This is a genomic window from Xenorhabdus sp. SGI240 (assembly GCF_040081915.1).
In the GTDB taxonomy this organism is placed as follows: Bacteria; Pseudomonadota; Gammaproteobacteria; order Enterobacterales; family Enterobacteriaceae; genus Xenorhabdus; species Xenorhabdus bakwenae.
Genome location: NZ_JBEBMB010000003.1, coordinates 115,343 through 159,978, shown reverse-complemented (window position 1 = coordinate 159,978; position 44,636 = coordinate 115,343). Strand labels below are relative to the sequence as shown.

Genomic DNA, 44,636 nt, shown 5'->3' with positions numbered 1-44,636 from the left:
AGGTTGTCGCTTAGATGTCCGCGTTCAGATGCCGGAAGATTCAGTGTGGAATGTGGGGCAGGAAGATGTAAATGCGACATCTGACATAATTGGTCCGAACAACAGAAGTAATTAGGGGCTATTTGCCCCTTTTAAGATCTTGATGTATCAAGGAGCGGTCAGGTCATCTTGAAAAGAATCTTTTCAAAATAATGTATATCATATGAACCAGCACTTGTTATATAGGTTCGCAATCCACTTAAAAGTAGACTTTTGTCGTTGGTTCTAACGCCATTCCAATGATCAGTTATAACATATTCAGTTGATTCAGGACGTATAATTGCATAAAAGCCTATTTGGAAAACAGGTTGTTGGATGACGTATCTATATTCTCCAGTAACGTTATTATAGGTGAGATCACCTATAGATAAATCTTTGGCTTTGAAAATGCCATTGAATGTTCCTGGTCTGTCATCACTATTGATTATAGTGAGCGAAAAATTCTCATCATGACTCGCATAAGTACCATCTATAGGACCCATAATATTATCCTCTGATTTAATGAAATGTTTTTGTCTCTAACTTGCTAAAAACTCTTTTCGCTAATTCAACAGATAAAATAATTTCTGGATATGTTTTGTGGTGGGGATTTTTTTTCTTACTCTCTCATAAAGTGACAAACGGTAAATTAATAAAGTTTATCTATCGACTGATGAAATTTAGTGTGATGGAAATGAAAAGTGTTGTTTTTTTCTTTGACTTTTCCCTATTTGTACCATCCCCCACACAACCCCAATCAATTCATTCAACTCTCCACACGCGTTTAACTCCTTGATTCCATTAATCTCCGCCCCTGTGCCGGAAATAAGTAAAATCAATGCGTTACGTTAAATAGGATAATTATCCCCTTTTAACCCATTGATTTAATTGAATTCCTGTTCTGTGCAGGAAATAAGCAAAATCAACGAGTTAGCTAAAGGTGGGATTTCTCACCTTTAATTCAGCACGCTTCTGTTTCAAACGGAGGGATGAATTAACTATAGGGGTTCCTTGAGGTTGAGGAGGCTCTGATTTCAGAGGCTCACCTCTTTAAGAGGTTTGGTTTGACCACCGAAAATATCGGTATGCAGTCTGGCGATCATTGGTTCCGACGAAAATCGTCGCTGCAAAATCCAATGTCCCATTATCAGACTTTGAGCGTAAATGATATTTACTCACAGAATTTGCAGGGCAGTAATACTGACTCACAGAATTTGTACACCTCATTAAGGGTTGCACAAACTTTCCGCGTATCATTTAGCGACGCGGTTAATTTGCGACTGACAGTTAGTCAGGTACAAAAAGAAAAGGTATAGAGGAAATCACCATACCTAAAGTGGGATATCACATTTTGAAGATGGTTGGAATTTCAACCATGAATCAGATTTGAGCCATCTACGGCAACTATAGGGATTTCTTCTATAGTTGATTACTATGAAAGTCAAAGGGTAGATTGCTGTGCTATGGTGATAGCGGTTCCCTTTCCATCCTCACCTTGGAACCGCTCTCCCTTTATCCCATTTAATGTTATAAAATCAATTGCTATATGCCGTAGTGAGTACTTTTTTGTTTGTACATATTTGTGTATATACTATATTTATTTTTACGTTTTTTCTTTTTAACAGTTTGTTTATGTTAAATATTTTTTTATATAAATCATTTTATTGAAAGAGACTGTTTGTGTCAGACGATTTTGCGAAAAATGGCATACTAGCCAAAGCCATACCAGGTTTCAAGCCACGCGATGCCCAGCGGGAAATGTCTTCGGCTATTACAGTTGCGATTAAAAAACAGCAACAATTGGTCGTAGAAGCAGGAACGGGAACCGGTAAAACATTTGCTTATTTAGTACCTGCTTTGCGCTCCGGTAAAAAAGTGATTATTTCTACGGGTTCTAAGGCATTACAGGATCAGCTTTACAATCGAGATCTACCCACTATCGTTGAGGCGTTAGGTTTTACCGGCAAGCTGGCGCTATTAAAAGGGCGTTCAAATTATTTATGCCTTGAACGCCTTGAGCAGCAGACGATCGGCAATTCCCAGTTAGACACTGAAATCTTGGCGGAAGTCATCAAATTGAAGCATTGGTCAGGCCATACAAAAGATGGTGATATCAGCACCTGCTACCAAGTGGCGGAAGATAGCACTGTTTGGCCATTGGTCACGAGTACTAATGACAATTGCTTTGGCAGTGATTGCCCATGCTATCAGCAATGTTTCGTTCTGAAAGCCCGTCGAAAAGCAATGGAAGCGGATGTGGTGATTGTTAACCATCATCTGTTTATGGCTGATATGATGGTTAAGGATACCGGTTTTGGTGAATTAATCCCGCAGGCTGATGTGATGATTTTCGATGAGGCGCACCAGATCCCTGATATTGCCAGCCAATATTTTGGCCAGCAATTAAGTAGCCGCCAATTGATGGATTTATCGCGTGATATCATCATGGCTTACCGTACTGAAGTGCGGGATCAGGCACAATTGCAAAAAAGTGCAGATCGTCTCAGCCAAAGTGCACAAGACTTCCGTTTGTCATTGGGGGAAAACAGCTATCGGGGTAATCTTCGTGAAGCCTTGCAACAGCAGCAAGTTCAGCGCGCATTAGTGCGGTTGGATGATGCCCTTGAGCTGTGTTATGACGTGATGAAACTCTCTTTGGGGCGTTCAACCATGCTGGATGCGGCTTTTGAGCGGGCAACGGTGTATCGCAATCGTCTTAAGCGTCTGATTGATGTCAGCATACCTAATTACAGCTATTGGTTCGAAAGTTATGGGCGGCATTTTTTACTGGCTCTGACACCGTTATCTGTTGCCGACAAATTCAGTGAGATGCTCCGTGAACAATCAGGTAGTTGGATTTTTACATCGGCAACATTGTCGGTCAATGAACAGCTAAATCATTTCACTGAACGTTTAGGGCTAAAACAAGCCCAAACATTACTCTTGTCTAGTCCATTTGATTATCAACGTCAAATGTTATTGTGTGTTCCGCGTCATTTGCCATCACCTAACCAAAATGGTGGTGCAAAATGGTTGGCTCGTATGTTGAAACCATTAATTGAAAGCAATAAAGGACGCTGTTTTTTCCTCTGTACTTCTCACCAAATGATGCGCAGTTTAGCGGAAGAGTTCCGTGCCAGTATGACATTGCCAGTATTAGTGCAGGGTGAGACGAGCAAGACGCAACTTCTGGCACAATTTATCTCTGCGGGTAATGCATTGCTGGTGGCGACCGGCAGCTTTTGGGAAGGGGTGGATGTCCGCGGTGATGCATTGTCCTGCGTTATTATTGATAAATTGCCGTTCACTGCGCCGGATGATCCTTTGCTTAAGGCCCGTATTGAGGATTGTCAACTTAAGGGCGGAGATGCTTTTCACGAAGTCCAGCTTCCTGATGCCGTGATTGATTTGAAGCAGGGCGTTGGGCGTCTGATCCGTGATATTGATGATTATGGCGTTGTGGTCATTTGTGATAATCGGCTGGTGATGCGTCCATACGGTGAGGTTTTTCTAAACAGCCTGCCTCCCGCTTCCCGTACCCGTGATTTATCAAAAGCAATTGCGTTTCTGAACTCACGCCCACCGCGGTCTGGGGAATAAAATGTCGGGGCGATGATGTTGGGGCTATGGTAGTATAGCCCCTTATTTTGGATCCTATATCTTGCCGGAGTTAAGGCATGTCCACACGAATTTTAGCTATTGATACTGCAACTGAAGCCTGTTCTGTTGCACTTTGGAATGAAGGTGCTATTGAAGCACAGTTTGAAATTTCCCCACGGGAGCACACGCAACGTATTTTACCGATGGTTCAAGCGGTTTTATCAAAAGGTGGAGTAAACCTGCAACAATTGGATGCGTTAGCGTTTGGTCGTGGACCGGGCAGTTTTACCGGTGTACGGATTGGTGTTGGCATCGCCCAAGGGCTGGCATTGGGCGCTGAATTACCGATGATTGGTGTTTCTTCGCTGAAAACACTGGCGCAAGGGACTTTTCGCTTAACAGGAGCAACAAACGTTTTGGTTGCGATTGATGCGCGGATGGGGGAAGTTTACTGGGGACAATACACTCGTAATTCACAAGGTGAATGGCAGGGCGATGAAACTGAAGCAGTTTTGAAACCTGAGCAAGTGCAAGAAATTATGAATTCCTTATCAGGCGAATGGGGAATTGCGGGAACGGGATGGGAAGCCTATCCTCAATTATTGGACTGCCACTTAATGCTGACAGCAGGCGATGTTACTTTACCCCATGCGGAAGATATGCTGCCACTGGCCATTCAGATGTGGGATGCGGGGGAGGCGACAGCGGTTGAACACGCTGAACCTGTTTACTTACGTAATGAAGTGACATGGAAAAAATTGCCGGGCCGTTAAGGACTTCTGCCTGGCGCAATAAAATTCATGCAACTTGCGGCAGAAAGCAGTGTCCATGAGTATAAAGGGCTAGAGTCTGACTAACCAGACGATGGATGGTTAGTCTAATAAGTTTTTTCTACGTTGGAGGCGTTATGTTCAATGGAATATACTATCGAAGCATACTGCAAACATACTTATCTCACCGTCTATAAAAATCCACTAATCACATTAAAATCAAGTGATGCACGCCATTATATTCTCTCTTTGTCTAAATAGCTGTTCCTAATAGTAGATCCCTGAAAAGATAAAAAAGAAGGGAATTGACTATCAGAGAAGCCGGTGGCGTACAGAACTTCTGGCTAAGCAGTTGAATATGCTATTCCAAAGCACAGTGGCGGCTTCCACAGTCAGGCGCTGGCTACCTAAAATCGGCATTGTCTGGCGCAGAGCGGGTCCTACGCTCAATATTCGTGATCCTCATCGTGATGAAAAAATGGCAAAAATTAATGAAGCTTTAGCCACATGCAGCCGCGATAACCCCGTTTTTTATGAAGATAAGGTGGATATCGATCTCAACCCGAAAATTGGGGCAGACTGGACCTTGAAAGGACAGCAGAAAAAATGGTTACACCCGGAAACAACGGTAAACATTATCTGGCAGGAGCCCTCCACACAAAGACAGGTAACGTGCGTTATGTCTCGGGTTCTCAGAAAAATTCCGATTTGCTCATCGCCATGCTGGAAAAACTGAAACGTCATTACCGGAGAGCGAAAACCATCACAATCATTCTGGACAACTACATGATTCACAAAAGCCGCCGGACACGACTGTGGCTGAAGAATAGCCCTAAATTCAACCTGTTATTCCAGCTTGTTTACTCGCCTTGGGTCAATGTGATTGAGAAACTTTGGCACGCCTTACATGAGACGATAACACGCAACCACAAGTGCAGATATATGTGGCAACTTCGCAGGTGAAGCATTTTATGGGCACGGTATCACCCTATCCCGGAAATGGGCATGGAATGGCAAAGATGTAGCACTATTAGGATCAGTTATTTAGCAACTAATTTTCCACCTGAGTCCGTGTGATACACCATGTTGTATATTTGAAAAATCACTTACACTCTTACTTGTTTAAGTATTTATAAAAATGAATTTTAATTTTTATTATTTTAACCTTGAATTATTTTTACTTATATAGATGTTGTTGTTCTAATTGTGATTGTTTATCGATAAACAATCTAATTTAACTCTGAAATGAAAGAACGTTATTATGATAATGTTAATTAAAATAAAGCTTAGAATGTTATTCTGTCTGTCATGTGTTTTATTTTCGTTGAATGACTGTTTATTTTTTTTATGATCATTTGGTTTTAATATACATGCATTCCATATCAATTGATTAACTTTCTATGAAAAATAAATTTTACTCTATATTGCTCATTATGTTAATGGATTTTCTTTCAATAGGGGATTGAACTAATCAGATATATTTCTTCCTGTCTTGAGTGAAATGGGGGGGTATTACAACATTAGTGAATTCAACGTGAAAAATGCAATGGCTATATTTTTATTTGTTATGGTTTTTTCTCAACTTATTTATGGAGTTGTCATATGGTTAATTTCAACTAATGGAATCGCGATAAATAAAAATCCACTAACTTACATTTACAATTGATGTTTAATTTTAATATAGCGTGGGATAATGCTCTCTGTGGGTATATGAGGTAGATTTAATATTTTATATGACGTCACGAAAGATCTTAAATGGATATCCTCCATCAAAACCTGTCCGGGCACATATTACAATTATTGTGTTAATCAAGCTTAACTTATGATGAAAGTAAGGAAAGAATAATGGCTTATATAGTCGTTGTGGGGGAACGTTTCACTGAATTCAGTGAAAATGACAATGTATTTACATTTGCTCAGGCATTGAAATTTCTTTCTGCTGCTAAATATAAAGATGATTATCAGGTTATCTTTGGTCAGGGACTCTCTAAAGAAAATATTGATGAATTTAAAAATTCATTATGTCATGGTGATAATGATATAACGCTGCTGCTTAATCAGACTCATCTGCTGAGGGAAACAACCCGGAATACACATAAACATAAAGCGGAAAATGTTCTTATTTCCGAAACCATTAAGACAGGGTTGATCTCATATCAATGTCATTTGTTGATTGATGACGGCTGTGCGGAAATGGCCGACCACGTAACCGGGCAGCATATTCAGGGCATGGTTTTACTTGAGGCATGTCGGCAGATGGTTAATTCCGTCTCCGAGCGGTTTCTTATCAAAACAGGTAGTAAGAAATCTTTTGTGCTGCATGCGATGAATTCTGAATTTAAAGAATATCTCTTTCCGGTTGCATCAAGCATGGAAATGACTATCAGGCATTTTCGCCGGGGATTAAGAGGGGATTTTACCGCTGAATGTATTATCACAGTAATGCAGAACAGCACCGAGTGTCTGTGCGTTACCGTTAAATTTAGCGCAATTGATAAAGGATATCTCAGTTTGATTGAGCAACAGATGGCAGCAAAATCGCTCAGTCATCTGCATTGAATTGGTAAATTTGAGGAGTACAAAAATGAGAGAAAAACCGGGACTTATTTGGTATCTGGTGTTGGTTGCGCTACTTGATTTTATCGGTTTGGGAATGGTGGTAGCAATATTCCCACACATGATGATTTCCCACGCGGCTTCACTATTCCCGGACGGCTGGGATCATCAAAAAAAGGTGATTATGTTGGGGGTTTTCCTTGCAATCTATCCTCTTGGCCAATTTTTTGGTGCCTCCATACTGGGCAAAATGTCGGACATTTATGGCCGCAGAAAAATGATGCTAATCACGGTGGCGGGCACCGCAATAGCTTTTGCCGTCAGTGCCTATGCAGTTATTGACGCATCGGCAGGGCTACTGTTGCTTAGCCGTTTGCTGGCCGGGATGATGGCGGGTAACGTGGCGATTGCACAGGCAAGCATGGCTGATATCAGTGAACCGGGCAATAAAACTAAAAATCTCACCATGATCCAAACTGCGCTGGGACTGGCCTGGGTAATAGGACCACCGACCGGGGGCTGGCTAACCAATTTCTCTTTGGGTCCATTCAGCGGATATATGATGCCGTTTGTTATTATGGCTACCATCTTTACTCTGTTATTTATTTACACGCTGGTTGCGTATCCCGATACTCTGGAAAAGCATACTCAGGAAAAAATAAATGTCTTTTCTGGTCTGATACAAATTGTGAAAGCCTACAGCCATACTGAGCTGAGAACAGCATTTTCTATCTGGACGATTTTTGTTGCGGGTTGGTGGCTGTTTGAATCTTTCCTGCCCGCTTATTTGCTGGATATTTACCGTTTCAGTTCGTTTCAGATTGGTACGTTCCTCGCGTCAATGGGTGCAACCTACGCATTATTCCAGTATCTCGTAGTAAGACAGGTTGCCAAATTTGCTAAACCTGAAAATATGGTGCGATATTCACTTGTGATGTCATCACTTGCCGTCATAACAATTCCAATAGTTAGCAATGTTATTTATCTGCATATATTAATTACCCTTTTCGTTACCTCTATGGGATTTGCATTGCCCGGCCTGATAAGCAGTATTTCAAATCTTGCGCCGGAGAATGAGCAGGGCGAAATTATGGGTTCTATCAGTTCCATTCAGGCGCTGGCCACGCTGATGGTCATGTTGGCGGGCGGCTTCCTTGATACCACTAATATCCGGGGCACAGTAGTGGGTGGCGGATTATTGCTGCTAATTAGTTGGCTACTTTTTGTGGTGCGCCTGAGAGTCATTAATCACAAAGCGATTCGCGAGTATGAGGAACCCCAATGAAAAGCCATTATCAGGTATTAATTGTGGGTGCCGGCCCAGTCGGACTGCTGCTGGCGTGCAGGCTGAAGAAAAATGGAATTGATGTGGTAGTGGTTGAAAAAAGATCTTCCCGCTCAACGCACTCAAAAGCACTATCGATGAACGCTGCCTCACTGGCTTTATTACATTCTCTTGGCGTGGTGGAGCGTTTCAAGCAGTCAGGAAAAGAGATAAGTGATATTTCAATTTACTGGGATCAGCAGCGAATTTCACACGTCGACTATCGCCAGTTGAACAGTTGCTATCAGCACATTCTTGCCATTCCACAGCCGGAAACTGAGCGGTTACTGGAAGAGTACTTTGTTGAGCTGGGTGGAGAAATCAGGCGTTCTGCTACGTTAAACGCGATTGATATTGGCTCCAATGGCATTAATGCCAGTCTTGCCGATGGAGGGATATTAACCTGTGACTATCTGGTGGGTTGTGATGGTAGCCACAGCATAGTACGCGATTTTGCTGGTATCACTTTTAGCGGTTTCGATTACGGCATTGATTTTTACCTGTTTGATGCTCAGGTTAGCTGGCAGGGCAAACGTGATGAAGTGCATTATTTTGTCGACGATCAGGGCTTTATTATTGTTATCCCACTGGTGGATGGCAACCATCGTTTTGTACTTCGATGTCCCAGGGAAGATGATTCACTGCCATCGCAGGCTGAGTATCAGTCAGTGTTATCACGTTACATTCCTCAACCCGTTGTCATTGAGCGTGTTGTCTGGGAGTCGAAATCTCAGTTTTACAATCGACTGGCCAGTCAGTACCGGGTGGGCAATATCTTTCTTGCCGGAGACGCCTGCCACCTCTTCAGTCCCATCGGAGGGCTGGGGATGAATACTGGTTTCCAGGATGCCTGGAATCTTGCGTGGAAGTTGACGGCGGTAATCCGCCAGCGGCAACCTGATGATTTACTTGATACTTACAGTGAAGAGCGGCGCAACATGGCGGCGGTGCTGCGTGACAGCACCGATATCAATACCCGTTTTATTGCACGTATCGACCGTGATAACGAAAAAACTCACTACTGGTTGCCTCGTTTCAGCAACAGGCTGCGTGCGAGAACACTGCATCCACAATTGTTCTCAGGGTTGGCACAACGCTACATCGAGCCATCGCTGATTTATGAAGGGAAGCGTCTGACGGGAAAATATTTGCCATACCTAACCCTTATCCAGCAAGAAAACCGCGTTAACAGCTATGACATCGTGGATGGCGAAAATTATCATCTTATTGTGTATGGCGAAAATAATAAGCAGCGACTGAATACCACTCTAATTAATTATTATTTACCAATATATTTTGTCGAAGTTAACGGCTTTGATAAAAAAATCGAATTTCAATCTGGAGAATATCTTCTGGTGCGCCCTGATGGTTTTGTCGCTATTCACGAAAATTGGGAAACTTTGGAAGCTGTTGTTCACTATTTTGAGAAAAATAAAATAAGGAATTCGTTATGAAAGATAAAATACGTCATATCGTTATTCAGTCTATTACAGAACTCAATACGACTTTGCCCGAACCATTACCGATAGAAAATGGTGATGAGTGCTTTATTTATCGGCATGACTCTCACCTTGATTCAATGTCTCTGGTCATGCTGATTGCTGATTTAGAAAGTAAGCTGGAAGATGATTTGGATGTCTCATTAACGCTGGCAAATGAAAAGTCCATGTCGACTAAAAATAGCCCATTTTCATCGGTAGGTCGACTGACTGATTATATTGCTGATTTAATTGGAGAGCATCATCATGCGTAAGCCCGTTACCTTAATTACCGGAACCCGCAAAGGCATTGGCAAGTATCTGGCAGGACACTATGTAGCTCAGGGGCATATTGTCGTGGGATGTAGTCGTTCTGATATAGATTGGCAATTGGCCGACTATCATCATTTTTTGGTCGATGTGATAGACGAACAGGCGGTAAAAACATTATTTAAATATATCCGACAGAAGTTTGGCATTTTGGATAATTTAATCAATAACGCCGGCATTGCCTCAATGAATCATCTGATGCTGACTCCGTTATCTACCGTACACAACATCTTTAATACTAATGTGGCGGGCACCTTTCTGTTTTGTCGAGAAGCCGCGAAAATAATGGTAAAAAATAAATACGGACGCATTGTTAATTTTACTACGGTGGCGGCACCACTAAAGCTTGAAGGTGAAGCGATTTATGCCGCCTCTAAATCGGCGATCTATTCCCTTACTGAGGTACTGGCGCGCGAGCTGGCAGAGTTTAATATCACCGTGAACGCTGTAGGTCCTACGCCGATTGATACCGACCTCATCCGCTCTGTGCCTCAGGGTAAAATGGATCGTCTGATTGCCCGCCAAGCCATCATCCGTAAAGGCGTATTACGGGATGTATCGAATGTCACTGATTTTTTCCTACAGAAAGAAAGCGACTTTATTACAGGTCAGAATCTCTACCTGGGAGGCGTCTAATGGACAGCATTCTGTTATTTGAGCACCTTCACAACAATGGCGGTCGAATTGCTTGCTGGTATCGACAAAAGTCATACAGCTATAAATGGTTATTGTCGCGATGTGATGAGCTGGTCTGTACCTTCAATACGGCCGGGGTGGGTTCAGGCACAATTGTTTCCCTTATCGCAGATTACCAGCCTGACTCCCTGGCTTCACTGCTCGCATTGATCAGACTGAAAGCGATTGTTCAGCCAATGACGCGCCTCAGCGAAGAGGGAATCGTCAGAAACAGTGAAATCTGCAACAGTGAATTTCAGTTGTGGGTTGGCGAAGACGGATTCAAAGATATTCAGCCCACGAAGATGAAGAGTAAACATGCGTTAATTGATAACTTGCGCCATTCCGGGCAGGCAGGCTTGATTATCATGTCTTCCGGAACCTCGGGGCAAAGCAAAGCCATTGTGCATAACCTTGAACAGCTGATTAGCGCGGTGAAGCCCTCTTTGCAACCGAAGATAGTGCTTTCTTTTTTGCTGTTTGACCACATTGGCGGCATCAATACCATGTTGAGTGCGTTCGCTAGTGGTAACTGCCTGGTTATGCCTGAATTACGAACGCCAGAGTGCATTAGTGAAGCCATCTCGCGTTATCAGGTTGATGTACTGATTACCTCACCGTCTTTTCTTAACCTGATGATCTTAAAAAATTGTTTTGAAAATCGTTCACTACAAGCACTAAAACAAATTAACTATGGCAGCGAAGTGATGCCAGATTCAATACTGAATTATCTGACGGAAAAATTACCGACAACCAGAATGACTCAGGCCTATGGACTTTCTGAAGCTGGTGTAATTAAAACTTGCAGCGATGATAACCAGTCAACTTTCATTCGTATCGTTGACGATGGCATCCAACTCAGAGTGAGAGAGAACAAGCTGGAAATCTTATCAAAAACGTCAATGTTAGGTTATATGAATGCACCATCACCCTTTACCGCTGATGGGTGGTTAATAACCGGTGATGTGGTGGAAATGCGCGATGATAGCAGCTTTCGCATCGTTGGCAGAGATACAGAGATGATTAACGTCGGTGGTGAAAAAGTTTACCCTGCTGAAGTGGAGAACATTATTCTTCAACTCCCCAGCGTCGAAGATGTGGTGGTGAATGCGGAGAAAAACGCCATATTGGGGAACATCGTTGTTGCAAGAATAAAAGCCAGTGTCAATATCGATTTTATTCAATTGCGCCGCGAAGTCATTTTATGGTGCAAGAAACATCTTCCCTTATTTAAAGTTCCGCAGAAAATCACCTTTGTTAATGAGGTTGATTATGGCCTGCGATTTAAAAAAAAACGTCAACCAACAATCTGAGGTAAAAAAATGAATAAGACACTGCTACTTGCTGATCTATCTGAACTACTGGAAGTGGAGATCACCTTACTCAACGATGACTATATCCTCAACTCGGAGGGACGATGGGATTCTCTGGCTATAGTTTCGGTAATCGGTGCGATCAATCAGCACTATGCGGTACAGGTTAACGGAGAAGCTCTCGGCCGCTGCCAGAGAGTAGGTGAATTATTTAACCTAGTATTTAATCAAAATATTATGGTTGTGGAATGAACGTCACACTTCGTGGTTTAAAAATAGAGGCGGTTGCCGCTTCTGTTCCGTTAACAAAGCTGACATTGGAGCAACTGGCGCTGCAATTTGGTGAAGCGAAGGTGGCGAGGATTGCGCTCAGCACCGGCATCAACCAGCTGGGCATTGCACAGCCCCAGATACGGGCTTCAGACCTGTGCGTGCATGCAACACGCAAAATTTTTAGTGAACAGACTCATCTCAACGAGATCGACGGTGTAATTTTTGTTTCGCAAACGCCAGACTATCTGATGCCCGCTACTTCCTGCGTACTACAACAGAGACTAGGACTGTGCCAGGATGTGGTTGCCTTTGACATTAACTATGGCTGCTCCGGTTATATTTATGGCCTGTACCAGGCCGCGCTGTTGATAAGTTCGCGCAGCTGCCGCAGGGTTCTGCTCTGTGCGGGTGACACGATGACCCGACATATCGCTGACGACGACCATAAGCTTCGTATGGTGCTGGGAGATGCCGGCAGTGCGACCATCATCGCTGCCGGTGATGATGACTGGGCCTTTGATATTCATACCGATGGTAGTGGCTATGACAAGCTCATCGTCCCACAGGGAGAGGATTTACGCCACGGTTATCTGCAGATGGACGGGGCGGCCGTGATGGAGTTTGCGCTTAAAGTGGTACACAACACCGTGAATAAGACGCTCGAAATGAAGGGATGGGATAAACAGCAGGTGGATCATTTCCTTCTGCACCAGCCCAACCGCTTTATGTTGCAGTACCTCACTAAAAAACTGCGGGTTGCCGCTGAAAAGGTGCCGATTGCGGTGGAAAATTACGGTAACACCGGCCCGGCATCCATCCCTCTGACTCTCTGTCAGCATTTCAGTCACAGCGGACAGCAGCCCGGAACGGCTATTATGTCGGGGTTCGGCGTTGGCTTGTCTTGGGGGACGGTAGGTCTCAGCCTGAAAGATGTCCGTGTATTTCCTCCCTTAACCTGCACCAGCTTGAAGAAGAGGTTGTCATGTCGTACTGTGCATTTTTAGACGTGGATGAAACGCTAATTAATTGTAAAACTTTGCTGGCTACGTTCAGGCATCATTTGAACGCAGTACACGGGGCCTCGGTGGGAGACGCGCGTTTTGCTTGCATAATGGACTCTTTGTCTGATGTGCAGGCTGCAGGTCTCAGTGATCGGGCAAGGTTAAATCAGCTTTACTATCGGCATTTTGCTGGCATTGATGTGGCCAATTTGGCCGCTACCTGTGAATCCTGGTTTAATTCTACCGGGATAAAACGGCTGAAAACCCGGGTATGTGACGAAATTGCCTGCCATCAGCAACGTAATGCACAGATTGTGTTGGTGTCAGGCTCATATCACGCATGTCTGGCCCCCCTGTCGCGCTATCTCAAAGCCAATGCCGTCCTTTGTACCGAATTGGTTAGTGCTCGGGGAGTGTATACGGGGGAATTGCAAGGCTACCCGACCATCGGTGTAGGAAAAGCCCGGCGCATCGCAGATTATATCTCGCAGAAACGGCTCTCTCTGCGTGATTCCGTTGCTTACGGCGATCATCAGAGTGATGTGCCTATGCTGGAAATGGCGGATAAAAAAGTGATCGTCGATAACCACGATCTTTATTCCACCCTCCGCGTTCGCTGGCCTGAACTGGAATGGCTCGATAGCCAGCAGGATGAAGTGGTGTGATGTAAAACAGAGCGGGGTTCTGTTCACTTCACAAACCTGCCATGACTGTATTCGGATCGCAGGGCGTTTGGGCGTGTTGTTATTGAGCCTGAATATTCAGGTGAAAAGTCTCAGCCATTTGAAAACCAGGCATGTGGAACATTACGTTGATACCCGTTTATCTCAGGGTATTACCAAGCGAACGGTGCAAAATGAAATGTCCGCACTGCGTAATATCTTTCGCATGGCAGTCAGGGAGAAACTGGAAACTTCTCCGCGCCTGAGCAATCAGGCATTAAGATTAAGCGGAACCAGCCGTGCCGGAACGAAAACGTTGGTATGAATCTCAGCGAATGATTTTTCCCCCTGCTGTAGGAACTGATCTATGGAGCTATTATGGCAACCCTTATGATCCGTTTTGGCGCGGTTATTCATCATTACAGCCTGTATCAGTTGAAACAATTTTAACTGAATAAACCTCTTGTCAACCAAGGGGGATCTGGTGTGACATGAACTCCTGATAATCATCCTTTAACTGGTATGCCTTACTTATAACTGTTTGGAATAATAGTAAGACTCCAAGCCAAAAATTATTAAATCAGTGTATAATTAGTTAATTATAAATCCAAGTGCTAATAATTTAACTAATTTATTGATAAATAATAAAAAATACTCAGGCGGCAAAAGCTGCCTTATTTTTTTGCAGTCATTGATAGTATTAAATTAGTGATGTGTATCGCCAACCTGAACATTGTTGCTTTGCAAACTGGTACGCTGAGTTAATAATTTGTTAAATATACAAGTCAGGTTTGTTTTATGGTCAGTGGTTACATCGCAATTAGATTTCAGGAGTATTCAACTTGGAAAAAGTTTGGCTAAAACATTATCCGGCAGATGTTCCGGCAGAAATCGATCCCGATCGTTATTCGTCGTTGATTGAAATGTTTGAAAATGCTGTAGCGCGTTATGCCGATCAAGTCGCATTTATCAATATGGGCGAGGTAATGACTTTCCGTAAATTGGAAGAGCGTAGTCGTGCCTTTGCTGCCTACTTACAGGATGGCCTGGGGTTGAAACAAGGGGATCGCGTGGCATTGATGATGCCCAATTTGCTGCAATACCCTGTGGCACTATTTGGTATCCTGCGTGCAGGTATGGTTGTTGTCAATGTGAACCCGCTCTATACCCCGCGTGAATTGGAACACCAGCTTAATGACAGTGGCACATCTGCCATTGTTATCGTTTCTAACTTTGCTCATACCCTAGAAAAGATTGTCTTTAATACGCAAGTCAAGAACGTTATTTTGACGCGTATGGGTGACCAACTTTCACGTCCCAAAGGGACTCTTGTTGATTTCGTCGTTAAATACATTAAGAGGCTCGTGCCTAAATATCACTTACCGGATGCTATTTCGTTCCGTAGTGCGATTCATAAAGGCTATCGCATGCAGTATGTCAAACCAGATATGAAAAACGAAGATCTGGCTTTTCTGCAATATACAGGGGGCACCACAGGGGTTGCGAAAGGTGCAATGCTGACTCATCGTAATATGCTGGCAAACCTTGAACAGGCCAGAGCCTGTTATTCTCCGTTATTGAGGCCTGGGCAAGAGCTAGTGGTAACTGCACTGCCGTTGTACCATATCTTTGCTTTAACGATAAATTGCCTGTTCTTTATTGAATTGGGGGGGCAAAATTTGTTGATTACCAACCCTCGTGATGTAAACGGCACGGTCAAGGAACTGTCGCGTTATCATTTTACTGCATTATCGGGAGTTAACACGTTATTCAATGCCTGGCTGAATAATCAGGAATTCCAGAAGCTAAATTTTTCCTCATTACGTTTATCTGTTGGTGGCGGCATGGCCGTACAACGAGTGGTGGCTGAAAAATGGCAAAACTTAACAGGTTGTCATCTGTTGGAAGGTTATGGATTGACAGAATGTGCACCTCTGGTTTCAGCTAACCCGCATAACTTGACCTACTACAGTGGCAGTATTGGCTTTCCCGTTGCTTCAACAGAAATCAAGCTGGTAGGGAATGATGATAATGAAGTTTCGCCGGGCGAAGCAGGTGAAATGTGGGTGCGGGGACCACAGGTAATGAAAGGTTACTGGGATCGCCCTGATGCGACTGATGAGGTGTTGAAAGATGGCTGGTTGGCAACTGGGGATATTGCCAGCGTAGATGAAAAAGGCTTTTTACACATTGTTGACCGGAAAAAAGACATGATCCTGGTTTCTGGATTTAATGTCTATCCAAATGAAGTAGAAGATGTTGTTTCTTCCCATCCTAAAGTGTTAGAGTCGGCAGCAGTGGGCGTTCCGAGTGAAAACTCAGGAGAAATTGTCAAAATATTTGTGGTACGCAAAGATCCCAGTTTGACTGAGGATGAACTTAAAACGCATTGCCGTCGTTACCTGACGGGATATAAGGTGCCGAAGCTCATTGAATTTCGTGATGAATTACCAAAATCTAATGTCGGTAAAATTCTTCGCAGAGAACTTCGCAATGAAGAATTGGCAAAAGTGGATAATGCTGCTACAAATTGAGCCTATTTATTGCCATATCCCATTGCACATCAACAGCGCCGGTTTTACCGGCGTTGTTGTGCATGTCTTATGAATGGTTAAGAGAATGATGTTTTGAATTATCAGTTGATTACTACCGATGCCCAATTGCAGTCAACTTGTGAGCAGGCAAAAAAACACGCAAGAATTGCACTGGATACTGAATTTGTACGTACACGGACGTATTATCCTCAATTAGGTCTGATACAACTGTTTGATGGTGAACAGCTTTCTCTGATTGATCCCCTCGAAATTTCGAAATGGCAGCCCTTTAAGGAGCTATTGACAGATCCGAACGTATTAAAATTTATCCATGCCGGCAGTGAAGATTTAGAGGTTTTTAGTAATAGTTTCCAGTGCTTGCCAGAACCCATGATTGATACTCAGGTACTGGCTGCATTTATTGGTCACCCCATGTCATGTGGCTTTGCGACATTAGTTGCTGAGTATTTGCATATTGAATTGGATAAGAGCGAATCCCGCACTGATTGGTTGGCTCGACCGTTGAGCGAAAAACAATGTCAATATGCGGCGGCGGATGTCTACTATTTATTACCGTTGGCCGATATTTTGATGGAAAAAACAGGGCAGGCGGGATATTTGGATGCGGCAAAAGATGAAAGCAATCTGATAGCCGAACGCCGTAAAGAAGTATTGACGCCGGAATGTGCTTATAAGGATATGAGTAACGCCTGGCAATTGCGCCCAAGGCAATTGGCCTGTTTGAAAAAATTGGCTGCATGGCGTTTAAATCAGGCTCGTGAACGTGACTTGGCGGTCAATTTCGTGATCCGCGAAGAAAATTTATGGCAGGTTGCCCGTTATATGCCAACTTCTTTGGCAGAATTGGACGCTCTGGGATTGAGTGGGCAAGAAATTCGTTGTCATGGTCGTCGGTTGCTGGCGATGGTTGCGGAGAGCAGGGATATTCCCGCAGAAGCGTGTCCGGCTCAAATTGTGAATTTGGTTGATTATCCTGGTTATCGTAAGGCGTTTAAAGAAATTAAATCTTTGGTCGCTCAGGTGGGGGAATCCCATTATTTCAGTGCCGAACTGCTGGCTTCTCGCCGTCAAATTAATCAATTACTTTGTTGGCATTGGAAATTGAAAGCGCCGGAATATCAACCTGAGTTAATCAGGGGTTGGCGAGGCAAGTTACTGGCTGAACCTATCGCTGAAATATTGGCAAATTATTCGCAGGAATAGCGTTAATTCAATCACAATTATAGTCTTATTTATGAGATGTAGTACATAAGATGTCAATTTGATCCCTGCCTGATATATAGGCAGGGAAAATTATCTTTACTTCCTGATCTATACCAATCCAACTTCAAGATGCGTGTGATATTTCCCCGTGCAGCGGGGAAATATAAGGCTTCGCGTCGTCTTGCGGATTGCAGCTTGAGGTTTATCAAGTATATTATTTAAATAACAAACTGTTTTACAAAAATCACCGACTTAAATTAAATAGCGTCGTTTGATATGGCTATTTTGGCGATTCCTCAACCTCAGGTAATGTTACATTCAGTTCTAGTACAGAGATATCATCATTTTTTTGCTCAAACTGCACAGAAAGCATATCTGGATCGATTTGTACATACTTACAAATTACAGCCAGAATATCCCGTTTCATGTCGGGCAAATAGGCAGGCTCAGAGTCACCACGGCGCCGCTCTGCCACGATGATTTGTAGCCGCTCCTTGGCGATATTGGCTGTCGGTTTTTTTCTCGACAGGAAGAAATCTAACAAAGCCATGCGTTACCCCCCAAACAGGCGTTTTAAAAAGCCCTTTTTTTCTTCTTCGATGAAGCGGAAAGGCCGCTCTTCACCAAGTAAACGTAAAACAGTATCTTCGTATGCTTTACCCGCGTCAGAGTCTTTGTCCAAAATGACCGGTTCCCCTTGGTTGGATGAACGGAGAACAGATTGATCTTCCGGGATAACACCAAGCAAAGGAATACACAAAATTTCCAGTACATCTTCCATACTCAGCATATCGCCACGGTTCACACGTCCCGGATTATAGCGTGTTAGCAGGAGGTGCTCTTTGATAGATTCGTCACCTTTTTCTGCCCGGCGTGATTTGGATGCCAGGATACCTAAAATACGATCAGAGTCACGAACAGAAGATACTTCTGGGTTTGTCGTAATAATTGCTTCATCGGCAAAGTAGAGCGCCATCAATGCGCCGCTTTCAATACCAGCAGGTGAATCACAGATAATGAAATCAAATCCCTGTTGATCCAATTCATTCAGAATTTTCTCAACGCCATCTCGGGTGAGGGCTTCTTTATCGCGGGTCTGGGACGCGGGCAGAATATAGAGATTATCTGTGCGCTTATCTTTGATAATTGCCTGATTCAAGCTGGCGTCACCTTGAATGACGTTCACAAAGTCAAAAACCACACGGCGTTCACAGCCCATAATGAGGTCGAGGTTCCGTAAACCGATATCAAAATCAATAACGACGGTTTTTTTTCCTCTTTGGGCGAGGCCGGTAGCAATGGCCGCGCTTGAAGTGGTTTTGCCAACGCCACCTTTACCAGATGTAACAACAATAATGCGTGCCATGAAGCGATTCCTTGTTATAAGGGCTAGACTAAAGTTTCAATAGTTAATTCATTGTTTACCAGACGTAATTTTGCTGCCTTGCCAACAAAATTTTCAGGGATTTTCTCGCTGAGCCAATATTGACCTGCAATAGAGGTGAGTTCAGCGTTTAAATGGGTGCAGAAAATCTGGCTTTCTTGATCACCAGATGCGCCAGCCAATACTCGTCCACGCAGCACACCATATATATGAATATTTCCATCAGCGATTAATTCTGCACCAGCGCTCACATTATTTGTCACAATAAGATCACTGTTTGGTGCATAAATTCTTTGTCCTGAACGAACAGGTGTATTAATTATACGAGTTTTTTTGAAAATAGGTTCAGCCGGTTTATTTTCTTGAGTAAGAAATTTCTGACTTTTACCTTCTTTCAATAAAGGAAGTTCAGATTTTAGAACGAATTCTCGTTGTTCTTCATTTTGACAACCGCTGATGCCGACGATGCGCAATCCAACTGACTCGATGGCTCGGTGGAGTGTGGGGAGATCTGCATCAACAGGGAGAGCAGATATATTGATAACAACGGGCGCATTTTTCAGGAACTCGGGCGCTTGCTCCATTTTTTCCTGCATAGCTTTATGAATGACTTCCGGTTGGTCATCATATAAATGAACGACCGAAAGCGTAAAATTACTGCCTTTTAGCTCAATTGGCGATTGTGACATCGATATTCTGACTCAGCAAGGTTAAGTTTCCCAAGGTAGTTTATACAAACATTTTCCTAAGCCTCTGGGAGACGATATTCTTAGATATAATAAGCATGTTATAGTTAGTGAATTATTCAAGCAAGTCACAGCGTTAATTTAAAAGAGTTTATAACAATGATTTGTGTAATCTACAGAAGCCCAAAACGTGACCAAACATATCTATATATTGAAAGAAAGGGGAATTTTTCACGCGTTCCTGAAGATCTGTTAAACGCATTTGGTGAACCTCAATATTCAATGATGATTTCATTATCTGAAAGGAAAAAACTGGCTAATGCTGATATTGAAAAAGTAAAACTCGCGTTGAGTGAGCAGGGTTTTTACCTGCAAGTACCACCGCCAGTGGGAAGTTTGCTCAATGAGCACCTGGCACCCAATAAGCCGCCTAAGCAATAAAAATCGCTGGTCACTGCCTGATCCTGAATTATTGATGAGGAGCCGATTTATGAAATTAATCACTGGGCTGACTTTATTGACAGCAACTTTGCTGACAGGGTGCAGTACATTAAGTGGTAAACAAATAAGTGCCAAACAATTGTACTATCCATCCGTGTTGGCTTCACGATCTCAAGCCGAAGTCAGGGCATTGGAGCAGGATTTTCCATTGAATGCCCGTGAGCCATCACAATTTCCTGCTTATGTGGCCTTGCTAAAACAGCAAGCCAGAGAGCAGGGGATCAGTGAAAAAACATTGGATCGGGCATTTGCCAATATCCATTTTATTCCGCGCGTCATTAAAGCCGATCGTAACCAGCCAGAAAAAAAAGTGACTTTGAATGATTACCTGAACCGCATCTTGCCAGCGCGTAAGATTGAACAGGGTGTCAAGGAGTATGAAGATAATCATCTCCAGCTAAAAAGGATCAGCGACAAATACGGTGTACCCAAAGCCTATATTGTTGCATTGTGGGGATTAGAAAGCGGTTTTGGCAAATTTCAGGGAAAAGAAGATGTCATTTCGGCGTTATCCACGCTGGCTTTTGAGGGACGTCGAGAAGTATTTTTTATCAAACAGTTACTGGCAGCGTTAGAAATAATTGAAAATCAATATATTGATAAAGATCAGGCGCTGAAAGGTTCCTGGGCGGGTGCAATGGGCCAAAATCAATTTATGCCAACTTCTTACTTAACGTATGGTGCTGATGGCGATAGTGATGGCCAAATTGATATTTGGAATAATAAAGCAGATGTTTTTGCCTCGACTGCCAATTACTTACATAAGGAAGGGTGGAGACAAGGTTTACCTTGGGGGTATGCTATTTCGTTACCTACAGGCTTTGATATCGCTTTAGAAGGCGTTAAACCTGAACAGGGAAAAACCATTGCACAGTGGCAGGTATTGGGAATTTCATCTCCTCATTTTGCTAAGTTGCCCGCAAATACCAAAGGTTGGATAGTCATCCCTGATGATTCGGCACAACGGGCATTTTGGGTGACACAAAATTTCCGCACTCTCATGCACTGGAATCGTTCTTACTATTTTGCGCTCAGTGTTGGTATGATGGCGGACGGTATCATGCAACGTACTCATTTTTTCACTCGCTGAATCGCTGAAAATCAAATCCTGAAAACAAGATAAAGGAACCATGTAATGTACCAACATCGGGATTGGCAGGGGATATTGTTGGATTTTCCTGCTAATAAGGTTGTTTGTGTCGGCAGTAATTACGACAAGCACATGAAAGAAATGGGTTCTCAATCCACTGAAGAGCCAGTGATATTCATTAAACCTGAAACCGCGTTGTGTGATCTGCGCCAACCTGTTTTCATTCCACAGGAATTAGGTGCTGTGCACCATGAAATAGAATTGGCTGTTTTGATTGGCTCGGCACTTAAGAATGCCAATGAAGAGCGAGTCAGTCAGGCGATTGCAGGCTTTGCAGTTGCACTGGATTTGACATTACGTGATTTGCAACGTGAATTTAAACAATCGGGGCAACCGTGGGAAAAAAGTAAAGCATTTGATCGATCATGCCCGATATCGGGATTTATTCCTGTCAATGCTTTTGATGATCCACAAAATGCCGAACTTTCTTTGACAGTAAATGGCCAATTGCGCCAAAACGGCAATACGAGTGACATGCGAATGCCTATCATCCCGTTGATTAGCTACATGTCGCGTTTTTTTACCTTACGTCCGGGCGATATTATCTTGACGGGAACGCCTGAAGGCGTGGGGCCATTGCAATCTGGTGATGTGTTAGATGTTTCTCTCAATGAGCACGTTTTGACAACCAGAGTGATTTAACACGAGGAATGACAGACATTATGTCTCAACCTTTCTGGCAGGTGAAAACCTTAGAACAAATGACAGATCAAGAGTGGGAAGCGCTATGTGATGGCTGCGGTCAGTGCTGCCTGCATAAGTTGATGGATGAGGATACGGATGAAATTTATTTCACCAATGTTGCTTGTAATCAACTGAATATTAAAACCTGCCAGTGCAAGAATTATGAAGATCGTTTCAGATACGAGCCTGACTGCATCAAATTGACCCGTGAGAATATGAACACCTTTGAATGGCTGCCAAAGACGTGTGCCTACCGTCTGATTGGCGAGGGGGGGAAACTCCTTCCGTGGCACCCACTGGTTAGCGGTTCAAAATCGGCAATGCATGCGGAGCGTATTTCTGTCAGGCATATCGCTGTGCGTGAAGCGGATGTGGTGGATTGGGAAGACCATATTTTAAATACACCAATGTAATTATTTTATTATTTGATATGAAAGGGATTTTATATCAAATACATATAATGTAAGTACTGGAATTGGCATTAATATCGAATTTTTCTCCCGTTTTTCTGACTTTAAGCAGTAAAGAAAAACTGATAACTTGTTTGGTTGAAAGTTAAAAACAAGGAAAGAGAAATGGCAAGTTATTTGATTCGCGTAGAGCTTTATGGCACGGGTATTGAGGGTTATGAAAAATTACATAAAAGGATGACGGCGAATCAATTCAGCCAATCTATCCGTTTTCCTAATGGGAAATGGCATCGCCTGCCTGGTGGAACTTATATTGGTAATTCGACGATGGAATCCGAGCAGTTGGCGGAAAAAATCAAATCTATGGCTACGCCATTTTCAAACAAAGATCCGTCGATATTTGTTTGCACTTACAGTAACTGGAGTGCATCGTTATACCCCGAAAAACCACATACTGAATCCGGTTCAGGTGAATAATTTGTTAAAAACCACGTATTGTGGTTTTTTTTATGCGTTAGCTCTCCTATTCTGGTCAGTTTTATTACCTGAGCATTGTCTTATTACTACAACAACCTGGCTAATTTAATACCCTTTGTAATAAATATTAGTATGGAACTTATGCTGCATACCAAATATATATTAAATGCTGTTTATATTTTTTATGTCAGACAGTCGGGACCACTACCGTGCAGCTATGGATGTTTGTTTGATAATGAGGGAAAGTAAAATGAAGAACAGATTGATGAGCTATGTAACGTTTGTAGGGGTTTGGATTACCGTAACATTGACGATTGGTATTATCTTGTCATAAGAACATAAGAGAAATTAACCATAAACCCTGCATTGTCCTGTCTCTTGATCATATTTCATAGGTCAAGAGACGTGGACAACAAATAACCTGCTTTACTCTCTCTTTTTCCAGTCTATTCAACAATATTTGGACAAACCTTTCCAGAAACTAATTGCTGAATATTTTGCAAAGTTGTTTCACTGATACTGGTTAAGGCTTCTTCGGTTAAGAATGCCTGATGGCCGGTGAACAGTACATTATGGCAAGAAGACAAGCGGCGAAAAATATCGTCCTGGATAACGTCATTTGATTTATCTTCAAAGAATAAATCTCTTTCATTTTCATAAACATCCATACCTAATGCACCAATTTTTTGTTGTTTCAGCGCGTTAATGGCAGCCACGGAATCAATGAGGGCACCTCGGCTGGTATTGATGATCATCACGCCATCTTTCATTTTGGTGAATGCCGTATCATCTAATAAATGGTGGTTTTCCGGTGTCATGGGGCAATGCAGGGAGATCACATCTGATTCAGCATATAAAGTGTCCAGGTCCACATATTCCACACCCATATTCAAGGCTTCAGGATTGGGATAGGGGTCATGTGCCAGTAAACGCATTCCAAAGCCTTTCAGAATCCGCAAAGTAGCAATACCGATCTTTCCTGTTCCGATAATGCCCGCCGTGCGTTTATACATGTTAAAACCGGTTAACCCTTCAAGGGAAAAATTGGCATCGCGGGTGCGCTGGTAGGCACGGTGGATACGTCGATTAAGACACAACATCAACCCAACAGTATGTTCAGCAACGGATTCAGGGGAATAAGCAGGCACTCTAACAACCTGAATACCTAATTCTTTCGCTGCATCCAGATCGACATTGTTAAATCCGGCACAGCGTAGTGCCAGGATTTTGATATTCATCTCTGCCAGTTCTTGCAGCACTTCCCGTCCCCCATCATCATTGACGAAAATACATATGGCATCCGCACCAACGGCATTTTTGGCAGTTTGTGGACTTAAAGGAAAATCAAGAAACTCGATATGATAATCAAAGCCAGGTTTTTGGTTGAGCATTTCAAAATGCTTACGGTCATACTGCTTTGTACTGTAAACAACCAGTTTCATAACAACATCTCCACTCAGTAACTATAGAATCATTCGAGCCATTCATTAAATTCACTTTGCTGCAAAAACGGCCTGCAATCATGATGTCTCCTGAAGGTTCTAAGCGTTATCTTTCGCTATACTCGAATAAATCGCCGGATAAGCTATTCATAGGGATAGCTTATATAATAAATCGGCTTAGAGCCTGATATGAGATTATCATAACAGGAAGTTGTTCTCAGGTTGACAAGATGAGATAAGGATTTAATGGCAAAAATACTCAAAATGTTTGCAGTGATGGGGATACTGCTGGCGTTATTGGTGTCGATGGGATGGTATACACTTCCTCGCTGGTTACCATTGCTTGCCAGTTATTGGTTGCCACAAGGAGTCACTTTTTCGTTGAGCCAACCTCGGTGGAAGAACAGTGAATTGTGGTTAGATGAATTGTCATTGCAAGCGAAAGAGTGTGAATGGATCAACGTCTCCGGGCTATCTGTGGAATATTTATCCGGGGAAAATAGTGAAAATCGCCGCTGGAACATTCATGTCGCCAATATTGACAGCCAGAACCAATGCCTGGCGCAACTCCCTGTAACAGAAGGGCAATCAGCCCCATTATCAGTGCAAGAGATATTATCTGCGATACCTTCGGTTAACCTTACTGTTGATCGGCTGGCTCTTATGCCCTGGCAGGAGTTTGCAGGCAGGTTTCAATTTAGCTCATCATCTCAGGGGCAAGTGTTCTCTTATCAGAGTGAAAAATTAAAACTCAATGCGCATATTGCAGACAAACAGGAACTCATTGTTCAGCGTTTTATTGTGAAGTTGCCTGAACAGGTGATGTCCTTGAATGGAAATATCGTATTACCCTTGAATACTGCAACGCTTCCAGAACAAGGCCAAATCATAGCGCACTTATCTCTGAGCCAATATCCCGATCCGTTGCAACTGATATTGAATTGGCAGGAACAGAGTGGGTTGCTCACCGTTATTGAAGGAAAAAATCAGCGGGCATTGGCAGAATTACCCTGGTCATTTGATGAGTCGCAGTTCCAGATTGTTAATGGAAAATGGCAATGGTTGGAGAGTAATCAAGCGTTGTCTGGACGGGTGAATATTACGCTTGAACAATGGAAAAAAGGTTTGTCAGGTATGTTCGTCAGTGGACGGGTAAATCTGGTCACCCAAAATGAGCAGGGCAAAGGTAATGTTGTTCTTTCCGTGAAACCAACGCCAGTCAATATAACCAATGCTCATATTCCGTTTCAGTTTACCGGGCAAATGAATCGTGGTCGGATGGTCATGACCATGTCATTGCCTGCCATTATTACAGGGCCATTGGTTGATTCTAAAATCACTTTTCGTCCAGGTGCCCTGTTTCGGGCATGGGGGAAGGTCAGTGAAACATTTACGGTCAAGGAAGCCAGATTACCTTTGGCGGGCACTTATTTGACTCGTGATGGCTTTACTGGCCGTCTTCAAGCCATTGTGATGGCACAAGACCGTTATTGGGGGGAATTTAAGCTACATCTGGATGGTTGGGCAAAAGATTTTATACCCGATCAGGGAAATTGGCATTGGCGTTATTGGGGGAATGGGCATTTACCGCCATTACAAGCTAACTGGGATATCGCTGGCAGAGGCAGTTGGAATCAATCAAAGATAACAGTAGAGAAATTAAATACCGGCTTTGATCTTATCCAATATGGTCTTGTGAAGATGAAAGCACCGCGCTTACAACTGACAAATTCGTTAATTTGGGAGAGGGTGGCAGATCGCCCTAATTTAACGGGAGATTTACAATTGTCTGCCCAGAAAACAGAATTTCGTTCTGGTGGTTTTTTGCCTGCCTTTGATTTTAAGGCCACGCTTACAGGAGCATCTCCAGATAACTTTATGTTGAATGGCAAACTGTACTCTAACGGTATTGGTCCCATTCCTTTTTATGGTCGTTGGGATGGAGAGCGATTGAGGGGAGAAGCCCGCTGGCCGAGGCAATCTTTATTAGCCTTTCAATCTCTAATTCCGTCAGATTTGGGTATTACCGTGCTTGGTGGAACTATTTATGCTCAGGCCGCTTTTTCGGCAGCAAAGGGGCAAGGATTGCGTGCGGGGGGACATTGGGTGGTCAAAAATGCGGGTATGTGGCTGAAAAATGGGGAAGTGAATGACCTGGATTTTGTTTTACCGTGGCGTTTACAGGGGCACACGTGGCAATTAGGGCTGGGATCTCCCGTTCAGTTGCGGATCAAAGCCATTAAGGGGCTGTTTGATATGCAAAATGTAACAGCTGATCTACTGGGTTACTACCCAGCCACGGACGAACAACCATTGACGTTGACCAATGTGAATGTGGACATGCTGGATGGGAAATTGGCCATGGACCAATTACAGATCCCACAAAAAGAAGCCGCTGTATTACGGTTTAACAAACTGAATTTGAGTAAATTGTTTGGCATATTAAAAGTCAAACAAATGGCGATGTCAGGAAAAATCAGTGGTGAATTACCCGTATTATTAAATGATAAACGCTGGATTATTCAACGAGGATGGCTAGCCAATGAGGATTATCTGACATTAAGGTTGGATAAGGATACAGTTGATTCTATAGGAAAAAATGATTTATCGGCAGGTATGGCAATGGATTGGCTGCGTTATTTAGAAATCGACCGGTCAAAAGCGTATGTTACGCTCGATAATTTGGGGATCTTAACATTGCATTCAGAAATTAGTGGTGTAAATCCTGTGGTGGATAGAAAACGTGAAGTGAGGCTTAACTATCATCATGAGGAAAATATTTTTCAATTATGGCGTAGCCTGCGTTTTGGCAGTAACTTGGAAGAATGGCTGCAGAAAAATATATCTGTAATGGGTGGGAGCGATAAATGATAACGAACATTGGATTCAGGTTGTCAACGGTCAGAAGGGGTGTGATGTTGGTCAGTGTAGCCTTATTCAGTATGGCATTGATGGGCTGCATCAGGCTGGAAATGGCAACACCGGATAAGCCTATCAACATCAATATGAATGTCAAAATTGAGCACGAAATTCATATTAAAGTTGACAGGCAAATTGAAGATATGCTTAAAAACAATTCTAACTTATTCTAAGGCTAACACATGAAAAAAGTAGGAACGATATTTCTGTTAAGCCTGTTATTCAGTTCTTTTGCCATGGGCATGACGTTGAATGAAGCAAAACAACAGGGGCTGGTGGGAGAGACATTCAGCGGCTATCTGGCACCGGTAAAAAACACTCAAGATGCTCAATCAGTCGTGGAAAGAATTAATGATGAACGACAAAAGAAATATACTGAGATCGCGGCTCAAAACAACATGACGACAGAACAAGTTGCCAGGATGGCAGGAGAGAAGTTGGTAAACCGAGCAGCCTCTGGAGAATATGTGCTCAGTATTAATGGTCATTGGGTGCAGAAATAAACGCGCCCGTTTGGCGCGCTATCTCATTTTTCTTATGGGATATTTTATTGAACGATCTCAGGCAACGATTTTTTCGATTTGCTTCTGCCCCATTTTCAATATGATATTATCTATCTCTTCACGGGCGTCTTGATGTGTCTGGTTAGCGGATTCTGCCCCCATAGCCAAGCCTTCAGCAAATACAAATTCCACATCTGTAATACCGATAAATCCGAGGAAAGTACGTAAGTAGGGGGTCACCGAATCTGTTGGGTTGTTTTTGTGAATGCCGCCCCGACTGGTTAAAATAACTGCTCGTTTGCCTTCCAGCAACCCTTGTGGGCCTTTTTCAGTGTACTGGAAAGTCATGCCCGCACGGGCAATCAGATCAAAGTAGGCTTTTAGTTGAACAGGAATAGTGAAGTTGTACATTGGCGCAGTGATGACAATAACATCGTGTGCTTTTAACTCTGCGATCAGCTCATCTGATAGCGCCAATCCGGTTTTTTGGCGTTCTGTCAATTCCGCATCGCTTGGACGCAAGGCACTGACTAACTCTCCATCCAGTACTGGAATGGGGTTTTCAGCCAGATCACGTGTGGTAATGTTGCTCTCTGAATGGTCAGCCAACCACTTTTCAACAAAATAGTCGGCCAGTTTATTGCTTTGGGAATATTGTGCCAGAATGCTGGATTTCAGAACCAGTACTTTACTCATTCTCTATCTCCTCAGTTATCTACAACCCAAGTTACTAATAACTTCATTGATAATATTGTTTGTGCATCATATTTTATATAGGGAATTGTTCAGTCAATAGCTCAATATTTTGAGATATTCATTCAAATTCATTGAATCAAACGATGAATTGGTGAGGTGGGGACTATATATGGAGTACGTGAGATCGCATAAGATATGTTACACTTCCGATATCGTTATGTCATAAAAAAATAATCCTCTTGGCCTGCAAAGACAGCGCTACTCAGTTAAAAAACGTCACAAGGATTTATCACGTGGAATCACCGTTGACAGCACCATTTGCTGAATTATCCGCTGAACTTGATCACACACCGCTGCGCGATCAGTTCCGTTTAAAAAAACGTCTGCATGGCGCAGCAAAAATTAAGAATCAAGTCTCCTTGCAGGCTGTAGTACAATCCATTGCTGCGGATATAGCGACTGCAAAACAGAAAGTCATGAATCGCCAGGCTGCATGTCCTTCGGTTCAATATCCTGAAAACCTGCCGGTTAGCCAGAAGAAAGCAGATATTTATAAAGCTATTCGGGATAATCAGGTTGTTATCATTGCCGGGGAAACCGGTTCAGGTAAAACAACTCAGATCCCCAAAATCTGCCTTGAATTGGGAAGGGGAGTCAAAGGGCTGATCGGCCATACCCAGCCTCGTCGTTTAGCAGCACGTGCGGTTGCTAACCGTATTGCGGATGAACTGGAAACGCCGCTTGGCTCGACGGTCGGTTATAAAGTTCGTTTTAATGATCAGGTCAGTGAAAATACGTTGGTCAAATTGATGACTGACGGTATTCTGCTGGCAGAATTGCAGCAAGATCGTTTGTTATTGCAATATGATACGTTAATTATCGATGAAGCCCATGAACGCAGCTTGAATATTGATTTTATCCTCGGTTATCTGCGCCAATTACTGCCAAAACGCCCGGATCTGAAAGTCATCATTACCTCTGCAACTATCGATCCTGAACGCTTTTCCCGTCATTTTAACACTGCCCCAATTATCGAAGTATCTGGACGTACTTATCCGGTAGACGTGCGTTATCGTCCTGTGGCGGGTGAGGATAATGATCGCGACCAGCTTGAAGCCATTATTGACGCAGTGGATGAATTAGGGCGTGAAAGCTCAGGTGACATACTGGTATTCATGAGCGGTGAACGTGAAATTCGTGATACGGCGGATGCCCTCAACAAGCAAAATTTCCCACATACCGAAATCTTGCCACTTTTTGCACGGTTGTCTAACAGCGAACAGAACAGAATATTTCAGCCCCATGTCGGTCGCCGCATTATTTTGGCAACCAACGTGGCGGAAACGTCACTGACTGTACCAGGCATCAAATACGTGATCGATACCGGTTTTGCACGTATTAGCCGATACAGCTATCGCACCAAAGTGCAGCGCTTGCCAATAGAACCGATATCGCAGGCATCAGCCAATCAGCGAAAAGGGCGTTGTGGCCGTGTTTCGGACGGGATTTGTATTCGCCTTTATTCGGAAGAGGATTTTTTGTCACGCCCGGAATTCACTGATCCTGAAATTCTGCGTACCAATCTGGCCTCCGTTATTTTGCAAATGACCGCCATTGGCTTGGGCGATGTTAGTGCCTTCCCATTTGTTGAAGCACCGGATAAACGCAATATCCAGGATGGTGTTCGCCTGTTGGAAGAGTTGGGGGCTATTGATCCAGAGTCATTGTCAGAAGGGCGTTACCGACTGACTCCAATGGGACGACAATTGGCCCAGTTGCCTATCGATCCCCGTCTGGCACGTATGGTACTGGAAGCTAAGGTAAATGGTTGCGTTCGCGAAGTGATGGTGATTACTTCCGCATTGTCAATTCAAGATCCACGGGAGCGACCGTTGGAAAAACAGCAGGCTTCTGATGAAAAACACCGTCGTTTTGCGGAGAAGGATTCAGATTTCATCGCCTTCCTCAAGCTGTGGGATTTTCTGGTGGAACAGCAGAACGCGCTTTCCAGTTCCCAATTCCGTAAACTTTGTCGGCAGGATTATCTGAATTATCTTCGTGTCAGGGAATGGCAGGATATTTATACTCAGCTCCGGCAAGTTGTGAAAGAAATTGGGCTGCCGATTAACAGTCAGGAAGCAGATTATCGCAGTATCCATGTTGCCTTGTTGGCGGGGTTGTTATCCCATATTGGCCAGAAAGATACGGATAAACAGGAATATACCGGTGCGCGTAATGCCCGTTTTTCTGTTTTTCCTGGCTCTGGACTATTTAAAAAACCACCAAAATGGGCGATGGTGGCTGAATTGGTGGAAACCAGCCGCTTGTGGGGACGTATTGCCGCCCGCATCGAGCCAGAATGGGTAGAGCCATTAGCGGCCCATTTAATCAAAAAGCATTATAGTGAACCGCACTGGCAGAAGTCCCAGGGGGCGGTAATGGCAACCGAAAAAGTCACCTTATATGGTTTGCCCATTGTGCCGGGTCGCCTGGTCAATTACAGCCGGATCGATCCGATGTTGTGCCGCGAATTATTTATCCGCCATGCACTGGTAGAAGGTGACTGGCAAACTCGACATTCATTTTTCCGCGCTAATTTGAAATTACGTGAAGAAGTAGAAGAACTGGAACATAAATCTCGCCGACGAGATATTTTGGTGGATGATGAAACCTTGTTCATTTTCTATGATCAGCGTATTGGCAGAGACGTTGTATCGTCGTGCCATTTTGATCAGTGGTGGAAAGTCGCCAGCAAAGATCAGCCGGAATTGCTCAACTTTGAAAAGAGTATGTTAATCAAAGGAGACGCAAATAAAGTCAGTGCGCTGGATTACCCAAATTACTGGTATCAGGGTAACTTGAAATTCCGTTTGAGTTATCAATTTGAACCGGGAACCGATGCTGATGGCGTAACAGTACATATTCCTTTACCGGTATTGAACCAAGTCAAAGATGAAGGATTTGATTGGCAAATTCCGGGAATTCGCCATGAATTGGTTGTTGCGTTGATTAAATCATTGCCAAAACCAATACGTCGTAATTTTGTTCCGGCACCTAACTATGCGCAAGCATTCCTGGAGCGTGTGACACAACCTCAGATCCCTTTACTGGATAGCCTTGAGAAAGAATTACGCCGCATGACCGGTGTGACGGTGTCACGTGATAACTGGCAATTAGAACAAGTGCCTGATCATTTAAAGATCACATTCCGCATTATTGGAGAGAAGAAAACAGGTGAAAAAAATCAACCGCTAGCGGAAAGCAAAGATCTGTCAGCATTGAAACTGAAATTGAAAGAAAAAGTTCAGGAAACTCTTTCGGCAGTTGCAGATAATGGCATAGAGCAAAATGGGTTACATATCTGGAGCTTTGGGGCATTGCCTGAATGTTATGAGCAGAAGCGCGGAGGCTATTCTGTTAAGGCATTTCCGGCATTGGTGGACGAAAAGGACAGCATCGGTATTAAACTGTTCGAAACCGAATCTGAACAGCAGAATGCAATGTGGGCAGGAACACGTCGCCTGTTATTGCTGAATATTCCATCGCCGATTAAATACTTGCATGAAAAATTACCGAACAAATCTAAACTGGGGCTGTACTTCAATCCATATGGAAAAGTGTTGGATTTGATTGATGATTGTATTTCCTGTGGTGTTGATAAATTGATCGCAGAAAATGGTGGGCCAGCCTGGGATGAACAGGCATTTTCCGGTTTGCATGATAAAGTTCGTGCCAATTTGAATGACGCAGTGGTTGAGATTGCCAAACAAGTAGAGCAGATCCTGACTGCGGTTTTTAATATCAACAAGCGCCTGAAAGGGCGGGTGGATATCTCTCTCGCGCTGGCATTATCCGATATTAAAGAACAAATTTCCGGTCTGGCCTTTAATGGATTTGTGACTTCGCACGGTTGGAAACGCCTGGCAGATGTTTTGCGCTATTTGAATGGTATCGAACGGCGATTGGAAAAATTGGCGGTAGATCCTAATAAAGATAGGGCGCATATGAGCAGGGTTGAGCATATCCAGCGTCAATGGCAACAGTGGTTGGCAAAATTGTCTGTTCAACAGAAGCAGTTAGCGGAAGTCGAAGAAATTCGTTGGATGATTGAAGAACTTCGGATTAGCCTGTTTGCCCAACAACTGGGTACTGCGTATCCAATATCAGATAAGCGTATTTTACAGGCGATGGAAAATATCGCATCGTGATATATGCAGGGCAGTTGTCGTTTACAGCTGCCCAAAAACGGTGATAAATGTTCAACTGTTATTTTAGTTACAACATACTTATTTAAACTACCAAATCCCCCCATTTAACATCACAACTAATTAATGCCAAACAGGAGGATAATCTTCGTCTATTGATAGACAAAAGTAATTGTTGCTGTTGCATCTGCTTTGCCCGGCTTAATTTCCGTTTCCGTTTGAATATAACGGGCAACTAATGGGATGGTTATATTTCCACCAGATTGAGTGGAGCCAAATACAACTGGAGAACGCATTGTTACGGGGCGGTTTTGATATAATATCTGTAAACCAACCCCTTTTGCCGTGACGTTGTCACTATGATCCAATGCCCAGATATCTTGGGCATTCCAGCTTGCAGATCTGCCATCCAGCGCCAGTCCTACATTCACATCAGCATCGCAATTTATATTAATATCAAAACGTTGCATTCCCGCTGTACTATAAATACCCCGAAAATCACTTTTTTTAATATCTCCCATGTTGACTGAAATCATTTTTTGATTGAGAGAACAACCTTTGGTCATGATATTTGTGCTCGATAAATTGAAAGTATGAACAGGCATATTGTGACCTAATGTAGCACGAGTCAGTTTTACCGACTTAACAGCTCCTGAAGAGGTTGTTGGTGCAATCTTGATTAACTGTACCGTCAAATAACCCCATGATTTACCGCAATATTGTTTTTTCCACTGAAATTGCGACGAGGAATGGCAAGTGGATGGGTAGGTCACGGTTCTGGGCAGCCAATCAATACCATAACCGGGTCCCCAGGTGTTAATACGGATACCAACTCCCGAAACACCGGATTCATAAATGGCATCCTGATTATAGCTTGCAGGTGTAAGATCGGGTTGTTCCCATATTGCAGGTAAGTGAGTATCGCAGAGGGCGATATTACCTTTTTCATCCACCTGATCCAAACGTATTTCTTTGATAGTTGTTCCGATAGGGTGGTTTCTGGGAATTGTAACCGTACCAAAAGAAACTGGCGTTATGCCAGGTACAAAACCCGCAGAATACTGGCAATAGTCGTTCGTGAAACTGGAAAAACTACTCATCGTGCCGATGAGAAATATACTTGCCAATAATAATTTTAATTTGTTGGCCATAGAATAATTTCCACTATTTTTATTATATATCAAATGAATACACCATCATTGTCATTTACAAGATATTATTCGCAAGAAGCTTCAAGCATATACAAACCTGAAGCAGGCTCTTCACCAGAGAGTCGATAGTTGGCATAACACTCTTGCATTTCTTTATATCCCCATTTAACCCATATCCGACCAAATTTAGGAATCCCACTGAGATAAACTTGCCCATCATTACTGACAATCGCGCTGTTGGGAACATCAATATCCTGCTGTTTTTCCAGTGTCGCAGTTGCACCAAATGGGATTTCTTTACCTTGATAAGAAAGTGTCAGTAAAGCGCGATAACCAATACGAGTCTGGAAATTGGCCAGTGCCAGTGAACCCTGGGTTGGAATAATCGTTTGCGTATTGATATCAATATCAACGTTGTTACCCATTGAATGCGTATCCAGCGCAATACGGTTTTTCCGATAGCTACTGGCATAAGGCACAATGGCATAGCCTTTCCAGTCAGTTTTGATACCGGTATGGTTTTGCACCTTGACTTCTGAAGCACCATTGGCGCGTACTAATACCGATGTACCTCCCAACGGTTGGGAAAGGGTGATACCATAAGGATGGGCAACAATCCCACCATTTAAACCATAAGTCAGTTGCCTGGCATATTTGTCGTAATTGTAACCCGCGCTGACTTGGCCATAGGCTCCTTTATATTCTGCGCTGATATTTCCACCAACGCTTTGATTACGGTTAGTGTAATTTTGCTGAATGCTATAAATCAGGTTGTTATCTTCAAGAGCAGTACCATTTAAACTGACTTGATGAGATGTATCACTGTTTTTGCTGTTGGTCATGTTATAGCTTACCCAGCTGTTTTTCAGCCAACGATCAAAAGGAACCTGCATGCTGAATGAAACAATTTGCTCACTACGATTTGAACCGGGGAAAGCGCTGTGAGCATAATTCAAGCTATAATTAATTGAATTGTAACTTGTGTTATAACCCGCGCTGATATTCCTTTCGTAGCCTTTTTGATGCCAGTAATCTTGTTGAAAAGCAGATAAATAAATGGTTCCCCAATCTCCAAGGGGTTGATTAATATGTAATTGCAATTTACTACGTTTATTGCTGCTCCTTCCATCGATTGCCGTATTTAACTCATTCGCTTCTTTAAAATCGTAAAAATGTTGTGTTGAGTAACGATAACCTGCGAGAGTGAAGTTAGTGCCTGTCTGGGATAGATCTTTGGCATATTGGAAACGGTACGATTGACCATAATTGTTGGAGTTCGGCATTAAATTGGTTTTAGCGTAAGTTACATCAAAAGAAAGGGAACCCCAGTCAGAGAGACTATAGCCTGTACCCAAAGCAATGGATTGATAATCTTTTGCAATCGTACTTCCACCATAGGCAGTGACATGATTAGAAATACCATAAATCACCGTACCCTGCATGAAATAGGGTGTTTTTCCACGGTGAGATTGGTATTTTCCCAAAGTCAGTGAATGTCGCAGGCTATTTTCCCGTAACATAATCGGCACAGTGGAAAAAGTTTGCACAGAACGATGTTCTTTCCCATCAGCTTCTTTAACAATGACCTCTATATCTCCGGTGGAACTTGTTGGATAGAGGTCATTGATGACAAAAGGTCCAGGAGAAACATAGGATTCATAGATAATGTAACCATTTTGTTTGATGGTAACTTGCGCATTGCTTTGGGCAATTCCTCTAATTATCGGTGCAAATCCTTTTAAGCTATCGGGCAACATATTGTCATCGGAAGACAATTGCATACCGCGAAACTGAAAGCTATCAAATATAAGTGAAGGTGTGTAACTGTCACCAAATATTAATTGGCTTTTCAGTGCATGAATATCTCGCTGGAGATATATATTGATATTCTGCCATTTTCTATTTTGACTACTGTAAGTGGAATAATTGCGCAAACGCCATGCTTCCCAATTAACGCCGGTCCTCAGGTTGAGAAAATGGTTTTTTGTTGAAGCTACTTGATCATCCTGCCAAGTCATGGAGCCACTATAGCTATAACTGACTAACAGGGACGTTAATCCCTGATCCCACAAATGAGGAGGTACGTAGTCTCTCGCCTGACTCTTCAAGGCTGCTTGGGGAATACTGATATCCAGCCGCTGATGTTTGAAATCGAAAGATGTCGATGCGGATGGAATATATTGGTCAAGATCGGCAATCCCCGTTTCTTGCGGCAAAGTAAGCAGCATGGGAAATAACTCAATATTTACCCCCATTTTCCTGAGCTGCTGTATCTTAATTTCGGGAGATAACTGGTTATTGACGATAATAAAATCGACATTCCCCGTATCTACTTTTTCCCGATTAAGATAAATATCCACCCAATAACGCCCGGGAGGCTGTTGATCTTGAGTAAAGATAGAAAGATCAATATCTTCAAAGCCTGAATGGATTTCCAGTGCATTGATGTTGAAATACTCTTCAGCGTAAGCCTTATTGTTATACATCCAAAGAGATGTGGTTAACAATGCACAAAGAGGCACCTTACAAGATAAACAATGCAAGTTTAGCTTGATAAGTAATGTCCAATTATCAGGACTATTTTGTTGAAGATAATGACGATAGTTATTCATAATAATAAATTTTTAATTGTGATATACCTACTATCCTACAACTCACGCCTTTCTTCTGGTGTTACGCCACCAAAATCATTAATCGTTGTCCAGGTCACTCGATTGATATTTTTAATAGGAATATCCCAATTCTCTTGTTGAAAAGGTGGGATCATCCCCGCAGATTTAATCTCGTAATTTTCTGCATTATTGCCGGTGGTCAACACAGAAAAAGAGATATAGTAGGGCGTTGGGTTTTCTGCAATGAGTTTGTTTCCATCGGTTTTGAACTTCAGAGCCTTATAAGCAATACCGGCATTATTGGCTAAATTGGCGGGGCGATAGAATAACTTAAACCGAGATTTTACCGTGATTTGCAATTGATTCTGTTCTGATTTAGTTGTGGCAGGAATAGATTTGATATTGAGCCAGAACAAAGATTCTTTGTCATCAGGTAATCCATTGCCAATTTTAACAATTCGTAAAACATTCTCATTCTCGGCTGTTAATTTAAAAAGAGGGGGAGTGATAATAAAAGGGGCTTTAGTTTCATCATCTTCACCTTGAACCCACGATTGAATGAGGTAAGAGATATCCGTTTCTGGATTGTTAATAGAAATAGAGGCTTCTTTTTGGTCGCTGATATAAACAACACGTGTACCGCCGATGACGACGCCTGCAAAAGAGCTATTAGTACTGAAAATGTAGATAAAAATAAAAATTAAAACGCGCAAATATTTCAAAGCGGTCGCTCCAAACAATATTTAGACCAGAGTGATATTGTTTTGGCTTCCCTGCCATAACTTCCTTTAGTTACAGGTAGTTAGTTACAGATAAGTTAGTTATAGACAATCGTGAAGTTAGCGACTGCGTCACCCGCACCTGGAGTCACGGTTTCAGCCGTTGCCATGTATTTAGCAACAAATTTCAACTCTTGTGTCTTTCCATCTGAAAAATATTGAAGACGTGAATTTCTTGCCAGATCGATCGGGGTACTACTGTCATCTTCATAAAGTGCAATTGCGACGCCTTGGGCTGGATTCTCTCCGCTATTACTATTTAACGACAACAGTCTGTTACTGGCTCTGTCTGACCGGCCGTCAAATTTGACCTGAGCTTGGCGATAATCTTTCGGGCAGTCGGTCAATTTGATACTAAAACGGGTAGCGGCAGAAGTACTATAAGCCCCAGCAAATGAACTTGAGCTGATAGTTCCCATATTTACGGTTTGATTAGCCGAATTTGAATCGATTTTACACGCACTGGCGGTAATTTTTCCCGTAAATTTAATTTGCCCATCAGCAGCATGAGCGGCGGACATAAATACAGATGAAACAAATAAAGATGAAATAATTAGCTTGGTTTTCATTTCTTAATTCTTAATGCACCTGCCTCTGACACACTTATTCTACAGAGAAACAGATTATTGTTAATGTTAGTGCCGTATATAAATACGACCACGGATTACTTAAGCTTATTTCTGAAAAATAACACAGAAACAACAACTCATATTTTCTCATCAACAGATGAGATAAAAATATAGTAGCGAATAATTAACAAATATAAAAATAATAACTTGACTAATCTCATAATTTGAAGTTTTAAGCTATTATGAAAGAATTAATAGAATTGTTATGCATAACATAGATTTTTTTCTGAACATAAATGAGGTTTTATTCTATTTTATAAGATTAATTATTAATTGATGACATTCTGTAAAAATAAAATAACACAAGGCACATAATATATTTAAATTTTTCTTTTTTTGTTAAAATTTTAACCATATATTATATAGTTATTATTTATTTGTAACGTGACTTTTATTTTTTGATTTTTGTATCTAATTATTTTAATTATGTAAGAGTTAAAATCTAGATTTAGGCTAAATGAAAATCAATTGCATCTGATTAAAGTTAATTTTTTATTGATAAAATCTTTATGACAGATACCCTGCCATAGTTCAAGTTATATACATTTGAAGAATATATTGATATTAAACCATAACTAATTATTATGATTTGGTTGCAAAATGACCTGTTATCGCTTTTTTAGTTACAACATTTATTAAATATAAAAAATCTATAAAAACGCCATCTCAGGTAGGCTTAGTGAACGAGTTATGCATTTTCTAGCTTTATTAAAGACATAAACCTAACAGTAGGGGCATCTGTCCTCAATTACCAGGCGTCACACCAAAGGTTCAACAATGGGACATAAAAAAACCGGCACAAAGGCCGGATTCTTTGGACGAGTTGATTTTTGAGGGTACGCTGTGTTGTAAATGATGATTAGTGCATTAATTGCCATGTAGACGGAAGCGCTATCAAGAACAAAACCACAATAGTCGATTTTTCTGTAACAGTTAACGGTACTCTTTCCTGATTTTGTCTGCGTGCGTACAGAAAAACCAGCAATCCAGGAACGTATAGTACTATCGAGAGTAAGAGGTTCATTAGGCCCGAAGCATAAAGTAACCATAACCCATAAATACAAGAACCCAGAGCAATAGAGAGTAAAGCACGGCTACCACGTTGAAAGGCAACTTTCACTAAAAATGCACCGACAAGAAAGTAGGGGACAAGGATCATCTCAGAAGCGATAGAGAGTAATGTATTGTAATTACTGCCGCTTAACCAAATTAAAACCAAAGCGAGTTGAACCGCGCCATTTGTGATCCAAAGTGATGATGCAGGGGCTTTTTGGCTGTTTTGTTTTTTGAATACTTTAGGGAATGAACCGTGTAAAGAAGCGATAAAGGGGACTTCTGCTGCCATGATTGTCCAGCTCAGATAAGCTCCGCAAACAGAGATGATCAAGCCAGCAACAATCACAATTTCACCCGACGAACCCATTAACCCGACCATTAAAGTTGCCATAGAAGGGTTACGCATAGCCGCTAATTCAGGTCTGGTGACCAACCCTAGTGAAAGCAGGGTTACCAGTACATATACCCCTAATGCTGAAATCACAGCCAGTATAGTGGCGATACCAATATCTTTGCGTCTTCTGGCTCTGGCTGAAACAACCACCGCACCTTCCACGCCGATAAAAACCCACAGTGTAATTAGCATCGTGTCTTTAACTTGCTGCCAAACCGGAACACCCATCTCAATGCCGCTGAAATCAAAAGAAAACACATCCATTTTGAAAGCGATGACAGCTAAGATAATAAATAGGGTCAACGGTAATAATTTTGCCAATGTAGCCAGCAGGTTAACTCCCGCCGCTGTTTGTACACCACGCAAAACCAATCCGTGAACAAACCAAAGTAGGATGGATTCACCTATTAACGATTGCCAGGTATTGCCATCGCCAAAGATAACTGAGTGTTCGGTATCAGTGAAAAAACTTAACGCAGCAAAAACGATAACCAAGTAAGAAACATTGGCAATAATGGCACAGAACCAATATCCCCATGCAGAACAAAAGCCAACTAACTCGCCAAAACCCTCTCTTGCGTAAGTAAAAATACCGCTATCCAAATCAGGGCGCAGTCGTGAAAGTAAAAGTAAGGAAGTGGCTAAAAAGAGAATACCTATGCCTGTTATTCCCCAACCAATCATTAATGCAGCAGGACTGCCTATTTGCGCCATGTTTTGCGGCAAACTGAATACGCCGGCACCGACCATAGAACTGAGTACCAGTGCGGTCAGAGACGTAAGGCCTAATTTCTTTTCCAAAGATACGTTCCTAAAAAAATATAATCGACACGATTAGCCAGAACATTTGTTCTGAATATCGAACACATATTGGACATTTATTGCATCCATGCGATGGATTGCAGAACGGATTTAGTCGATAAATCTAAAAACAGGGCGATTCTACGGAGTGAAAGGATTGTATGCAATGGTTTACTATGCAAAAAAATATAAATTTTATGCATAAAATTATGCAGAGGAGTAAGAAAACAAATTACGGATAATTTTTCTAATGTGTGTTATTGCCTTAATAAACATGGCGATGATCACAAGATAAGCACTTTAGATAATATTAGTTATATATTTTACTCTGTTGAAACAAATAACAAACAATTATGTAGATAGCATTAATAAAAAGGAAGGATAAACAGGCTAATCTGCAAATCATACCACACCACCATGTTGATTAATTGTTAATTTTCAGGAAATTATTGGTGCAAATAAATAGCGAAATACCAAAAAGAGCCGATGAAAAAGGCACAAAGAATATTTGTGCCTTTTTCATGAGTTGCTGAACTACGATACGATGATTATTTGAATAAATCTGCACTGATGGTAACGTTACCACCATTAGACTGCCATTCTCGTGTGATATGGTAGTATTTTGCGCCTTTCTCTGCTGCACGTTTAGCAACCTGATAAGAAACCTCAGGTGAGGTCGTGTAATAACCAGAAAAGGTGACGGAATCGAATGGAGCCATCAGAGCGGCGGAGGCTTTATTTAACTCTTGAATTTTTGTGCCATCAGGTAAAGTTACTGTGTAACGCCCGCCTTTTGATGACTGGGTTTCAAAAAAGTGCCCAACCACATTGCTTGTTGAAGTTGAAGAAGCAACACCTGGAATTTCAACTTTCTTGGCTTCCTCTCCGCCCTGAGCCAGAGCCTGGCGTCCTGCTTCAGAATCGGCTGGGATCATAGCTTCACTAGACTGAACCTTACGTTTGGGCGCATCTTCTTTATAAACATAGGCTGTGACTATTTGGTTTCCACCATTATTCGGTGCAATATCACGGACAATAAAGAAAGATGCTGCATCTTTCTTTTTAGCTGCCTTAGCGATAGCTTCTTTCAGGTCAGGATCAGTCGGGAAATAACCATTCACTGTGACAGTATCGAAAGGCTCTAAAATAATGGCTTCAGTTTTAGGTAACTCTTTGATGCCACGATAGATGCGATAATTAGGTGTTTTATCTGCTTTTTCCGCATCTTTATGGTACAAATCGGCGACAACACGCAAATTACCTCGTCCATTAAGATCATCAAGACTTTGAATGTAAAAACTGTCAGCGCCTTTTTTATCGGCCTGACGGGAAACCGCATCCGCCGCTTCATAAATTGCATTAAAACGACCAGTAACTGAGATCCGCTCAAAAGGTTTAAGCTCTGCCGATTGCTCTGGAGTTAACTCTTTAGCCGCATGTGCAGCGGTCATCGTGGTTAGTGAGAACACCGCAGTTGCGATGATCGTTGTCTTCAGCTTCATAAAAAATCCTTTCGCCTTGCGCATTAAAATATTTATAACGTGCTGAACATTGTTATGCATCACATAGAACGCAATTATTACATGTAATAATGCCAATTGTCGCAAGAAATTATACCTTCTAAAGAAACGATTGCTAACTTTTAGTCTATGACACTAAGAATTTTACTAAATATGGTAAGTTATATGAGCTAAATAATTGTTTACATTAAAAGGTCATTTTGTTTTTCTGATTTCATGATAATTCGTTGATATTATTTTCATTGAGTTACTATTTGGTATTCTATTGATAGATTTTGCTGATAGCAGCAATAAAGTCAATCTAATCGTTAAATAGGCATCAACAAGGTAATAATCAGCAATATTTCATTCTTAAAGAAGGAAACATTATGCGTATTGGTGTACCAAAAGAGCGACTTTCCAATGAAGCGCGCGTTGCTGCCACACCATCAACCGTGGAGCAATTGCAGAAATTGGGATTTAACGTCACAGTTGAGACAGGAGCAGGGCAACTTGCCAGTTTTGGCGATGTTGCTTACCAAAAAGCAGGGGCTGATATAGCAGAAGCCCACCAAGTTTGGCAATCAGATATCATTTTAAAAGTAAACGCCCCTGAAGATGATGAAATTGCCTTAATGAAAGAAGGTGCTGCGCTGATTAGTTTTATTTGGCCAGCGCAAAATCCGGCATTAATGGCAAAATTAGCAGAACGTAAGGTTACTGTTTTTGCTATGGACGCCGTTCCTCGAATTTCCCGCGCACAGTCGTTAGATGCCCTAAGCTCAATGGCAAATATTGCGGGTTATCGTGCTATTGTTGAATCCGCCCATGAATTTGGTCGTTTTTTCACGGGACAAATTACAGCGGCAGGCAAAATACCACCAGCAAAGGTTATGATCATTGGTGCAGGGGTTGCCGGATTAGCGGCAATTGGTACAGCCGGTAGCCTTGGTGCAATTGTCCGTGCTTTTGATACACGTCCAGAAGTCAAGGAACAAGTACAAAGCATGGGAGCTGAATTCTTGGAATTAAATTTCAAAGAAGAAGCGGGCAGTGGTGACGGTTATGCAAAAGTGATGTCAGAATCTTTTATCAAAGCAGAAATGGCCTTGTTTGCTGCACAAGCAAAAGAGGTCGATATTATCGTTACAACGGCATTGATTCCGGGGAAACCGGCACCACGGCTAATCACAAAAGAAATGGTTGATTCCATGAAACCTGGCAGCGTGATTGTCGATCTGGCTGCTCAAAATGGCGGCAACTGTGAATATACGCAAGCCAATCAAATTGTTATGACAGCAAACGGGGTGAAAATTATCGGCTATACAGATTTACCCAGCCGGTTGCCGACTCAATCATCACAACTTTATGGTTCAAATCTGGTCAATTTGCTGAAACTCCTGTGCAAAGAAAAAAATGGAGAAATCACCATTGATTTTGATGATGTCGTTGTACGTGGCGTCACCGTTATTAAAGAAGGTGAAATCACATGGCCAGCGCCCCCTATCCAAGTTTCAGCCCAACCAGCAACTGCCAAATCGACGCCAGTAAAAAAAGAGGAGAAACCAGCAGAAAAGCCGAAATCTCCGTGGCTGAAATATGGCGCACTCGCACTAGTGATAATCCTGTATGGCTGGTTAGCACATGTTGCGCCGAAAGAATTCTTATCTCATTTTACTGTTTTTGCCTTGTCCTGTGTGGTGGGTTATTACGTTGTCTGGAATGTCAGTCACTCATTGCACACACCATTAATGTCCGTCACCAATGCGATTTCCGGGATCATTGTGGTTGGTGCCGTACTGCAAATTGGTGAAGGGGGGTGGGTGAGTTTCTTCTCATTCATTGCGGTGTTAATTGTCAGCATCAATATTTTCGGTGGCTTTACGGTCACTCAACGTATGCTGAAAATGTTTCGTAAAGGATAAGGGGTAACTTATGTCGAACGGAGTAATATCGAACGGAATAGTGACAGCAGCCTATATTGTCGCCGCCATTTTGTTTATTTTCAGTCTTGCCGGGCTTTCCCGCCACGAAAGCTCCAGACGCGGTAACATTTTGGGTATCGTTGGGATGGCGATTGCGCTGATTGCCACGATATTAGGGCCTGATACAGGTAAAGTTGGCTGGATTATTTTAGCGATGGTCATCGGTGCGGTTATTGGCATTCGTCTCGCCAAAAAAGTGGAGATGACTGAAATGCCAGAATTGGTGGCTATCCTGCACAGTTTTGTCGGATTGGCGGCAGTGCTGGTTGGGTTCAATAGTTTTATCACCCATGATAATTTTGCCAGCTCCATTATGGAAAACATACATCTGACAGAAGTTTTCCTTGGGGTATTTATTGGTGCCGTAACCTTTACTGGTTCGGTTGTCGCATTTGGTAAATTACGGGGAAAAATCTCTTCCAGGCCATTGATGTTGCCACACCGACACAAACTTAATCTGGCAGCCTTGATCGTATCTTTGGCCTTAATGTTCACCTTTATCAAAACAGACACTGTTGGCCTGCAAGTTTTCACTTTACTGGTAATGACCGTTATCGCACTCGCTTTTGGCTGGCATCTGGTTTCCTCAATTGGTGGGGCAGATATGCCGGTCGTTATTTCCATGCTGAACTCATATTCAGGCTGGGCGGCTGCCGCAGCCGGTTTTATGCTGAGCAATGATTTGCTGATAGTTACAGGTGCTTTAGTCGGCTCTTCGGGGGCAATCCTTTCTTATATTATGTGTAAGGCGATGAACCGATCTTTTATCAGCGTCATCGCTGGCGGTTTCGGTACTGATGGCCATTCTTCCGGCGATGAACAAGAGCTGGGAGAGTATCGAGAAACAACCGCGGAGGACGTCGCTGAACTGTTGAGAAATTCCACTTCGGTCATCATTACCCCAGGTTATGGTAT

The 44,636-nt window shown here is 42.5% G+C and carries 37 protein-coding genes and 1 pseudogene (1 of these 38 cut by a window edge); 26 read left to right on the top strand and 12 right to left on the bottom strand.

Going from position 1 to position 44,636, the window contains the following annotated elements; genetic code table 11:
• Window positions 1-158: 158 nt before the first annotated feature.
• Window positions 159-521, bottom strand: coding sequence for a hypothetical protein (locus ABLA76_RS01160; protein WP_047963684.1), 363 nt, complete (start codon window positions 519-521; stop codon window positions 159-161).
• A 1,177-nt stretch (window positions 522-1,698) separates the two neighbouring features.
• Between ABLA76_RS01160 and ABLA76_RS01155 the strand changes: the two genes are divergently transcribed.
• The 15 genes and pseudogenes from ABLA76_RS01155 to rnd all read left to right on the top strand — a co-directional run bounded on the left by ABLA76_RS01155 (window position 1,699) and on the right by rnd (window position 17,758).
• On the top strand, window positions 1,699-3,618 hold the full coding sequence (locus ABLA76_RS01155) for an ATP-dependent DNA helicase (RefSeq protein ID WP_348986545.1): 1,920 nt from the start codon (window positions 1,699-1,701) through the stop codon (window positions 3,616-3,618).
• Between the two features lie 77 nt (window positions 3,619-3,695).
• Window positions 3,696-4,391 carry a tRNA (adenosine(37)-N6)-threonylcarbamoyltransferase complex dimerization subunit type 1 TsaB gene (tsaB, locus tag ABLA76_RS01150; protein WP_348986544.1) on the top strand — a complete coding sequence of 232 codons (696 nt, stop codon included), beginning with the start codon at window positions 3,696-3,698 and terminating at the stop codon, window positions 4,389-4,391.
• Window positions 4,392-4,698: 307 nt separating this feature from the next.
• Window positions 4,699-5,413, top strand: a pseudogene (locus ABLA76_RS01145) (IS630 family transposase); the annotation flags it as partial.
• 820 nt (window positions 5,414-6,233) lie between these two features.
• Window positions 6,234-6,947: an AfsA-related hotdog domain-containing protein gene (locus tag ABLA76_RS01140; RefSeq protein ID WP_348986543.1), complete on the top strand. Its 714-nt coding sequence runs from the start codon at window positions 6,234-6,236 to the stop codon at window positions 6,945-6,947.
• A 25-nt stretch (window positions 6,948-6,972) separates the two neighbouring features.
• Entirely contained in the window at window positions 6,973-8,229 is a 1,257-nt protein-coding gene (locus ABLA76_RS01135) for an MFS transporter (protein ID WP_348986542.1), read from the top strand.
• Entirely contained in the window at window positions 8,226-9,722 is a 1,497-nt protein-coding gene (locus ABLA76_RS01130; RefSeq protein ID WP_348986541.1) for an FAD-dependent monooxygenase, read from the top strand. Before ABLA76_RS01135 ends, ABLA76_RS01130 begins: the two co-directional genes overlap by 4 nt.
• Window positions 9,719-10,021, top strand: a complete 303-nt coding sequence (locus ABLA76_RS01125; RefSeq protein ID WP_348986540.1) for a hypothetical protein — start codon at window positions 9,719-9,721, stop codon at window positions 10,019-10,021. The genes ABLA76_RS01130 and ABLA76_RS01125 overlap by 4 nt, the downstream gene beginning before the upstream one ends.
• A complete protein-coding gene (locus ABLA76_RS01120) occupies window positions 10,014-10,712 on the top strand; it encodes an SDR family oxidoreductase (protein WP_348986539.1) in 699 nt (232 codons plus the stop codon). Before ABLA76_RS01125 ends, ABLA76_RS01120 begins: the two co-directional genes overlap by 8 nt.
• Window positions 10,712-12,064, top strand: coding sequence for a fatty acid--CoA ligase family protein (locus ABLA76_RS01115; RefSeq protein ID WP_348986538.1), 1,353 nt, complete (start codon window positions 10,712-10,714; stop codon window positions 12,062-12,064). Before ABLA76_RS01120 ends, ABLA76_RS01115 begins: the two co-directional genes overlap by 1 nt.
• Before the next feature lie 9 nt (window positions 12,065-12,073).
• On the top strand, window positions 12,074-12,316 hold the full coding sequence (locus ABLA76_RS01110; protein WP_348986537.1) for a phosphopantetheine-binding protein: 243 nt from the start codon (window positions 12,074-12,076) through the stop codon (window positions 12,314-12,316).
• Entirely contained in the window at window positions 12,313-13,341 is a 1,029-nt protein-coding gene (locus ABLA76_RS01105; RefSeq protein ID WP_348986536.1) for a ketoacyl-ACP synthase III, read from the top strand. Before ABLA76_RS01110 ends, ABLA76_RS01105 begins: the two co-directional genes overlap by 4 nt.
• Window positions 13,320-14,003 (top strand): HAD-IB family hydrolase, encoded by a 684-nt coding sequence (locus ABLA76_RS01100; protein WP_348986535.1) that lies wholly within the window; start codon window positions 13,320-13,322, stop codon window positions 14,001-14,003. The genes ABLA76_RS01105 and ABLA76_RS01100 overlap by 22 nt, the downstream gene beginning before the upstream one ends.
• The gene (locus tag ABLA76_RS01095; protein ID WP_348986534.1) at window positions 13,990-14,325 is read left to right on the top strand and encodes a phage integrase N-terminal domain-containing protein; all 336 of its coding nucleotides are present in this window, start codon (window positions 13,990-13,992) and stop codon (window positions 14,323-14,325) included. The genes ABLA76_RS01100 and ABLA76_RS01095 overlap by 14 nt, the downstream gene beginning before the upstream one ends.
• Before the next feature lie 517 nt (window positions 14,326-14,842).
• A complete protein-coding gene (gene fadD, locus ABLA76_RS01090; RefSeq protein WP_348986533.1) occupies window positions 14,843-16,534 on the top strand; it encodes a long-chain-fatty-acid--CoA ligase FadD in 1,692 nt (563 codons plus the stop codon).
• Between the two features lie 93 nt (window positions 16,535-16,627).
• The gene (gene rnd, locus ABLA76_RS01085; RefSeq protein WP_348986532.1) at window positions 16,628-17,758 is read left to right on the top strand and encodes a ribonuclease D; all 1,131 of its coding nucleotides are present in this window, start codon (window positions 16,628-16,630) and stop codon (window positions 17,756-17,758) included.
• A gap of 280 nt (window positions 17,759-18,038) precedes the next feature.
• Here rnd and minE read toward each other — a convergent pair whose 3' ends face one another.
• From minE to minC, 3 genes are read right to left on the bottom strand one after another with little or no spacing between them, the layout of a single operon-like run.
• A complete protein-coding gene (minE, locus tag ABLA76_RS01080) occupies window positions 18,039-18,308 on the bottom strand; it encodes a cell division topological specificity factor MinE (RefSeq protein ID WP_047770052.1) in 270 nt (89 codons plus the stop codon).
• A gap of 3 nt (window positions 18,309-18,311) precedes the next feature.
• A complete protein-coding gene (minD, locus tag ABLA76_RS01075) occupies window positions 18,312-19,124 on the bottom strand; it encodes a septum site-determining protein MinD (protein WP_047770055.1) in 813 nt (270 codons plus the stop codon).
• A 23-nt stretch (window positions 19,125-19,147) separates the two neighbouring features.
• Complete coding sequence (minC, locus tag ABLA76_RS01070) at window positions 19,148-19,831, bottom strand: septum site-determining protein MinC (RefSeq protein ID WP_285810819.1); 684 nt, start codon at window positions 19,829-19,831, stop codon at window positions 19,148-19,150.
• 156 nt (window positions 19,832-19,987) lie between these two features.
• Between minC and ABLA76_RS01065 the strand changes: the two genes are divergently transcribed.
• From ABLA76_RS01065 to ghoS, 5 genes are all read left to right on the top strand, one after another.
• Complete coding sequence (locus ABLA76_RS01065) at window positions 19,988-20,269, top strand: YcgL domain-containing protein (protein WP_285810818.1); 282 nt, start codon at window positions 19,988-19,990, stop codon at window positions 20,267-20,269.
• A 49-nt stretch (window positions 20,270-20,318) separates the two neighbouring features.
• Window positions 20,319-21,419 carry a lytic murein transglycosylase gene (locus tag ABLA76_RS01060; RefSeq protein WP_348986531.1) on the top strand — a complete coding sequence of 367 codons (1,101 nt, stop codon included), beginning with the start codon at window positions 20,319-20,321 and terminating at the stop codon, window positions 21,417-21,419.
• A gap of 45 nt (window positions 21,420-21,464) precedes the next feature.
• Window positions 21,465-22,121 (top strand): fumarylacetoacetate hydrolase family protein, encoded by a 657-nt coding sequence (locus ABLA76_RS01055; RefSeq protein ID WP_285810816.1) that lies wholly within the window; start codon window positions 21,465-21,467, stop codon window positions 22,119-22,121.
• 8 nt (window positions 22,122-22,129) lie between these two features.
• Window positions 22,130-22,576, top strand: coding sequence for a YcgN family cysteine cluster protein (locus ABLA76_RS01050; protein ID WP_348986530.1), 447 nt, complete (start codon window positions 22,130-22,132; stop codon window positions 22,574-22,576).
• 162 nt (window positions 22,577-22,738) lie between these two features.
• Complete coding sequence (gene ghoS / locus ABLA76_RS01045; RefSeq protein WP_047770067.1) at window positions 22,739-23,050, top strand: type V toxin-antitoxin system endoribonuclease antitoxin GhoS; 312 nt, start codon at window positions 22,739-22,741, stop codon at window positions 23,048-23,050.
• A 446-nt stretch (window positions 23,051-23,496) separates the two neighbouring features.
• On the opposite strand, the gene ABLA76_RS01040 is transcribed toward ghoS, so the two are convergent.
• A complete protein-coding gene (locus ABLA76_RS01040; protein ID WP_047770069.1) occupies window positions 23,497-24,492 on the bottom strand; it encodes a 2-hydroxyacid dehydrogenase in 996 nt (331 codons plus the stop codon).
• 246 nt (window positions 24,493-24,738) lie between these two features.
• On the opposite strand from ABLA76_RS01040, the gene ABLA76_RS01035 reads away from it, so the two are divergent.
• The 3 genes from ABLA76_RS01035 to ABLA76_RS01025 are packed head-to-tail and all read left to right on the top strand — an operon-like array spanning window position 24,739 to window position 27,914.
• Entirely contained in the window at window positions 24,739-27,363 is a 2,625-nt protein-coding gene (locus tag ABLA76_RS01035) for a YdbH family protein (RefSeq protein WP_348986529.1), read from the top strand.
• 44 nt (window positions 27,364-27,407) lie between these two features.
• Window positions 27,408-27,584, top strand: coding sequence for a YnbE family lipoprotein (locus ABLA76_RS01030; RefSeq protein WP_235428349.1), 177 nt, complete (start codon window positions 27,408-27,410; stop codon window positions 27,582-27,584).
• A 9-nt stretch (window positions 27,585-27,593) separates the two neighbouring features.
• Window positions 27,594-27,914, top strand: a complete 321-nt coding sequence (locus ABLA76_RS01025; protein WP_047770079.1) for a YdbL family protein — start codon at window positions 27,594-27,596, stop codon at window positions 27,912-27,914.
• 57 nt (window positions 27,915-27,971) lie between these two features.
• Here ABLA76_RS01025 and ABLA76_RS01020 read toward each other — a convergent pair whose 3' ends face one another.
• Window positions 27,972-28,610, bottom strand: a complete 639-nt coding sequence (locus ABLA76_RS01020; RefSeq protein ID WP_047770081.1) for an FMN-dependent NADH-azoreductase — start codon at window positions 28,608-28,610, stop codon at window positions 27,972-27,974.
• Between the two features lie 305 nt (window positions 28,611-28,915).
• Here ABLA76_RS01020 and hrpA point away from each other — a divergent pair, with 305 nt between their 5' ends.
• Window positions 28,916-32,818 carry an ATP-dependent RNA helicase HrpA gene (gene hrpA, locus ABLA76_RS01015; RefSeq protein ID WP_348986549.1) on the top strand — a complete coding sequence of 1,301 codons (3,903 nt, stop codon included), beginning with the start codon at window positions 28,916-28,918 and terminating at the stop codon, window positions 32,816-32,818.
• Between the two features lie 149 nt (window positions 32,819-32,967).
• On the opposite strand, the gene ABLA76_RS01010 is transcribed toward hrpA, so the two are convergent.
• The 6 genes from ABLA76_RS01010 to ydgH all read right to left on the bottom strand — a co-directional run bounded on the left by ABLA76_RS01010 (window position 32,968) and on the right by ydgH (window position 41,739).
• A complete protein-coding gene (locus tag ABLA76_RS01010) occupies window positions 32,968-33,966 on the bottom strand; it encodes a fimbrial protein (RefSeq protein WP_348986528.1) in 999 nt (332 codons plus the stop codon).
• A gap of 65 nt (window positions 33,967-34,031) precedes the next feature.
• Window positions 34,032-36,473 (bottom strand): fimbria/pilus outer membrane usher protein, encoded by a 2,442-nt coding sequence (locus ABLA76_RS01005; RefSeq protein ID WP_348986527.1) that lies wholly within the window; start codon window positions 36,471-36,473, stop codon window positions 34,032-34,034.
• 140 nt (window positions 36,474-36,613) lie between these two features.
• Window positions 36,614-37,300 carry a molecular chaperone gene (locus tag ABLA76_RS01000; protein ID WP_348986526.1) on the bottom strand — a complete coding sequence of 229 codons (687 nt, stop codon included), beginning with the start codon at window positions 37,298-37,300 and terminating at the stop codon, window positions 36,614-36,616.
• Between the two features lie 95 nt (window positions 37,301-37,395).
• On the bottom strand, window positions 37,396-37,926 hold the full coding sequence (locus ABLA76_RS00995; protein WP_348986525.1) for a fimbrial protein: 531 nt from the start codon (window positions 37,924-37,926) through the stop codon (window positions 37,396-37,398).
• Window positions 37,927-38,845: 919 nt separating this feature from the next.
• The gene (locus ABLA76_RS00990; RefSeq protein WP_348986524.1) at window positions 38,846-40,237 is read right to left on the bottom strand and encodes a basic amino acid/polyamine antiporter; all 1,392 of its coding nucleotides are present in this window, start codon (window positions 40,235-40,237) and stop codon (window positions 38,846-38,848) included.
• A gap of 548 nt (window positions 40,238-40,785) precedes the next feature.
• Window positions 40,786-41,739: a DUF1471 family protein YdgH gene (gene ydgH, locus ABLA76_RS00985; RefSeq protein ID WP_047770128.1), complete on the bottom strand. Its 954-nt coding sequence runs from the start codon at window positions 41,737-41,739 to the stop codon at window positions 40,786-40,788.
• Window positions 41,740-42,125: 386 nt separating this feature from the next.
• Here ydgH and pntA point away from each other — a divergent pair, with 386 nt between their 5' ends.
• Complete coding sequence (gene pntA, locus ABLA76_RS00980) at window positions 42,126-43,661, top strand: Re/Si-specific NAD(P)(+) transhydrogenase subunit alpha (RefSeq protein WP_348986523.1); 1,536 nt, start codon at window positions 42,126-42,128, stop codon at window positions 43,659-43,661.
• A 25-nt stretch (window positions 43,662-43,686) separates the two neighbouring features.
• A protein-coding gene (gene pntB, locus ABLA76_RS00975; RefSeq protein ID WP_348986548.1) for a Re/Si-specific NAD(P)(+) transhydrogenase subunit beta crosses the window boundary here: on the top strand, window positions 43,687-44,636 show its 5' portion. It continues 439 nt past the right edge of the window; only the first 950 of its 1,389 coding nucleotides appear in the window; its start codon is at window positions 43,687-43,689; the stop codon falls past the right edge of the window.

What these genes read in the sequence shown, in the direction of transcription:
- ABLA76_RS01160 (WP_047963684.1), bottom strand. Translation starts at nt 521, where the DNA reads ATGGGTCCTATAGATGGTACTTATGCGAGTCATGATGAGAATTTTTCG.
- tsaB (WP_348986544.1), top strand. Translation starts at nt 3,696, where the DNA reads ATGTCCACACGAATTTTAGCTATTGATACTGCAACTGAAGCCTGTTCT.
- ABLA76_RS01140 (WP_348986543.1), top strand. Translation starts at nt 6,234, where the DNA reads ATGGCTTATATAGTCGTTGTGGGGGAACGTTTCACTGAATTCAGTGAA.
- ABLA76_RS01135 (WP_348986542.1), top strand. Translation starts at nt 6,973, where the DNA reads ATGAGAGAAAAACCGGGACTTATTTGGTATCTGGTGTTGGTTGCGCTA.
- ABLA76_RS01130 (WP_348986541.1), top strand. Translation starts at nt 8,226, where the DNA reads ATGAAAAGCCATTATCAGGTATTAATTGTGGGTGCCGGCCCAGTCGGA.
- ABLA76_RS01125 (WP_348986540.1), top strand. Translation starts at nt 9,719, where the DNA reads ATGAAAGATAAAATACGTCATATCGTTATTCAGTCTATTACAGAACTC.
- ABLA76_RS01120 (WP_348986539.1), top strand. Translation starts at nt 10,014, where the DNA reads ATGCGTAAGCCCGTTACCTTAATTACCGGAACCCGCAAAGGCATTGGC.
- ABLA76_RS01115 (WP_348986538.1), top strand. Translation starts at nt 10,712, where the DNA reads ATGGACAGCATTCTGTTATTTGAGCACCTTCACAACAATGGCGGTCGA.
- ABLA76_RS01110 (WP_348986537.1), top strand. Translation starts at nt 12,074, where the DNA reads ATGAATAAGACACTGCTACTTGCTGATCTATCTGAACTACTGGAAGTG.
- ABLA76_RS01105 (WP_348986536.1), top strand. Translation starts at nt 12,313, where the DNA reads ATGAACGTCACACTTCGTGGTTTAAAAATAGAGGCGGTTGCCGCTTCT.
- ABLA76_RS01100 (WP_348986535.1), top strand. Translation starts at nt 13,320, where the DNA reads ATGTCGTACTGTGCATTTTTAGACGTGGATGAAACGCTAATTAATTGT.
- ABLA76_RS01095 (WP_348986534.1), top strand. Translation starts at nt 13,990, where the DNA reads ATGAAGTGGTGTGATGTAAAACAGAGCGGGGTTCTGTTCACTTCACAA.
- minE (WP_047770052.1), bottom strand. Translation starts at nt 18,308, where the DNA reads ATGGCTTTGTTAGATTTCTTCCTGTCGAGAAAAAAACCGACAGCCAAT.
- minD (WP_047770055.1), bottom strand. Translation starts at nt 19,124, where the DNA reads ATGGCACGCATTATTGTTGTTACATCTGGTAAAGGTGGCGTTGGCAAA.
- minC (WP_285810819.1), bottom strand. Translation starts at nt 19,831, where the DNA reads ATGTCACAATCGCCAATTGAGCTAAAAGGCAGTAATTTTACGCTTTCG.
- ABLA76_RS01065 (WP_285810818.1), top strand. Translation starts at nt 19,988, where the DNA reads ATGATTTGTGTAATCTACAGAAGCCCAAAACGTGACCAAACATATCTA.
- ABLA76_RS01060 (WP_348986531.1), top strand. Translation starts at nt 20,319, where the DNA reads ATGAAATTAATCACTGGGCTGACTTTATTGACAGCAACTTTGCTGACA.
- ABLA76_RS01055 (WP_285810816.1), top strand. Translation starts at nt 21,465, where the DNA reads ATGTACCAACATCGGGATTGGCAGGGGATATTGTTGGATTTTCCTGCT.
- ABLA76_RS01050 (WP_348986530.1), top strand. Translation starts at nt 22,130, where the DNA reads ATGACAGACATTATGTCTCAACCTTTCTGGCAGGTGAAAACCTTAGAA.
- ghoS (WP_047770067.1), top strand. Translation starts at nt 22,739, where the DNA reads ATGGCAAGTTATTTGATTCGCGTAGAGCTTTATGGCACGGGTATTGAG.
- ABLA76_RS01040 (WP_047770069.1), bottom strand. Translation starts at nt 24,492, where the DNA reads ATGAAACTGGTTGTTTACAGTACAAAGCAGTATGACCGTAAGCATTTT.
- ABLA76_RS01035 (WP_348986529.1), top strand. Translation starts at nt 24,739, where the DNA reads ATGGCAAAAATACTCAAAATGTTTGCAGTGATGGGGATACTGCTGGCG.
- ABLA76_RS01030 (WP_235428349.1), top strand. Translation starts at nt 27,408, where the DNA reads ATGTTGGTCAGTGTAGCCTTATTCAGTATGGCATTGATGGGCTGCATC.
- ABLA76_RS01025 (WP_047770079.1), top strand. Translation starts at nt 27,594, where the DNA reads ATGAAAAAAGTAGGAACGATATTTCTGTTAAGCCTGTTATTCAGTTCT.
- ABLA76_RS01020 (WP_047770081.1), bottom strand. Translation starts at nt 28,610, where the DNA reads ATGAGTAAAGTACTGGTTCTGAAATCCAGCATTCTGGCACAATATTCC.
- ABLA76_RS01010 (WP_348986528.1), bottom strand. Translation starts at nt 33,966, where the DNA reads ATGGCCAACAAATTAAAATTATTATTGGCAAGTATATTTCTCATCGGC.
- ABLA76_RS00995 (WP_348986525.1), bottom strand. Translation starts at nt 37,926, where the DNA reads ATGAAAACCAAGCTAATTATTTCATCTTTATTTGTTTCATCTGTATTT.
- ydgH (WP_047770128.1), bottom strand. Translation starts at nt 41,739, where the DNA reads ATGAAGCTGAAGACAACGATCATCGCAACTGCGGTGTTCTCACTAACC.
- pntA (WP_348986523.1), top strand. Translation starts at nt 42,126, where the DNA reads ATGCGTATTGGTGTACCAAAAGAGCGACTTTCCAATGAAGCGCGCGTT.